This is a genomic window from Mycobacterium sp. E2462 (assembly GCF_001672685.1).
Taxonomy (GTDB): domain Bacteria; phylum Actinomycetota; class Actinomycetes; order Mycobacteriales; family Mycobacteriaceae; genus Mycobacterium.
On sequence record NZ_LZKC01000035.1, the window covers coordinates 1 to 57,556 of the forward strand.

Below are 57,556 nucleotides of genomic sequence, written 5' to 3' on the forward strand. Positions count from 1 at the left end.
TCATTCCCGACCGGCCCGGTTGGGGCGGCGGCCATGGTGGCTGGGGTCATGGTGGCTGGGGTCGCGGTGGCCGGGGCCGCCGTGCGGGCCGGCCACGGCGATGCCAGTGGTGGGCGCGGGAGCGGCCTGCGCTGCGGGAGCACCCCCGAAAAGCAGCGCGCCGGCGACCGCTCCCGCACCCATCGCGCTGGCGGCGGCGCCGCGTAGGGCTCGAGTGGAGATCGTCATCTTGGGCTCCTTCCGAAAGCCTGTCATCGAAACGTCTGCGCTTGCCAAGAACGCTACTGCGACGTTTTGCCGCAAACAAGATAATTCACGCTCTATTTTGCTGTGAATTAAGTTACAGCGTTTCGCTGAATTCGCTTCTGAGCCATTTCTGCATTTTCGCTTTTGTGAATTGCGTACCTCCGTGACTACTGATGGGTCGACGCATATTGGCTGCTCACAGGCGCTGTACTGATCTGCTGAGCCGATCTGCGTAGATCAGTACAACACCATTTGACCATTTCATGAGTTCCGCGAAATCGCAGCGGATGGCTGGTAGTAGTGGTGCCCGAAAAACGTTGAGGCCGGTGCTCAGCTAATTATCAATAACGATCCGCGGAGCGTTCCACCAGGCGTTTAGAGCACGCAAATATGCGCCGCGACAATCTGGCCCGGGCCGCCGCGGGCGCACGGACGACGCCGCGCGACGGCCGCGCTCCCGCGGCCCGGCGACGGGACTTCCGCGCATGGCGGTGAGAGAATCAGTATCAACTGACAATGATCGAGCGCTGATTTACTGATTGGCACTCACGGAGGAAGACCACCGAAGTGAACTTCAATACCGGCCACAGCGGGCCCGGCGCCGGATCGTTTCGCGCTCCCACACCCCCCGGCGACGCCGCGCCGACCGAACGCCTCACCAGCGTCCGCCAGCAGGGCGCGCCCCAACGCATCGTCAGCCAGCCGGCGCCCAGCCAGCAGGGCCGCGGTCAGCGGACGCGCCGAACCGTCGACCTGCCGGCGGCCACGCACCGGGCCCTCGACATCTGGCAGCGTGAGGCCGCCGACCGACTCGGCGTCGCCCGCGTCACCGGTCAGGAGGTGCTGACCGCGCTCATCGACCAGCTGCTGATCGATCCCAAGTTGACGGCCCAGATCACCCGAGCCATCAAGGACCGGCGCTGACGCCGGCGGGATCGGCTAGTCGATCTCCATCTCGCGCAGCTCGCGCTTGAGGATCTTGCCGGTGGGGTTGCGCGGCAGCTCGTCGAGGAAGATCACCTCGCGGGGCACCTTGTAGCGCGCCAGGTGGTCGCGCACGTAGTGCTTGATGGTGTCCTCGTCGAGGTCCGCGTCGTCCTTCTTGACCACGAACGCGCGCAGCCGGTGACCCCACTCTTTGTCCTCGACACCGATCGCGGTGGCTTCCACCACGTCGGGGTGCCCGGTGATCAGGTCCTCGACCTCGGCGGGGAACACGTTTTCGCCGCCCGAGACGATCATCTCGTCGTCACGCCCGCTGATGTAGAGCAGGCCGTGCTCGTCGAAGTAGCCGACGTCGCCCGAGGACAGCAACCCGTCGATGATCTGCTTCTTGCCGCCGCCGGTGTAGCCCTCGAACGGGAACGCGTTGCCGACGAAGATCCGCCCGACCTCGCCCTGCGGCAGCTCCTTGCCGTTGTCGTCGTAGATCTTGACCCGCACGCCCTTGACCACGGGCCCGACGGTCGACGAGTTGAACTCCAGGTGCTTGGGCTCGGCGATCGTCGCGAAGGCGATCTCGGTGGACCCGTACATGTTGTAGATCACCGGGCCGATGTCCTTGAGCGAGCGCTCGGCCAGGTCGGCGCCCAGCGCGGACCCCGACACGAACACGATCTTCAAGCTCGACAAGTCGGGCTTTTTGTCCATCTTTTCGATGGTGTCGAGGATCCGCGACAGCATCACCGGCACCACGACCATGGCCGTGACCTTGTACTTCTCGATGTCCTCGAGCACCAGCGGCGGCTTGAACTTGCGCCGCAACACCAGCGTCGAACCCAGGAACATCGCGATGGTGCCGTGCAGGTAGCCCAGCGCGTGGAACATCGGCGCCGGCAGCGAGGTGACCTCGCCGGCCTTGAACGGGACGTGCGACAAAATGCCGCCAACCGGGGCCAGCGTCGGCGGGGTGCTGCGGTTGGCGCCCTTCGGCGTGCCGGTGGTGCCGCTGGTCAGGATGATGATGGACGCGTGCCGAGTCGCCTTGGGTGCGGGCTCGGAACTGCTGCGCTCGATCAGGTCGGCAAGCGTCTCGTCGTCGCTGCCGGACGGCTCGTCGCTGTCCGGGTTGGTTGCCAGCGCGCGCAGCTTGCCCAACTCCGGCTCGGCCTTGCTGACCGCCTTGGTGTACTCGTCGTCGTAGATGATCAGCTTGGCGCCCTCCCGCTCGGACACCTCCTTAATCTGGGGGCCCGAAAACTCGCTGTTCAGCAGGATGATCCGGGCGCCGACCCGCGCCGCGCCGTAGTTGGCGATGAGGAACCAGCGGGTGTTGCGGGCCAGGATGGCGACGCCGTCTCCCCCCTTGACGCCCATCTCGAGCAACCCGTTGGCCACCGCGTGCGCCGCCTCGTCGAGTTCGCGGTAGCTGAACTCGCCGTCCTCGTCGATGCACGCCGCCTTGTCGGGGTGCCGCCTGGCGTTGAGCGCCGGCAGCATGCCGAACTCGCCCCACTTGTAGATGTCGGCCGCCATCGCCGCGTAGTTCTGCGGCGGCTCGATGCGGAATGCGCCCGACTCGAAGATTTTGCGGACGTAGTGCAGCTCGGCGGAGCCGCGCTCGACGTACTGCTGAACCTTCGATACGGCTTTGGCGGCCTGACCGGGCAGGCCAAGGAGATTAGGCATGAAATCCACCATATGTGACGTCCGTCTCAGCGCGGCCAGAAAGGTCTGGCGAATTACCATGAACCGCATGTCGCGTCCGGTCGAGATGGAGGTGGCCGGGCGCCAGGTCACCATCACTCATCCGGACAAGGTGATGTTCCCCCACGCGGCCTCGAACGAAACCACCGGGCGTCCCGCCGGTCCTTACACCAAGCTCGACCTCGTCCGTTACTACCTGTCCGTCGCCGACGGGGCGCTGCGCGGAGTCGCCGGCCGGCCCATGATCCTCAAGCGCTTCGTCAAGGGCATCACGCAGGAGGCCGTCTTCCAGAAGCGGGCGCCGCAGAACCGTCCCGAGTGGGTGGATGTCGCCGAATTACGTTACGCGCGAGGCACTTCCGCCGCCGAGGCGGTCATCCACGACGCCGCGGGGCTGGCGTGGGCGGTCAACCTGGGCTGCGTGGACCTCAACCCGCATCCGGTGCGCGCCGCCGACCTCGACCACCCCGACGAGCTTCGCATCGACCTCGACCCGATGCCCGGCGTCACGTGGCGGGGCATCGTGGACGTGGCGCAGGTGGCCCGCGAGGTGTTGGAGGACTACGGCCTGACCCCGTGGCCCAAGACCTCGGGGTCGAGGGGCTTTCACATCTACGCCCGGATCGCGCCGCGATGGGACTTCCGCCTGGTACGGCTGGCCGCGCAAACCGTGGCCCGCGAAGTGGAGCGCCGTGCACCCGAGGCCGCCACCAGTCGCTGGTGGAAGGAGGAGCGCGAGGGCGTCTTCGTCGACTTCAACCAGAACGCGAAGGATCGCACCGTGGCGTCGGCCTACTCGGTGCGGGCCACCCCCGACGCCCGGGTGTCGACGCCGTTGCGCTGGAACGAGGTGCCCGAGTGCCGGCCCGAGGCGTTCACCATCGACACCGTGCCCGCCCGGCTGGCCGACATCGGGGACCCGTGGGCCGGCATGGACTCCGCCGAAGCGGTGGGCGACCTCGACCGGCTGCTGATCCTCGCCGAGGAGATGGGTCCCCCGGAACGCGCGCCCAAGGGCGCCGGCACGGCCGGCGGCCGGCGCCAATCGACGATGCCGCTGATCGAGATCGCCCGCACCAAGACCAAGGCCGAGGCGATGGCGGCGCTGGACACCTGGCGGGCCCGCCACCCCGCCGCGGCCGCACGCCTGGAACCGGTGGACGTGTTGGTCGACGGCATGCGTGGGCCGAGTTCGATCTGGTACCGGATCCGGATCAATTTGCAGCACGTGCCGGCGGGTGAGCGGCCGGCGCAGGAGGACCTGATCGCCGACTACTCCCCGTGGGACGGGTACGGCGGCCGGCAGAAACCGCCGGGCTAGATGCCCGCGCGCGTGATCGCGTCGTGCTTGCGCAGGTAGCAGGCGTAGGTGACCACCAGCAGGGCCAGGAAGAAGCCGATGTAGAACCGCAACGCCGGCTCGATGCTGCCGAACTGCGACTTCGACCAGGCGTACGCCAGGGGCACGATGAACCCGCCGAAGGCGCCCACGGCAGAGATCATGCCGAGCGCACCGGCCGCCTGACGCCGCATCTGCACCATGGTCTCGGCGTCCCCACCGGCCAACTCGCCTTTGATCTTGAAGATCCGCGAAATCATCCGGTAGGTCGAGCCGTTGCCGATGCCGGTGGCGACGAACAGGAACATGAAGCTGGCGAAGAACACCGGCAGGTTCTTGGCGTTGACGGACCACAGCGCGGCCGCCGCGCCGAGGGCGAGCATCACGAAGCTGGCCGCGGTGATGCGGGCCCCGCCGATCCGGTCGGCCAGCTTCCCGCCCAGCGGACGCAGCACCGAGCCGATGCCCGCCCCGAGGAAGGCCCAGGTCAGGGCGATGTCACCGCGCCCGAACACCGTCTTGAGCAGCGTCGGGAACGCCGCGGAGTAACCGATGAAGGAACCGAAGGTGCCGATGTAGAGCAGTGACATGACCCAAGTGTCGCGGTGCCGCAGCGACTGCCACACCGGCTTCACGTCGGCCTTGGCCTCGCTCAGGTTGTTCATGAACAGGAAGGCGAGCACGGCGGCCACCACGGCCAGCGGCACGTAGAACAGGCCCGCGCGCGCCAGCGCGACGCCGCCGCCCGCGACGACGATGGCGGGGATGACCTTCTGCACCACCGCGACGCCGATGTTGCCGCCGGCGGCGTTGAGGCCCAGCGCCCAGCCCTTTTCGTTCTCCGGGTAGAAGAACGAGATGTTCGACATCGACGACGCGAAGTTGCCGCCGCCGAAGCCGGCCGTCGCCGCGATCACCACGAGCAGGCCGAACGGCATGTGGGGGTGATTCACCGCCCACGCCAGCAACAGGCACGGAATCAGCAGCAGGCTCGCCGAAATCGTCGTCCAGTTCCGTCCACCGAACACCGGCACCGCGAACGTGTACGGGAGCCGCAGCAACGCGCCGACACCGCTGGGCACGGCGACCAGGCACAGCGCCTGGCTGGGCGTCAGCGCCCACCCGGAGGCGGCCGCGTGAGCGGGGTGCCCGGGGACGCTGACGGCGGTCATGTGGACGACCACGATGCTCCACAGCATCCACACGCTGAAACCGATGTGCTCGGCGAAGATCGAGAAGATCAGGTTGCGCCGCGCGATCGGTTTTCCGGTGGTCTCCCAGAACGTCGGGTCTTCGGGCCGCCACTCGTCGATCCAGTGCCGCCCCGTGTGGCGCCCGCGCGGCGGCGCGGGCTGCAGGACGGGCGTGGTCGTCAGGGTCATCTGTCGGGGCTTTCTGTCGATCGAGGCGTGTGCAACGTGGCCGGAAAGACCAGGGACACCTCGGCGTGTGCACTGACCTCTCGACGGTAGGGACGCCCTGTTACCGGAGGTGGCGTGCGCAGTTACGGCCGCGATACGTCCAGATCGCAACGGCCAGAGGCCGTTTGTCAGATCTTTGCCACGGGCCCGAGCGGGCTCAACAGCGCGGCGGTGCGAGCGCGCGGCGGGGACGCGATACTCTCACGCGATGCGACAGGGTTGGGGTCGACGGGGATTCTTGCAGCTCGCAGGGGCTAGCGGGCTCGCCGCGATCGCCGGAACGACGGGCTTGGCGGCATGTTCCTCGCGGCAACCGGCAGCGAACAACGCCGGCGCCGGGTCGGTCACCATCACCCACCTCTTCGGTGAGACCGTCATCAAGGAGCCGCCCAAGCGCGTGGTCAGCGCCGGCTACACCGAGCAGGACGACCTGCTGGCCGTTGGTGTGGTCCCGGTCGCGGTGACCAACTGGTTCGGCGACCAGCCGTTCGCTGTGTGGCCGTGGGCCGCTCAGAAACTCGGCGGGGCGCAGCCGGTGGTGCTCAACCTGGACAACGGCATCCCCGTGGACCAGATCGCCGGACTCAAGCCGGACCTGATCGTGGCGATCAACGCCGGCCTGGACTCCGACACCTACCAGAAGCTGATCGCGATCGCCCCGACCATCGCGCAGTCGGGCGGCGACGCCTTCTTCGAGCCGTGGAAGGACCAGGCCAGCACCGTGGGACAGGCCGTCTTTCAGTCCGGCCAGATGAAATCGCTGATCGACGCCGTCGACCAGAAGTTCACCGAGATCGGCAAGAAGAACAGCCAGTGGACCGGCAAGAAGGCGTTGCTCCTGCAGGGCACGCTGTGGCAGGGCAGCGTCGTCGCGACGGCGGCGGGCTGGCGCACCGACTTCTTGAACCAGATGGGACTGGTCATCGCCGACAGCATCAAGCCGTTCGCCAATGGCCAGCGCGCCGTCATCCCCCGCGATCACATCAAGGCCGTGCTCGATTCGGCCGACGTGGTGATCTGGACGACCCAAAGTCCCGACGACCAAAAGGCGGTGCTGGCCGACCCCGAAGTGGCCGCGTCCAAGGCGACCGCGCAGAACCGGCACCTGTTCACCACCAAGGAGCAAGCGGGGGCCATCGCGTTCGCCTCGCCGTTGAGCTACCCGTTGGTCGCCGACCAGTTACCCCCGCTCATCGGCAAGATTCTGGGCTGAGGCGTGCCGCCGGGCCGCTGTGTGAGCGTTCGCTAAGGCAGCTCTGGCAGTGCTCGAAAATCCCGGGCCTGGGCCTCGCCCAGCCCCCGCGCGCGGGGTTACCGTCGAGTAATGAGCGTGACGGACGTGGCGAGCGACGTGCCCAAGCAGCTGCCCGGCGAGCTGGTGGGCAACACGGTTTTCGACTACGGCGACCAGGCGCTGATGCTGCAATGTGGAAGCACCGCAGAGGTTTTGGCGTGGACCGCCGCGTTGCGCAGCGCCGCGCTGCCCGGGGTGCTCGACGTGGTGCCGGCCGCCCGCACGGTGCTGGTCAAGCTGGCCGACGCCCGCCGGCAGGGGGCGATCCGGCAGCGGTTGCGCACGATGCACGTCGACGCCGCGTCGGCGTCAGCGCCGCCCACCGACGTCGACGTCGTGATCGACGTCGTCTACGACGGGCCGGACCTGGCCGCCGTCGCCGAGCACACCGGCTTGACCGTCGCGCAGGTGATCGAGGCGCACACCGCGATGCCGTGGCGAGTCGGTTTCAGCGGGTTCGCCCCGGGTTTCGCCTACCTCGTCGACGGCGATCCGCGCCTGCGGGTGCCGCGGCGGGCCGAGCCCCGCACCGCGGTGCCGGCCGGCTCGGTGGCCCTGGCGGGCGAATTCAGCGCCGTGTACCCGCGCCGCTCGCCGGGCGGTTGGCAACTCATCGGTCACACCGACGCGACGCTGTGGGATTTGGAACGACCCGACCCGGCGTTGCTGACGCAGGGCGGCTGGGTCCGGTTTCGGGCCATCTGAGCGAAGGGAACCGCCGTGCCCATCCTCGAAGTACTAAGTCCCGGGCCGTTCGCCGTTCTGCAGGACCTCGGCCGCCCCGGCTTGGCGCACCTCGGCGTCGGCCGTTCCGGAGCGGCCGACCGCGGCGCCCACCGGCTGGCCAATCGGCTGGTGGCCAACCCCGACGACCGCGCCACCGTCGAAGTGACCCTGGGCGGCTTCTCGGCGCGGGTCCGCGGCGGCGACGCCGACATCGCCGTCACCGGCGCCGACGGGGACCCCGCCGTCAACGGAATCAAGTTCGGCACCAACAGCATTCATCGCGTGCACGACGGACAGGTGATCACGCTCGGGGCGCCGCGATGGGGTGTGCGGAGCTACCTCGCCGTGCGCGGCGGCATCGACGTCGAGCCGGTCTTGGGCTCCCGCAGCCACGATGTGCTCTCGGCCATCGGCCCGGCGCCGCTGCGCGCCGGTGACCGGCTGCCGATCGGCGACCCCAGCGACGACTACCCCGAGCTGGACCAGGCGCCGGTGGCGGCGATCACCGGCGACGTGGTCGAGTTACTGGCCGTGCCCGGCCCACGCGACGGCTGGTTCGTGGAGCCCGACGCGCTGGTGCACACCGATTGGGTGGTCTCCGACCGCAGCGACCGGGTGGGGGCGCGGCTCGTCGGGCGACCGCTGCAGCACTGCTACCCGGACCGGCAGCTGCCCAGCGAGGGCACCACCCGCGGCGCTATCCAGGTGCCACCGAACGGCTTGCCCGTGATCTTGGGTCCCGATCATCCGGTCACCGGCGGCTACCCGGTCATCGGCGTCGTGATCGACCGGGACGTCGACAAGCTCGCCCAAGTGCGCCCCGGCCAGACCGTGCGACTGCACTGGGCGCGGCCCCGGGCGGCGACACCGGTGCCGTCGCACGCCGGCAGCGCCGGCGTGGGGTGAGCGGGCGCGCCAGCGCAGACGACAAGGCTGCATTATTTGGTTCAACCGAATGTATTGCAGCTCACAATAACTGCGCTTGCATTCGCCGAGTCACGCCCACTGCGAATTCGTCGTAGCAACCGCGGATCACGCCGTTGGGCACTCGTGACGGCGCTGACCAGGCATGTTGCCAACCCGTCAACTCGCTCAGGTTCCTTGCAGATAACTCGTAAACAACCCCCAGCCGTTTTCCGCAACGTCGAGTTGACCCGCCGACGTCGTAAGTGTGAATATCGAAATTGGCGGCGCGACAAGCCTCTTCACATGGCGGCCCGCACAATGTCCATCCAGGCGTCGCTGCCTGAGTCCATCCGGTTTTCCCCTGACGATGCCCGACGTCGCGCGCCGGACGACGTCGGGACGCGCGGACGACGGGTGGCGTGACGAGAGGAACAGGATGCGGGCCTACCAGGTGAGCGCCGACGGTGGTGTGAGAACTGTACGGCCACTGGCGTTTTGCTCGACGGTCTGTTCCGCATGACGCTCGCGCAGGCGCTTCGTGCCCAGCGGGCGGCCCGGGCCCGACGCATCGCGGACTGGAACCCCGAGGACGCGGCAGCCTGGGATGGCGGCAACAAGAGCATCGCGCGCCGCAACCTGTTGTGCACCATCGCGGGTGACCACGTGGCCTTCTCGATCTGGACCCTGTGGCCCGTCATGGCGTTGTTCATGCCGCAGTCCGTGTACGGCTTCTCCGCGGGCGACAAGCTGCTGCTCGGCGCCGTCGCCACCCTGGTCGGCGGAGCCGCCCGCATCGCCTACACGCTCGGAGTCGCGAAATTCGGCGGCCGCAACTGGACGACCTTCTCGGCCTTCGTGTTGCTGATTCCCACCGTCGGCACCATCGTGCTGCTGGCCAACCCCGGCCTGCCGCTGTGGCCTTTCGTATTGTGCGCCGCGCTGACCGGCCTGGGCGGCGGCAATTACGCGGCTTCGCTGGCCAACGTCAACGCGTTCTACCCGCAGCGGCTCAAGGGCGCGGCGATGGCCGTCAACGCCGGTGTCGCGAACCTCGGAGTCGCGGTCGTCCAGCTGGTCGGCCTGCTGGTGCTGGCCACCGCCGGGCACGAGGCGCCCTATTGGGTGTGTGCGGTGTACCTCGTGTTACTGGCCGTTGTCGGCGTCCTCGCGGCCGTGTTCATGGACAACATCGGTCACGGCACCGAGCTGACCACCATGCGCTCGATCCTGGCCGAGCGCGACACCTATGTGATCTCCCTGCTCTACATCGCCACCTTCGGCTCGTGGATTGGGTTTTCGTTCGCCTTCGGACAGGTCATGCAGGTCAACTTCATGGACAACGGGGAGAGCGCCAAGCACGCGGCCCTGCACGCCGCGCAACTGGCTTTCATCGGGCCGCTGCTGGGCTCCGTCGCGCGCATCTACGGCGGCAGGCTGGCCGATCGTCGGGGCGGCAGCCGCGTCACCCTGTGGGTGCTGGCCGGCATGACCGCGGCCGCCGGTCTGCTCGTCGCCATCGGCACCATCGACGATCACCACGCGGCCGCGCATTCGACCAGCATGGTCGGGTACGTCACCGGTTTCATGGTGCTGTTCGTGCTGTCCGGAATGGGCAACGGTTCGGTGTTCAAGCTGATCCCGTCGGTGTACGAGGCCCGCAGCCGCGCCCTGGCGCTGACCGACGACGCGCGCCGGCAGTGGGCACGAGCGAAGTCGGGCGCGTTGATCGGCATCTGCTCCGCGGTGGGCGCACTCGGCGGCGTCGGAATAAACTTGGCGCTACGCCAGTCGTATTTGAGCACGGGCACTGAGACGTCGGCCTACTGGGCGTTCTTGGCGTCCTACGTGGTGTCGGCGTACCTGACCTGGAAGGTATACGTGCGGCGGCCCGCGGTGGCGCAGTTGCCAAGCGCGGCGCCGGAAGTCGAACCGGCACAGGTGTGAGCGGATTCGCAATGAGAGCAATGACGCAGCAATTACTCGGTAACGCAACGGAAACGTCACAGGCATACACAGTTCATATGGCCCCACAACTGGCCCCGCCCGACTCGGCGCCGCTGACCGGCTACCGGATCGCCGTGACGTCGGCGAACCGCGCCGAGGAGTTGTCCGCGCTGCTGCGCCGTAACGGCGCGGAGGTCTTCAGCGCCGCGGCCATCAACATCATCGCGCTGCCCGACGACGACGAGTTGCAGAGCCACACCGAAGCGGTGATCGCACAGCCGCCCGATATCTTGGTCGCGCACACCGGAATCGGCTTCCGGGGCTGGATCGCGGCGGCCGACGGGTGGGGTCTGGCCACGCAGCTGCTGGCGTCGCTGGGCGAGTCGCGGATCGTGGCGCGGGGTCCCAAAGCGACCGGGGCGCTGCGCGCCACGGGCCTGCACGAGGAATGGTCACCGAAGTCCGAGTCATCGCGCGAGGTCCTCAATTACCTGCTCGACTCGGGAGTGGCCGGCAAGCGCATCGCCGTGCAATTGCACGGCGCCGCCGACGGCTGGGATCCGTTCCCGGAGTTCATCGAAGGCCTGCGCGCGGCCGGCGCCGAAGTGATGCCCATCCACGTGTACCGCTGGAAGCCGGCGCCGCCAGGCGGCGACTTTGACCAACTCGTCGCCTCCATTGCCCGGCGCCAGTTCGACGCGGTGACCTTCACGTCCGCCCCCGCCGGAGCGGCCGTCCTCGAGCGCAGCCGCGAGCTGGGAATCGAAGACCGCCTCCTGCAAGCGCTTCGCACCGACGTCCACGCGATGTGCGTCGGCCCGGTGACCTCCCAGCCGTTGGTGCGCGCCGGCATCCCGACGTCATCGCCGGAACGAATGCGGTTGGGCGCGTTGGCCAGACACATCGCCCAGGAGCTGCCGCCGCGGCGGTCGTGCACCGTCAACGCGGCCGGCCACGAGCTCGAGATCCGCGGGACCTGCGTGCTGGTGGACGGATCGGTCAAGGCGCTGTCCGGCTCCGGCATGGCGACGCTGCGGGCGCTCGCGCAGCGACCCGGCGACGTGGTGGCCCGCAACGACCTGCTCCGGGTGCTACCCGGCAACAGCAACGACCCGCACGCCGTGGACACTGCGGTGCTGCGGTTGCGGACGGCGTTGGGCGACAAGAACATCGTGGCGACCGTCGTCAAGCGTGGCTACCGGTTGGCCGTCGACGACCTGGGGGGTGCACCATGGCGCTGATTCTCGCCGCGCACGGCACCCGCCGCCCCGGCGGTGTCGCGATGATGGAAGGGCTTGCGACGCAGGTCGGTTCGTTGCTCGGCCGCGACGTCCACGTCTGCTTCGTCGACGTGCTGGGTCCGGACCCCAGCCAGGTGCTCGGCTCCGTGCGGAACAGCGGCGGCCCCGCCATTGTCGTACCGGCGTTTCTGTCCCGCGGCTACCACGTGCGCACCGACCTGCCCGCCCATGTCGAGGCGAGCCGGCACCCGAACGTCGTCGTCACTCCCGCCTTGGGGCCCAGCGGACAGATCGCGCGCATCGTCAGCGATAAGCTTGTCGAATCCGGTTGGCGCCCAGGCGATTCGGTGGTGCTCGCGGCGGCCGGAACGTCGGACGACATGGCGCGGGCCGACCTGCACACCACCGCCACGCTGCTTTCGGCGCTGACCGGCACGCGCGTCAGCCTGGGCTTCGTCGCCACCGGTGAGCCGACGGTCGCCGACGCGGTTCGCGCGGCCCGCGCGCAGGCCCGGCGCCACGGCGGGCGCGTCGCGGTCGCCTCCTACCTGCTGGCCGACGGGCTGTTTCAGCAGCGGCTGCGCGACTGCGGCGCGGATCTGGTCAGCGAGCCGCTGAGCACCCACCCCGGGCTGGCGAGGCTCGTCGCGAGCCGCTTTCGCCGCGCCATGCCGCCCGCCCTCGCCCCGACGGCCCGGCACGCGTCCGGGCAGCCGCGCCGCGCGGTCGCTTGATCTTTGCCGCGATAGCGGCGATCCTGGCACCATGCCGCGCCGCGAAGAGCCGTCGCACGGGCTCTTGGACCCCGTCGCCAAGATGCTGCGGTTGCCGTTCGGCACACCGGAATTCATCGACCGCATGGTCACCGGGGGCGTCAATCAGGTGGGCCGCCGCACGCTGCGGACGCTGATCACCACCTGGGACGCCGCCGGTGGCGGCCCGTTCGCCGCCAGCGCGATCGCCTCCACCGGCATGGCCAAGACCGCCGAAGTCGTGCAGAACATGTTCATCGGTCCGGTGTTCGGCCCGCTGCTGAAGATCTTGGGCGCCGACAAGGTCGCGATGCGGGCATCGCTGTGCGCCTCGCAGCTGGTCGGCCTGGGCATCATGCGCTACGGCATCCGCTCGGAGCCACTGCACTCGATGTCGGTGGACCAGATCGTCGACGCCATCGGGCCGACGATGCAGCGCTACCTGGTCGGCGACATCACCCGCTAACGGGCGACGCGGCCGACCTGCACCAGGCCGTCGGCCGTGACCCGCGCGGGGTACACCGGCACCGAGTAGCTCGGATCGTCAAGGCACTCACCGTCTTCCAGCGAGAACGCCTGCTTCAGAATCGGCGACTGGACCGCGATCCGGCCACCCCGGTCGCCGACGATCCCACGGGAGAGCACCGCCGCACCCGAGAACGGGTCGACGTTGCCGATGGCGTACACCGAGCCGTCGTCCAGCCGGAACAGCGCCGCCTGGGCGCCGTCGTCGAGCAGCACACCGACGCCGCGGCCCGGGATCAGCCGGTCGTAGGCGCAGGCGGTCGTCCACACCTGAATGTCGTTGAGGAGCGTCATGTTTCCTTCCGATTCAGTGGCGCGGCTCGTCGATCACGGCGACGCCTTGGTTCGTGTCGCCGGCGGCGGACTGCGCTCGGATCTTCGGCATGCCGATGGACACGGGGATCTTGCGCCCGGCATGCTCGGTGAAGGTCACCGTCGGGTCGACGGCGTCCGGGGCGTTGACGAAGGACACGAACCGCGACAGCTTGTCCGGGTCTTCGAGCACGCCCTTCCACTCGCACTTGTAGTTGTCGACGTGCCGCTCCATGGCCGCCTCGAATTCCGCGGCCAGGCCCAACGAGTCCTCGCACACGACCTCACGCACGTGGTCCAGGCCGCCTTCCAACGAGTCGACCCACGGCGCGGTGCGCTGCAGCCGGTCCGCGGTGCGGATGTAGTACATGAGGAACCGGTCGACGTAGCGGACCAACGTCTCGGTGTCGAGGTCGCTGGCCAGCAGTTGGGCGTGCTTGGGCGTCATGCCGCCGTTGCCGCCGACGTAAAGGTTCCAGCCCTTCTCGGTGGCGATGACACCGACGTCCTTGCCGCGGGCCTCGGCGCATTCGCGCGCGCACCCCGAGACGCCCATCTTGATCTTGTGCGGAGCCCGCAACCCGCGGTAGCGCAGCTCCAAATCGATGGCCAACTGCACCGAATCCTGCTGCCCGTAGCGGCACCAGTCGGTGCCAACGCAGCTCTTCACCGTGCGCAGCGACTTGCCGTAGGCGTGGCCGGACTCCATGCCGCCGTCGACCAGCCGCTTCCAGATCTCCGGCAGCTGGTCCACCCGGGCGCCGAACATGTCGATCCGCTGCCCGCCGGTGATCTTTGTGTACAGGCCGAAGTCCTGGGCGATCTGGCCGATCAGCACCAGGTGTTCGGGTTTGATGTCACCGCCCGGCACCCGCGGCACCACCGAGTAGCTGCCGTTCTTCTGGATGTTGGCCAGGAAGTGGTCGTTGGAGTCCTGCAGCGCGGCCTGCTCGCCCTCCAGGATGTGGTCGGAGCCGGTCGACGCCAGGATCGACGCGACCACCGGCTTGCAGATGTCGCAGCCCCTGCCGCGGCCGAAGCGCTCCAGCAGGCCGGAGAAGGTGCGGATCTCGGTGGCCGAGATGATCTCGAACAGCTCGGCCCGCGACTGGCTGAAGTGCTCGCACAGCGCCTTGGACTGCTCCACGCCCTCGGCCTCGAGCAGCTGCTTGAGCAGCGGCACGCAGGACCCGCACGAGGTTCCGGCCGCGGTGCACGACTTCAGCGCGGGCACGTCGGCGCAGCCGTCGGCGATCGCGCACTTCAGGTCGCCCTTGGTGACGTTGTTGCACGAGCAGATCTGCGCCGAGTCCGGCAGCGCCCCAACACCGAGCGCCGGGGCCTCACCGGAGGCGGGCGCGATGAGCGCGAGCGGGTCCCCCGGCAGCTCGCTGCCGACCATGGGCCGCAGCACGCCGTACGACGAGGCGTCACCCACCAGCACGCCGCCCAGCAGGGTCTTGGCGTCGTCGGAGAGCACCAGCTTGGCGTAGGTCCGGTTGACCGCATCGTTGATCGCGACCTCGAGGCAGTTCTCGGTGCTTCCCATGGCGTCACCGAAGCTCGCGACGTCGACGCCGAGCAGCTTCAGCTTCGTCGACAGATCGGCCTCGCCAAATTCCGCGACGCCGTCCAGCAACCGGTCGGCAACCACTTCGGCCGACGTGTAGCCCGGGCCGACCAGGCCGTAGCAGCGCCCGCCGATCGCGGCGACCTCACCGATCGCGTAAATGTCGGGATCGCTTGTCCGGCAAGCCAAGTCGGTCATGACGCCGCCACGCTCGCCGAGCTCCAGGCCCGCGGCCCTGGCGATCTCGTCGCGGGGGCGGACGCCGGCGGCAAAGATCACCACGCCGGCGTGCACCACCTCACCGTCGCTGAGCCGCACCCGCACCGACACGGTGCCGTCGTCGTGCTCGACGGGTTCGATCGCCTCGGTCCCGGTGCCGACGTGCACCTCGATGCCCAGGTCGCCGACCATCCTGGCCAGCAGCGCGCCGCCGGCCTCGTCGATCTGCTGGGCCATCAGGCGGGGCATCATCTCGACGACGTGGGTCCGTAAGCCGAACTGACGCAACGCGTTCGCGGCCTCCAGACCCAACAGGCCGCCGCCGATCACGACGCCGGCGGCGGCGTGCGAGGTCTGCGCCGCCCGCTGTGCGTCGGTGCGGATGGCGTCGAGGTCGTCGAGCGTCCGGTAGACGTGACACGCGGCCAGGTCGTGACCGGGCACCGGCGGGACGAAGGCGTAGGACCCCGTCGCCAGCACCAGCGCGTCGTAGTCGTGCCGCTGACCGTCGGCGGTCACGACCGACTTTGTCCCGCGGTCAATTTCAATCACCCGCTGGTTCAGGACCAGCCGAACTCGCTCGTCACCGTCGTAGTCGTTGCCGGGCAGCGCCAGCAGCGTGCGGTCCCAGCTCTCGGTGTAGGACGTCAATCCGACGCGGTCGTAGGCCGCGTCGGCCTCCTCGGCGAAAACCGTGATGCGCCACAATCCCTCGGTGTCACGGGCGCGCAGGGCCTCCACGAATCGATGCCCCACCATGCCATGACCAACTACGATGATGTGACGAGGCGCACAGTGCGCGCGCGAAATCCCGTCTGCAGCCATGGCTTTGAGGGTAGCGGCGGGAAATTACGGTCACTTCGCACAATGTGACCGACCTATGACGAGGATCTCACACTTCACAGCCAACCTTGTGAATATTCGTTCGCCGCGGGCGAACGCCGAGGTGGAACTTAAGCGTGGTCGGCTCATGTTTGTAGATGTAGCGGATCGACACCGCGTCGGTCACAGCCAACTCACACGCAAGCGTAAGGAGATCGTCATGAGCAGTCTCGCACTGTGGTCGCGTCCGGCCTGGGACACCGACCGGTGGTTGCGCGATGTCTTCGGCCCGGCCGCGGACTGGAACAAGCCCGTCGCGAACGGGTTCAGCCCGGCGGCAGACGTCATTCGCGACGGCGACGACGCCGTCGTGCGGCTGGAGCTGCCCGGCGTCGACGTCGAGAAGGACGTCACCGTCGAGGTCGACTCGAGCCACGGGGCAACCCGACTGGTGGTTCACGGTGAGCACCGCGACGAGCACGCGGAGGAGGCGAGCGGCCGCACGCTGCGGGAGATCCGGTACGGATCGTTCCGCCGGTCGTTCCGGTTGCCGGCCCACGTCACCGGCGACGCCGTCACCGCGTCGTACGACGCCGGGGTGCTGACCGTACGGGTCGCCAGCGCCTACGCCGGGCAGCAGGCCCAGCGGATCGCCATCACGAAGTAAGAGCCGGGAGCCGAGCCCGGCGCAGCGCGGCGCTGCGCCGGGCTTTCGGCTGTCGAAACACCAGGCCCGTCGCCGGCTCGGTCGCCCGCCGGGCCGCCGCAGGGCGTGACACGCGTCTTTCCGGGGGTTTGCCGCGACGGGTGGTTCCGCGGCGCCCGCGCCCGCACACCCGGCGTCGGCGACGTGCCGACCGGCTTTGCTCCTCGCACGGTTGCACGTGACCTGGCCCACACAACGCGGGCGACATGGTTAGTATCGAGGCAGCCGTGTGATCCATGACACTGTTACCGCGAGGAGACCGACGTTGACCACCACTACTGAACTCGCCGAGCTGCACGACCTCATCGGCGGCCTGCGGCGGTGTGTGACCTCGTTGCGGTCGCGCTACGGCGACAGCCCGGCGATGCGCCGCATCGTGATCGACGCCGACCGCATCCTCAGCGACGTCCAGCTGCTCGACACCGATGTCTCCGAACTGGACCTGGCGCGCGCCACCGTGCAGCAATCCGGCGACAAGATCTCCATCCCCGACACCCCGTACGACAGCGCCTTCTGGCGCGACGTCGACGACGAAGGTGTCGGGGGTCACAACCGGGCCTGATAAGCGGCCGGCAACACAAGCCCCCCGCCCGCGGGGGCGTCCTATCTGTGTAACCTTCGACCTACAGCCCGTTCGAAGAGGAACACATCACATGAGCTCACCCGCGGCGAACCGTCCTGCGTCCGGTGTCTTTTCACCGACGCGCGCCCGCATTCCGCAACGCACCCTCCGCACCGACCGGTGGTGGATGTCGCCGTTGCGTATCGACCTCGGCTTCGCCGCGTTCCTCATTTACGCGACGGTCCGCGCATTCCAGCAGAACTACTTCTTCGTCCCGAAATACCACTACCTGACGCCGTTCTACTCGCCGTGCGTCAGCAAGGGCTGCGGTGAGGCGGGCGACATCTGGCCGCAGTTCCTCCCGGACGTCTGGTGGCTGCCGTACGCGGCGCTGTCGCTGCCGTTCCTGCTGCTGTTCCGCCTGACCTGCTATTACTACCGCGGCGCCTACTACCGCACCGTTTGGCAGTCGCCAAGCGCGTGCGCGGTCGCCGAACCGCGCGAGCACTACACGGGCGAGACCCGATTTCCGCTGATCGTGCAAAACACCCACCGATACTTCTTCTACATCGCCGGCATCATCTCGGTGATCAACACCTACGACGCGATCGTCGCGTTCCATTCCGACAGCGGGCCGGGCGGATTCGGCTTCGGCCTGGGCAATCTGATCCTGCTGGGCAACGTCATCATGCTGTGGATCTACACCCTGTCCTGCCACTCCTGCCGGCACGTCACCGGCGGCCGGCTCAAGCACTTCTCCAAGCACCCTGTGCGGTATTGGATTTGGACGCAGGTCAGCGTCATCAACACCCGACACAAACTGTTCGCGTGGATCACGCTGGGCACCTTGATGCTCACCGACTTCTACGTCGCGCTGGTGGCCAGCGGCACCATCTCCGACCTGAGATTCGTTGGCTGACAAGCCAATTCATGCATCACCAAATATCGGCTTAGCGAGGTTCTATGGTTGAGGTTGAGCGGCACTCCTACGACGTGGTCGTGATCGGTGCCGGCGGCGCGGGCTTGCGCGCGGTCATCGAAGCCAGGGAGCGGGGCCTGCGGGTCGCCGTGGTGTGCAAGTCGCTGTTCGGCAAGGCCCACACCGTGATGGCCGAGGGCGGTTGCGCGGCGTCCATGGGGAACACCAACCCGAAGGACAACTGGAAGACCCACTTCGGCGACACCATGCGCGGCGGCAAGTTCCTCAACAACTGGCGCATGGCCGAACTGCACGCCAAGGAGGCGCCGGACCGGGTCTGGGAGCTGGAGACCTACGGCGCGCTGTTCGACCGCCTGAAGGACGGCAAGATCAGCCAGCGCAACTTCGGCGGGCACACCTACCCCCGGCTCGCCCACGTCGGTGACCGCACCGGGCTGGAACTGATCCGCACCATGCAGCAAAAGATCGTCTCGCTGCAACAGGAGGACTTCGCCGAACTCGGTGACTACGAGGCCCGGATCCGGGTGTACGCCGAAACGACGATCACCGAGCTGATCAAGGACGGTGACGCGATCGCCGGGGCCTTCGGCTACATCCGGGAGAGCGGGAACTTCATCCTGTTCGAGGCCCCCGCCGTGGTGCTGGCCACCGGCGGCATCGGCAAGTCGTTCAAGGTCACCTCCAACTCCTGGGAGTACACCGGCGACGGGCACGCGCTGGCGCTGCGCGCCGGCGCCAGCCTGATCAACATGGAGTTCGTCCAGTTCCACCCGACCGGGATGGTATGGCCGCCCAGCGTGAAGGGGATTCTGGTCACCGAAGGCGTCCGCGGCGACGGCGGCGTGCTGAAGAACTCCGACGACAAGCGGTTCATGTTCGACTACATCCCGTCGGTGTTCAAGGGCCAGTACGCCGAGTCCGAGAGCGAAGCCGACCAGTGGCTCAAGGACAACGACTCGGCGCGCCGCACCCCGGACCTGCTGCCGCGTGATGAGGTCGCGCGCGCGATCAACTCGGAGGTCAAGGCCGGCCGGGGCAGCCCACACGGCGGCGTCTACCTCGACATCGCCTCCCGGCTGACACCCGCCGAGATCAACCGGCGGCTGCCGTCGATGTACCACCAGTTCAAGGAGCTGGCCGGTGTCGACATCACCAAGGAGCCCATGGAGGTCGGGCCGACCTGTCACTACGTGATGGGCGGCGTCGAGGTGGACGCCGACACCGGCGCCGCCACCGTTCCCGGGTTGTTCGCCGCGGGCGAGTGCTCCGGCGGCATGCACGGCTCCAACCGGCTCGGGGGTAACTCGCTGTCGGACCTGCTGGTCTTCGGGCGCCGCGCCGGCCTCGGCGCCGCCGACTACGTGCGCGCCCTGTCCAGCCGCCCGACGATCGCCGAGGACGCCGTCGAGACCGCCGCCAAGCGGGCCCTGTCCCCCTTCGAGACGCCGACCAACGGCGCCGCCGCGGAGAACCCCTACACCCTTCAGCTGGAGCTGCAGCAGTCGATGAACGACCTGGTGGGGATCATCCGCAAGGAGGAAGAGATCACCGAGGCCCTCGCGCGGCTCGACAAGCTGCGGGAGCGGTTCAAGCACATCCACGTCGACGGCGACCGGCGGTACAACCCCGGGTGGAACTTGGCCATCGACCTGCGCAACATGCTGCTGGTCAGCGAGTGCGTCGCCAAGGCCGCGCTGCAGCGCACCGAGAGCCGCGGCGGGCACACCCGCGACGACCACCCGTCGATGGACTCGTCGTGGCGCAAGGTGCTGCTGGTCTGCCAGGCCGCGGGCGGTGACGAGGTGATCCCCGACATCTCCGTCACCCGCAAGGACCAGGTGCCGATGCGGGCCGATCTGCTCGAGCTGTTTGAGATCGGCGAGCTGGAGAAGTACTACACCGACGAAGAGTTGGCCGACCATCCGGGACGGAGTGGGAAATGACCTACAACGCGACCATGCGCGTGTGGCGCGGCGACGACGCCAACGGCGCGTTGCAGGACTTCACGGTCGAGGTCAACGAAGGCGAGGTGGTGCTCGACATCATCCACCGCCTGCAGCAGACCCAAACTCCGGATCTGGCCGTGCGGTGGAACTGCAAGGCCGGTAAGTGCGGCTCCTGCTCGGCGGAGATCAACGGGTACCCCCGGCTGCTGTGCATGACCCGGATGTCGACGTTCGCCGAGGACGAGGTTGTCACCGTCACGCCGCTGCGGACCTTCCCCGTGATCCGCGACCTGGTCACCGACGTCTCGTTCAATTACGAGAAGGCCCGCGAGATCCCCGCGTTCGCGCCGCCGAAGGAGCTGCAGCCCGGCGAGTACCGGATGGCTCAGCAGGATGTGCAGCGCTCGCAGGAGTTCCGCAAGTGCATCGAGTGCTTCCTGTGCCAGAACGTCTGCCACGTGGTCCGCGACCACGAGGAGAACAAGAAGGCGTTCGCCGGGCCCCGTTTCCTGATGCGGATCGCCGAGCTGGAGATGCACCCGCTGGACACGCTCGACCGGCGCAACCAGGCGCAAGAACAGCATGGCCTCGGCTACTGCAACATCACCAAGTGCTGCACCGAGGTGTGCCCGGAGAACATCAAGATCACCGACAACGCGCTGATCCCGATGAAAGAACGGGTCGCCGACCGCAAGTACGACCCCGTGGTGTGGTTGGGCAACAAGCTGTTCCGTCGCTGAATCCGGTGCCCGCCCGGCGTTATGGGCCGGGTGGCATCGGGTAACCGAAACTGCGTCCTGTCGCGCCGCCGGTAACGGCGGTCGAGCTACGACCGGAAAGGCAGTCGATGAATTTGACCCGAGAAACCGCCAGTCTCAACCAGATTCGCACGGCGATCCGGCAGTTGTCGGTGCGGGCCCAGCTGGCCCACAAGGAGGGGCGGCACGGCGACGCCGCCGAGATCGAGCACCGCATCGAGGACTTCCGGCAGGAATTGAGCCACCGGCCCTGACCGGAAGGGCCGCGGGCGCTCAGACGCCGAGTCGGCGGAATGCGCTGCGGTGAAACACGATGGGCGCGACGTCGGCGTCCACGGTGACCTCGCTGACCCGCAGCACGACGATGGTGTGGTCGCCCGCCGGGATCGTCTGCTCGATCGAACTCTCCAGCCACAGGCCGGTGCCCTTGATGAACACCGCGCCGGTGGATCGCGACACCGTCTCCAGCCCCGCAAACCGGTCGCCCGTCTTGGCGGCCAGGGTTCGCGCGGCCTCGTCGTGCGATTCGCCGAGGACGCTGATGCCGAGCATCGGCAGGTCCTTGAGCTTGGGCCATGTCGTCGACGTGTTCTGCACACAGAACGAGACGAGGGGCGGATCGAGTGAGACGGGCACGAAGGTGCTGGCGGCCAAGCCCTCGCGGATGCCGTTCACCTCGGCGGCGATCGCGACCACCCCGGAGGGGAAGTGACCGAAGGCCTCGCGAAGCGAGGACGGTGTCAGCTGGTTGTTCGAGTTCACCGGATCGCCCCTAGAGCCGGAGACAGATTGACATCGGCGACCCTACCTGCCACCGCCGGCGGCCTCACGATCGCCCCTGCTCGACCGGCTTGCGGGCCGGCTCGCGACCGGGCCCGGCGTCGCCCGCCCGGAAACCGTGCGCGGCGGCCACGTCCGGATGCGCCCGCAACCTGCTCTTCCAGGCGTTGCGCCCGTAGACCGAGAACATCGGGTCCGATGGATCCCGCGTCGGGGTCCAGCCGTCAGCGCCGGGCGCGGTGAGCTCGGCCGGCAGCGTCAGCAGCGGGACCTGGGCGTCCAGCCGCGGGTTGAAGAAGAACGGCACCGAGATGCGCTCGGCGCGCGCGCCGCGCAGGTCGACGCGGTGCTCGGTGGCGCGCAGGTAGCCACCCGTCGCCACCTCCAGCAGTTCCCCGATATTGACGATGAACGCCCCGTCGCGCGGCGGCACGTCCACCCAGTCACCGCCGTCACGGCGCACCTGCAGCCCGCGGCTGCCTGGCTCGGCCAACAGCAGCGTCAGCACGCCGGAGTCGCGGTGCGCACCCACGCCCTGCGCGCTGGCAGCGCCGGCCGGATACCGGATGATCTTGATCAGGGTCGCCGGCGCCCCGGCGAAGGCCGCGTCGAACACGTCGGGCGGACTGCCCAAGGACGCCGCCCAGTGCCGAAGCAGGGTGCGCGCGACCCGCGAGAGCGCGGCGTCCCACTCCGCCACCACGCCGGGGAGTTCCGGCAGCGCGGCCGGCCACTGGTTGGGGCCCTGCAACCAGCGGTAGTCCGAAGGGCCCAGGCCGGCGATCGGCGGCCGTTGCGGGCCGATATCAATCTGCTCGCGCCAATCCACCTCGCCGCGGGTCAGCTCACCCCCGAGCCGGGTGTAGCCGCGGAAGTGCGGGCTGCGCACCATCGCGACGGCGTCCTTGTCCCGCTGTGGCAGCGCGAACAGCCGGCGCGCCGCCGCCAGCAGCCGCGTCGTCAGCGCTGGCGGCACGTCGTGGCCGATCAGATAGAAGAACCCGACGTCATGACCGGCCGCCCGCAGGCTCTCCCGCAGGGCTCCGGCGCCGGCCCGCAGGTCGACGGTGGCGATCTCGTCGGCGGTGGCGGGGACACCTGGCACAGTCGTCATGATTCCATCATCACCGCAGCTAGAGCGGCCGCGGGCGGCCCGGGTTTAACTAGCCCAACCGGTTGGTTAATTAGGCAATGAAATGTAGCTCACATTCGCTTGCATACGTCTGACGCTAGCGATATTTTAGCGGTGTTACTGGTGGGTAACTTAGACCTAGTACCCAACCACAAGTGGCATTCTCAACGAGGAGGACCTGTAGTGAGCCACTACAAGAGCAACGTCCGTGACCAGGTATTCAACCTGTTCGAGGTCCTGGGCGTTGAGAAGGCGCTGGGCCAGGGCGAGTACGCCGACCTGGACGCCGACACAGCCCAGGAAATGTTGACCGAGATCAGCCGTCTCGCCGAGGGTCCGGTCGCGGACTCCTTCGTCGAGGGTGACCGCAACCCGCCGGTCTTCGACCCGAAGACGCATTCGGTGACCCTGCCGGAGTCCTTCAAGAAGTCCGTCCGCGCCGTCACCGACGCGGGCTGGGACAAGGTCGGCATCGACGAGGTGCTCGGCGGCATGCCGATGCCCCGCGCGCTGGTCTGGGCGCTGCACGAGCACCTGCTCGGCGCCAACCCGGCCGTCTGGATGTACGGCGGTGGCGCCGGCTTCGCCAACATCCTGTACCACCTCGGCACCGAGGAGCAGCGCAAGTGGGCCGTCATCTGCGCCGAGCGCGGCTGGGGCTCCACGATGGTGCTGACCGAGCCCGACGCGGGTTCCGACGTCGGCGCCGGCCGTACCAAGGCGGTCCAGCAGGAGGACGGCTCCTGGCACATCGACGGTGTGAAGCGGTTCATCACCTCCGCCGACTCCGACGACCTGTTCGAGAACATCTTCCACCTGGTGCTGGCCCGCCCCGAGGGCGCCGGCCCCGGCACCAAGGGCCTGTCGCTGTTCTTCGTGCCCAAGTTCCTGTTCGACTTCGAGACCGGTGAGCTGGGCGAGCGCAACGGCGTCTTCGTCACCAACGTCGAGCACAAAATGGGTTTGAAGGTCTCCGCGACCTGCGAGCTGTCCTTCGGCCAGCACGACGTGCCCGCCAAGGGTTGGCTCGTCGGCGAGGTGCACAACGGCATCGCGCAGATGTTCGAGGTCATCGAGCAGGCGCGCATGATGGTCGGCACGAAGGCCATCGCGACCCTGTCGACGGGCTACCTCAACGCGTTGGAGTACGCCAAGTCGCGCGTGCAGGGCGCCGACCTGACGCAGATGACCGACAAGACCGCGCCGCGGGTGACCATCACGCACCACCCCGACGTGCGGCGCTCGCTGATGACCCAGAAGGCCTACGCCGAGGGTCTGCGCGCGCTGTACCTCTACACCGCGACCTACCAGGACGCGGCGGTCGCCGAGGCGGTGCACGGCGTGGACGCGGAGCTGGCGGTCAAGGTCAACGACCTGATGCTGCCGGTGGTCAAGGGGGTGGGCTCGGAGCAGGCGTACGCCAAGCTCACCGAGAGCCTGCAGACCTTCGGTGGTTCCGGCTTCCTGCAGGACTACCCGATCGAGCAGTACATCCGCGACGCCAAGATCGACTCCCTCTACGAGGGCACCACGGCCATCCAGGCGCAGGACTTCTTCTTCCGCAAGATCGTCCGCGACAAGGGTGTGGCGTTGGCCCACGTGTCGGGTGAGATCCAGAAGTTCGTCGACAGCGAGTCCGGCAACGGGCGGCTCAAGACCGAGCGCGAGCTGCTGGCCAAGGCGCTGGCCGACGTGCAAGGGATGGCGGCCACGCTGACCGGTTACCTGATGGCGGCGCAAGAGGACGTGACCAGCCTGTACAAGGTGGGCCTGGGCTCGGTGCGCTTCCTGATGAGCGTCGGCGACCTGGTGATCGGGTGGCTGCTGCAGCGTCAGGCCGCCGTCGCGGTGCAGGCGCTGGACGCCGGCGCCAGCGGCGAGGACCGGTCGTTCTACGAGGGCAAGATCGCGGTGGCGTCGTTCTTCGCGAAGAACTTCCTGCCGCTGCTGGCCAGCACCCGCGAGGTCATCGAGACGCTGGACAACGACATCATGGAGCTCGACGAGGCCGCCTTCTAGGCCAACCGAGGGCAGACGCAGAAATCCCCCGTTTCCGGGCAAGGGAAGCGGGGGATTTCTCGTCGGCGACCCGCGCCCGGCGTGGGCGGGACGGCCCGCGCGTGCAAAAGGCCGCCGCTGGATCCCCTCGTTCCAGCGGCGGCCCTTTTCGTGCGCCTGCCTCGCGGATGACAGACGGTCGAACCAGGGATGCCCCGTGTTGCCGTCGGGGTCGGGGGGTCAGACCGCAACACGGGGCCATCCGGCACTACGGATACCCCGCCCTCGGGGCGGCTAATCCGCTGTGACCGAATTGCTTCACGGCTGAATCGCTCCCGTGCTCAGGCTTCCAGGATGGCGGCCACGCCCTGGCCGCCGGCCGCGCAAATCGAGATCAGCGCGCGTACGGGCTTACCGCCGGTCTGTTCGCTCTTCTTCTGCGCGAGCTGCTTGGCGGCCTGGGCCAAGATCCGTCCGCCGGTGGCGGCGAACGGGTGCCCGGCGGCCAACGACGACCCGTTGACGTTGAGCTTGGAGCGGTCGATGGACCCCAGCGCGGCGTCCAGTCCCAGGCGCTCCTTGCAGTACTCCTCGGATTCCCACGCCTGCAGATGGGCGAGCACGACCGACGCGAACGCCTCGTGAATCTCGTAGAAGTCGAAGTCCTGCAGGCTCAGGCCGTTGCGGGCAAGCAACCGCGGGACCGCGTAGGTGGGCGCCATCAGCAGGCCGTCGCGGCCGTTCACGTAGTCCACGGCGGCGGTCTCGGCGTCGATCAGATAGGCCAGCGGCGTCAGCGAGTGGGCCGCGGCCCAGTCCTCGCTGGCGAGCAGTGCCACCGAGGCGCCGTCCGTCAACGGAGTCGAGTTGCCGGCCGTCATCGTCGCGTCGCCGGCCTTGACGCCGAACACCGGGCGCAGCTTGGCCAGCTTCTCCGCTGAGGAGTCCGGCCGCAGGTTGTCGTCGCGGTAGAGCCCGAGGAACGGGGTGACCAGGTCGTCGAAAAAGCCCCGCTCATAGGCGGCGGCCATGTTGCGGTGGCTCGCCGCGGCGAGCTCGTCTTGGTCGACGCGCTTGATGCCCATCTGCTTGGCGGTGAGCGCCTGGTGCTCCCCCATGGACAGCCCGGTGCGCGGCTCGCTGTTGACGGGGATCTCGACGCCCAGCGTGGCCGGCAGCGTGCCGACCAGCTTGAGGCGCTGCACGTTCGACTTGGCGCGGCGCAGCTTCAGCAGGGTGCGGCGCAGGTTGTCGCCCAGCCCGATCGGCGCGTCGGAGGTGGTGTCCACGCCGCCGGCCGCGGCCACGTCATAGCGGCCGGCCGCGATGCCCTCGGCGGCGACCACCGCCGCCTGCAGCCCGGTGCCGCAGGCCTGCTGCAGGTCGAACGCCGGCGTGTAGGACGACAGGGCGGAACCGAGCACGCATTCGCGGGTGAGGTTGAAATCACGGCTGTGCTTGAGCACAGCGCCGCCGACAACCATTCCCAACCGCTCGCCGTCGAGCCCGAAGCGGTCGACCAGACCGCCCAGGGCGGCGGTGAACATGTCCTGGTTGGACGCCTCGGCGTAGGCGCCGTCGGACCTGGCGAACGGGATGCGGTTGCCGCCCAGCACGGCCACCGGCCGCCTGGGAGCTGTCGCCCGTTGACTAGCCGGGGTGTTTGCCGCAGAACTTGCAGGAGCCACGTTTCTCTCCGGTCATCGGTTTCGGGACTGGCCGTCTGGGGCCATACTACTCACTGTTCTTACTCTGAAGTAAGTTCGTCCTCGATACGGTGGTGCTAGGCGTGCGTTCTCTGACATACCCCGTTCGCACACCTTTCGCACCGCCGACCCACGCTGATCCGCCGCACCTCAGACAGACACCTCAAACAGACACCTCAGACAGACATCCAGACAGAACAGGGAAGGTAGCTCCGGTGGCTCCCAAGGCTTCGTCCGATTTGTTCTCCCAGATCGTCAACTCCGGTCCCGGCTCGTTCCTGGCCAAGCAGCTCGGCCTCCCGCAGCCCGAACAGCTGCGCCGCTACCGGGCGGGGGATCCGCCGCTGGCCGGCTCGCTGCTGATCGGCGGCGAGGGCCGGGTGGCCGAGCCGCTGCGGGCGGCGCTGGCCGATGACTACGACTTGGTGGGCAACAACCTGGGCGGCCGCTGGGCCGACCGGTTCGGCGGGCTGGTCTACGACGCCACCGGGATCACCACCCCCGAAGGCCTCAAGGGGCTCTACGAGTTCTTCACGCCGCTGCTGCGCAACCTCGGGCACTCCGGGCGGGTGGCCGTCATCGGCACCACGCCCGACGCCGCCGCGAGCCCCGAGGAACGCATCGCGCAGCGGGCCCTGGAGGGTTTCACCCGCTCGCTGGGCAAGGAGCTCCGCAACGGCGCCACGGTGGCGCTGGTGTACTTGTCGCCCGACGCCAAGCCCGCCGCGACCGGCCTGGAATCGACGCTGCGGTTCATCCTGTCGGCGAAGTCGGCGTACGTCGACGGTCAGGTGTTCTACATCGGCGCGGCGGACGCCACTCCCCCGGCGGACTGGGACCGGCCGCTGGACGGCAAGGTCGCGATCGTCACGGGCGCCGCCCGCGGCATCGGGGCGACCATCGCGGAGGTGTTCGCCCGCGACGGCGCCCGCGTGGTCGCGATCGACGTCGAGTCGGCGGCCGAGGCCCTGGCCGAGACCGCGAGCCGGGTGGGGGGCACCGCGCTGTGGCTCGACGTCACCGCGCCAGACGCGGTGGACAAGATCACCGAGCACCTGCGCGAGCACCACGGCGGGCGGGCCGACATCCTGGTCAACAACGCCGGCATCACCCGCGACAAGCTGTTGGCCAACATGGACGAGGCGCGCTGGGACTCGGTGCTGGCCGTCAACCTGCTGGCGCCGTTGCACCTCACCGAGGGGCTGGTGGGCAACGGCACTCTGGGCGAGGGCGGCCGGGTTATCGGCCTGTCGTCGATGGCCGGGATCGCCGGCAACCGCGGGCAAACCAACTACGCCACCACCAAGGCCGGCATGATCGGCCTGACGCAGGCGCTGGCGCCGGAGCTCTACGACAAGGGCATCACCATCAACGCCGTCGCGCCGGGCTTCATCGAGACGCAGATGACGGCGGCCATCCCGCTGGCCACCCGGGAGGTCGGCCGGCGGCTGAACTCGCTGCTGCAGGGCGGCCAGCCGGTGGACGTGGCGGAGACCATCGCCTATTTCGCCAGCCCGGCGTCGAACGCGGTGACCGGCAACGTCATCCGCGTCTGCGGCCAGGCCATGCTGGGCGCCTGACGAACCCGAGGAGTACGCCATGAACCAGCCAAGCGGCCTGAAGAACATGCTGCGCGCGGCGGCCGGCGCGCTGCCCGTGGTGTCCCGCGGCACGGACCTGCCCAACCGCACGGTCACCGTCGAGGAGCTACCCATCGACCGTACGAACGTGGCCGAATACGCGGCGGTCACCGGATTGCGGTACGGCAATCACGTTCCGCTGACCTACCCGTTCGCGTTGACGTTCCCCGCGCTGATGTCGCTGGTGACCGGGTTCGACTTTCCGTTCGCCGCAATGGGTTCGGTGCACGTCGAGAACCACATCACGCAGTACCGCCCGATCGCGGTGACCGACACCGTCGGGGTGCGCGTGCACGCCGAGAACCTGCGGGAGCACCGCAAGGGCCTGCTGGTGGACCTGGTCACCGACGTCAACGTCGGCAACGACACCGCGTGGCATCAGGTGACGACGTTCCTGCACCAGCAGCGCACCAGCCTGTCCGACGAGCCGAAACCGCCGCCTCAGAAACAGCCCAAGCTGCCGCCGCCGGGCACCGTGCTGCGCATCACGCCCGCGCAGATCCGCCGCTACGCCGCGGTCGGAGGGGATCACAACCCCATCCACACCAATGCGATCGCGGCCAAGCTGTTTGGCTTCCCGACGGTGATCGCGCACGGGATGTTCAGCGCGGCGGCCATTTTGGCGAATATCGAAGCACGACTGCCCGACGCGGTGCGGTACTCGGTGCGGTTCGGCAAGCCGGTCATCCTGCCCGCGACCACGGGGCTCTACAACGAGGAGCGCCACGACGGCTGGGACCTGACGCTGCGCAATATCGCCAAGGGCTACCCGCACGTGACCGGCACGGTGCGGGGCCTCTAGCCGGCGTGCGTCCGGCCGCCGCCCGCGATAAGGACTCGCATGCCGTGGGCGCTGGTCGCGGTCAGCAGGAACAGCAGAAACAGCCACAGCGGGGGCCGCGCGAGCTCCCAGACGAAGATGGCCGCCCAGATCGGTGAGCCCTGCGTCACCGCCAGCACGCCGGCCGCGCCGGCCAGCGACACCGCCGGCACGTGCAGGTCGGTGCCGGTGGCCCAGTTGATCGTCAGCACCAGCGCCGCCCCGGCGGCCGCGCCCGTGGCCAGTGACGGCGTGAGCAAGCCGCCGGCCCCGCCGGCGCGCAGGAACAACGCGGTCAGCAGCGGTTTGAGCGCCAGAATGGCGAGCGCGGAGACCAGCGTCATGCCGCTGGCCAGGCTCACGGTCAGGATGCTGCGCCCGTTGCCGGGCAGCTCCGGCCACCGGTAGGAGCACAAGCCCGTCACCAGGCCCGCGCCGGCCAGCGCCGGAACCAGCAGCCAGCCGCGCATGGCCGCACGCGGCCGCGCGACCGCCATCAACCGGTTGAACGCCAGGCCCACCAGCAGCGTCACGGGCGCCAGCAGCAGCCCGTGCGCGGTCAACAGGTACGTCGACTCACCCACGGGCCAGTGCAGGTTGGGCTCGTCGCGGGTGACGGCCGAGCCCACGGCGACGGCCAGGCCGGAGGACAGCAACGCCGCCCCGACCGCCCGCGGCTGCCAGGTTTGCAGCAGGATGCGCACGGCGAACAGGGCGCCCGCCAGCGGCACGGCGTACACCGCGCCGAGGCCGGCGCCGGCCGCGCAGGCCAGCAGCGTCCTGCGGTCGTCGTCGGACAACCGCCGTAGCCAACCCGTCCCCGCATCGCCCAGCGCCGCGGCCAACTGGCGCGGCGCCCCCTCCCGCCCCAGGGAAGCCCCGGAGCCGACGAGGAGCACCTGCAGCAGGGCGTCGAGGCTCCAAGGCAGCCGGGGGACGCGCTCGCGGCCCATGATGGTGCCCGCCAGGGGCGGGACGTCTACGCGGCGTCGCAGCAGCCACCAGCCGGCTCCCGCGAGCGCGCCTCCGATCATCGGGCCGACGGTGCGCCGCACCAGGCCGCTGGCGGCGACACCGGCCAACATCGCACCGAATTGGTAGTGGTAGGTGGCGTGCTGCACCAGACGCAACACGACCGTCGTCGCGACGCCCGCGACGCCGGCCAGCAGGCCGACGATGATCGCGGCGGCGAAGAAGTCGAGGCTGTTGGGGGCGGGGTGGCGAGCGGGTACGGGCGACACAGCCACCCCACGAATGTAGGGCTAGGCGCCGGTTTTGTCGTGGCGCGCCGCCGCGGCGTCCCGCTCACCCGGCGCGCCCCGCAACCCGTGCCAGAACAGGTGGATCATCCACTCGGCCGCCTCGTCGACGTCGACGTCCCCGGTGCTGAGCCGGTTGGCCGTCGCCTCACCGGCGCCCACCAGCGCGACGGCCATCATCTCGTGTTCGCGCTCGGAGCGCGGGGCGCGGCTGCCGGCGCGGACCAGTCCCGCGACCAGTTCGATGATCTGCTCGCGCCCCTCGCGCACCACATGCGCGAAGGTCTGCGAGCTGGTGGCCTGGGTGTACATCACGATCCAGGACGCCCGGTTGGCGTCGATGTAACGCATGAACGACACAATGGCGTTGCGCAGCAACTCTTTTGGGCTCTGAGTGAAGTCGATGTCGGCGCGTACCGCGTCGATGAAGCGGCTGAGCTCCCGGTTCAGGCAGGCGCCGAACAGGTCTTCCTTGGAGCCGTAGTACAGGTAGAGCATCGGCTTGGAGATCTCGGCCTCGGCGGCGATCGCGTCCATCGAGGTCTCGTGGTAGCCGTTGACCGAGAACATCTGCACGGCGGCGTCGAGCATCTGCTGCTCGCGGACAGCGCGCGGTAACCGCTTGGTACCACCCGCCATCGCTTACCTTCCGTCCAACTGACTCCAGGGTAAGCGACCCGATGAGCGTCCACCGGCCGCGCGACCGGCGCGCTAGTGGCCGCAGGCGGGGCTGCGACCCTTCATCGCCGCCACCCGGCCGAGGGACTCGTCGACCCGCTGGGCCGACAGGTCGCCCGCGGCGACCGCCTGCTGCAGCCGGTCCAAAACGGCGGGCACCTCGTCGGTGGTGACCCACAGCGCGATGTCCGTGCCGGCCTGCAGGGTGCGCAGCACCGCCTCGGCGACCCCGAACCGGTCGGAGATCGCGGCCATGCTGGACAGGTCGTCACTGAACACCGGCCCGGTGAACGGCGGGCCGCCGTAGCCGACGCCGTCGCGCAGCAGCTGCACGGCCTTGGGGCTCAGGCTGGCCGGGTCGGTGCCGGTGAGCTCCGGGACCTGCAGGTGGCCGACCATCACCGCGACCGGCGTGGCCTTCACCAGCGTCCGGTAGGGCACCAGGTCGCTGCCCTGCAGGGCGCTCAGCGGCGGCGTCACGACGCCGCCGGTGTGCGAGTCACCCGAGCCGTGGCCGTGACCGGGGAAGTGTTTGAGCACCGGCAGCAGCCCGCCGTCGCGCAGGCCCTGCGCGTAGGCGCCGGCGTACTCGGTGACCTGCTGCGGATCGTTGCCGAACGAGCGGTCGCCGATGACGCTGTCGTCGGGTTCGTCGCTGACGTCGACGACCGGGGCGAAATCGACGGTGATGCCCAGGTCATGCATCTTCTTGGCGCGGGCCGCCGCCAGGTCGTGCACCTGTGCGGGCGTTTGGGTCTGCGCGAGCTGCCGCGCCGAGGGCGCCGCCCCGATCAGCGACTTCAGCCGCGACACCCGGCCGCCCTCTTCGTCGACGCTGACGGCCAGCGGTAGCGGCCCCGCCTTGGCCGTGATGTCGGCCAGCGGCCCGTTGAACAGCGACAGGTCCGTCCAGCTGCCGATGAAGATGCCGCCGACGTGCTGGCCGGTGACGACGGCGCGCGCGTCGTCGGCGTTCTTCACGCCCACCATCAGCAGTTGGGCCAGCTTGTCGCGCAGCGGCAGCGCGCCCAGGTCGCCGCAGGCCGGGGGCGCCGGCGCGGCAGCCGGCCTGCTCGACGGGGCCGACGACGCGGGTGGCCGCGCGTGGTGCCCGCAGCCTGTCAAGCCCGCCAGCAAGCCCGTCGCGGCGGCGAGCACCGCCAGGGCGCGCGAGAATGCCATCGGGCCATGCTGTCAGGCGTGCGTTTCGTTCCCGGCGCCAGGGGGGATCAGCGGTACGTTGCTGATCAGGGGGCCAGCGAGTTCAACGGCTGGCAGGGAGGAGCCCGCGATGGCCGGTTTCACCCTGGCCGCTACGGCCAGTGTCGCGGCGGGGCTGGTGTTGGGGGTCGCCGCGACCTTCGGGGTCACGCTGGCCGCGGAGAGCTACGCCGACCACGGCCCCGCGCCGGCGCAGAGCGCGCCGCGGCCGGCCGGCCCCAGCGTGGTGCAGTACGGCGACCGGTGCATCCACGGGCACTGTCTGCACTGGTGACGCGCGGGCCGGGCGGCCCGCCGCCGTTCTGCTAGGTTGAGGCGAGATGGCCTTCCCTTCGAAGGCCCCTGAAAGTCCACCGCCCGCACCGCAAGCCCGAGGAGCCGTCGATGAACCGGATCGTTGCGCCCGCCGCCGCGAGCGTGGTGGTTGGTCTGCTGCTGGGCGCGGCCGCGATCTTCGGGATCACGTTGATGGTGCAGCAGGACACGAAGCCGCCACTTCCCGGGGGCGATCCGCAGTCGTCAGTGCTCAACCGGGTCGAGTACGGCAACCGTAGCTAGCGGCCAGGCCGGGCGCAGCGGATCACCGCCACACTCTTCACGGCCGCGGGCGGGGTCGGCGCCGATCTCGCGTTCCACGGCTGCGCCCCTGCCGCGACGGTGCCTGTGGCTGGTCGGGGCGATCGCCTGCGCGCTGACGTTCGCGCAGTCTCCCGGCCGGATCTCCCCCGACACCAAGCTCGACCTCACCGCGAATCCGCTGCGGTTCCTCGCCCGGGCGACGAACCTGTGGAACAGCGAGCTGCCGTTCGGGCAGGCCCAGAACCAGGCCTACGGGTATCTGTTTCCGCACGGCGCCTTTTTCCTGGCGGGCCACGCCGTGGGCATGCCGGGGTGGGTGACGCAGCGCCTGTGGTGGGCTTTGCTGCTCACCGCCGGCTTCTGGGGCCTGCTGCGGGTCGCCGAGGCGTTGCGGATCGGCAGCACGCCCGCCCGGGTGATCGCCGCCGCCGCGTTCGCGTTCTCGCCGCGGGTGCTCACCACGCTCGGGTCGATCTCGTCGGAGACCCTGCCGATGATGCTCGCGCCCTGGGTGCTGCTGCCGACCATCCTGGCGCTGCAGGGGTCGACGACCAGGTCGGTGCGCGGGTTCGCCGGCCGGGCCGGGCTGGCCGTGGCGTTGATGGGCGCGGTCAACGCGATCGCCACGCTGGCCGGCTGCCTGCCCGCGGTCATCTGGTGGGCGTGCCACCGGCCTAACCGGTTGTGGTGGCGCTACACCGGCTGGTGGCTGGTGTCGCTGTTGCTGGCGACGCTGTGGTGGGTGGTGGCGTTGGCGATGCTGCGCACGATCAGCCCGCCGTTCCTCGACTTCATCGAGTCCTCCGGGGTGACCACGCAATGGTCGTCGCTGGTCGAGACCCTGCGCGGCACCGACAGTTGGACACCCTTCGTCGCCCCGACCGCCACGGCGGGTTCGCCGTTGGTGACGGGGTCGGCCGCCGTCCTGGGCACCTGCCTGGTCGCGGCGGCCGGGTTGGCCGGCCTGGCCAGCGCCGGCATGCCCGCCCGTGGGCGGTTGGTGACCATGCTGATGCTGGGAGTGGCGTTGCTGGCCGCGGGCTACAGCGGCGGGCTGGGCTCGCCGGTGGCCCACCAGGTGCAGTATTTCCTGGACGCCGCCGGCGCGCCGCTGCGCAACGTGCACAAGCTCGAATCGGTGATCAGGATCCCCATCGTGTTGGGCCTGGCGCAGCTGCTGGGTCGCGTCCCGCTGCCCGGTGCGGGCCCGACGACGGCGTGGCTGCGGGCGTTCGCCCACCCCGAGCGGGACAAACGGGTGGCGGTGGTTGTCGTCATCCTGACGGCGCTGGCGGTCAGCACGTCGCTGGCCTGGACGGGCCGGCTGACCCCGCCCGGCACGTTCACCGCGATCCCGCGGTACTGGCAGGACGCCGCCCACTGGCTCACCGAGCACAACAAGGCGACGCCGCAGCCCGGCCGGGTGCTGGTGGTTCCCGGGGCCCCGTTCGCCACCCAGGTGTGGGGCACCAGCCACGACGAGCCGTTGCAGGTCCTCGGCGACAGCCCCTGGGGGGTGCGCGATTCGATCCCGCTGACCCCGCCGCAGACCATCCGCGCCCTGGATTCGGTGCAACGTTTGTTCGCGGCGGGACGCCCGTCGCCTGGGCTCGCCGATACTCTTGCCCGCCAAGGCATTTCGTATCTCGCGGTGCGCAACGACCTGGATCCGGACACGTCGCGCTCGGCCCGCCCGATCCTGGTGCACCGCGCCGTCGAGGGCTCGCCGGGGCTGCGGAAGGTGGCGCAGTTCGGCGACCCGGTCGGGCCCGGGACGCTGACGGGTTTCGTCACCGACAGCGGGTTGCGGCCGCGCTTCCCGGCGGTGGAGATCTACGCCGTCGAAACCCCCGACAGCCGCAATCCCGGCGCGCCTTATCTCGTGGACACCGACGCGCTGACGCGGGTCGACGGCGGGCCGGAAGTGCTGTTGCGCCTCGACGAGCGCCGCCGACTGCTTGGCCGGGCATCCCTGGGCCCGGTGCTGTTGACGGCCGACGCGCGTGGCGCCGACCTGCCGGCGCCGGCGGTGACGGTGACCGACACCCCGGTGGCGCGCGAGACCGATTACGGCCGGGTGGACCAACATTCGTCGGCCGTCCGCTCGCCCGGCGACGCGCGGCACACCTACAACCGCGTGCCCGACTACCCGGTGCCCGGCGCGGACCCCGTCAACGGCGCCTGGACGGGCGGCCGCATCACGGTGTCGAGTTCGTCGTCGGACTCCACCGCGATGCCCGACGTCGCGCCGGCGACCGCCCCGACGGCGGCCGTCGACGGGGACCCCGCCACGGCGTGGGTGTCCAACTCGCTGCAGTCGGCCGTCGGGCAGTGGCTGCGCATCGATTTCGACCATCCGGTGACCAACGCGGCGATCACCCTGACACCCAGCGCGACGGCCGTCGGGGCCCAGGTGCGCCGCATCCTCGTCGAAACCGCCACGGGCAGCACCACGTTGCGCTTCGACGAGCCGGGCAAGCCGCTCGTCGCGGCGTTGCCCTACGGCGAGACGCCGTGGGTGCGGATCACCGCCGCCGCCACCGACGACGGCTCACCGGGCGTGCAGTTCGGCATCACCGACCTGGCGATCACCCAGTTCGACGCGTCCGGGTTCGCCCACCACGTCGACCTGCGGCACACCGTCGAAGTGCCCGGCCCCCCACCGGGTTCCGCCGTCGCCCGCTGGGACCTGGGATCGGAACTGCTTGGCAGGCCCGGCTGCGCCCCGGCGCCCGACGGGGTGCGGTGCGCGTCGTCGATGGCGTTGACGGCCGAGGAACCGGTGAACTTCAGCCGAACGCTGACCGTCCCGGCACCGACGTCAGTGACCCCGGTGTTGTGGGTGCGACCCCGCCAGGGCCCGAAGCTCGCCGACCTGATCGCCGAACCCAACACCGTTCGCGCACAAGGAGACTCGGACCTCATCGACGTCCTCGGATCGGCATACGCGGCGACGGACGGCGATCCGTCCACCGCGTGGACGGCGCCGCAGCGGGTGGTGCAACACAAGACACCACCCACGCTGACACTCACCCTGCCGCACCCCACCGTGGTGTCGGCGGTGCGGTTGGCGCCCAGCAGGTCGGTGCTGCCCGCCCACCCCACCATGGTCGCCGTCAACCTCGGCGACGGCCCGCAGGTCGCGCCGCTACCGGCCGATCGCGACGGCAGCCCCCAAACGGTGCCCGTGCGCCCGCGGCTGACCGACACCGTGACCATCAGCCTGCTCGACTGGGAAGACATCATCGACCGCAACGCGTTGGGTTTCGATCAGCTCAAGCCGCCGGGGCTGGCCGAGGTGGCGGTGCTCGGCGCCGACGGCGCCCCGATCGCGCCGGCCGACGCCGCCCGCAACCGCCTTCGCCGGGTCGACCTCGGCTGTGACGGACCAGTGCAGGGCCCGGTGATCGCCGTTGCCGGCCGCTTCCTGCACACCTCGATCCACACCACCGCAGGCGCCCTGCTCGACGGTGACCCCGTCGCGGCGGTGCCCTGCGAGCGGGACCCGATCGCGTTGCCCGCGGGCAAGCAGGAGCTGTTGATCAGCCCCGGTGCCCAGTTCGTCGTCGACGGTGTCGAGCTGTCCACCCCTTCCGTTAGCGAAATGTGTTCGGGCGCGGTGGTTCCCACGTGGCAGGAGTGGGGCCCCGCCCGGCGCGTGGTGCGGGCCGGGCCGTCGCCCGCCTCGCGGGTGCTGGTGATCCCGGAAAGCAGCAACCCCGGCTGGGTGGCGCGCACCAGCGCGGGCGCCCGGCTGACGCCGGTGGCGGTCAACGGATGGCAGCAGGGCTGGGTGGTCCCGGCGGGCGACCCGGGCACCATCACGCTGACCTTCTCCTCCAACGGGCTCTACCGCGCCGGCCTGGCGGTCGGCCTGGCGCTGCTGCCCCTGCTGGCCCTGCTGGCGTTCTGGCGCACCCGTCGCAAGAGAGACGACCCCATGCCAGCGCCGGCGCGACCGTGGCGGCCCGGCGCCTGGGCCGCCGTCGCGGCCGTGGGCGCCGCCGCGGTGATCGCCGGCGTGGCCGGGGCCGCCGTGGTCGGTGGCGCGCTGGCCGTGCGGTATTGGCGGCGCGGCCACCGCGTGGACCGGGCCACCCTCGTGGTCAGCGCCGCGGGCCTGATCCTGGCCGGCGCCGCGCTGTCGCGGCAGCCCTGGCGGTCCGTCGACGGCTACGCCGGTCACTCGGCGACGGTGCAGCTGTTGGCGCTGCTGTCGCTGGCTGCCGTGGCCGCCCGCGCCGTCGTCCCGGACGACGCGGCGGCCGATCCCGGCGCGGCGTCGCCGGACCGGTAACCGGCCGGTTTACCGGCGGCGGCATTGGATATGCGAGTGGATGACAGCGCCGATCCACCAAGGAGGCCCGGCCATGACCTGGTTGTCCGCGCCGGAATACTGGCTGGGCAGGCTGGTGCTCCAGCGCGGCGTCGCGGTGGTCTACCTGCTGGCGTTCGTCGCCGCCGCCACGCAATTCCGGGCGCTGATCGGCCGCAACGGCATCCTGCCCGTGCCACGGTTCCTGGCGACGCAGTCATTTTGGCGCGCGCCGAGCCTGTTTCAGGTGCACTACAGCGATCGGCTGTTCGCGACCGTCGCCTGGTGCGGCGCGGCGTTGTCGGCGGCCATGGTCGCCGGCGCGGCCGACGCGGTGCCGCTTGCGGTGTCGATGGGCATTTGGCTGACGCTGTGGGCGCTGTACCTGTCGATCGTCAACGTGGGGCAGACGTGGTACGCCTTCGGCTGGGAGTCGCTGCTGCTGGAGACCGGATTCTTGATGATCTTCTTGGGCAACGGCGACGTCGCGCCGCCCGTGCTGACGCTCTGGATGGTGCGGTTGCTGTTGTTCCGCGTCGAATTCGGGGCGGGCCTGATCAAGTTGCGCGGCGACGCGTGCTGGCGCGATTTGACCTGCCTGTACTACCACCACGAGACGCAGCCGATGCCCGGGCCGCTCAGCTGGTTCTTCCACCACCTGCCCAAGCCGCTGCACCGCATCGAGGCGGCGGGTAACCATTTGTCGCAACTCGTGGTGCCGTTCGGCTTGTTCGCGCCGCAACCCGTGGCCAGCGTGGCGGCGGCGATCATCGCGGTCACCCAGCTGTGGCTGGTCGCCTCGGGCAACTTCGCGTGGCTCAACTGGGTGACGATCCTGCTGGCTTGCAGCGCCATCGACGACACGTCGGTCAATGCGGTGCTGCCCGGGTCGGTGCACCTCGCGCAGCCGGTGTGGCCGGTAGCGCCGACGTGGTTCGCCGCGCTGGTGGCCGCGGTCGCGGCGGCGGTGCTGGTGCTCAACTACTGGCCGGTGCGCAACATGCTCTCCTCGCGACAGCGAATGAACATGTCCTTCAATGCCTTTCATCTGGTAAACACGTACGGGGCGTTCGGCAGCGTCGGACGCATCCGTCACGAGGTGGTGATCGAGGGCACCGCCGACGCGGACCTGACCGACCGCACGGCCTGGGGGGAATACGAATTCAAGGGCAAACCGGGGTCGGTACGCCGACTCCCACGTCAGTGGGCGCCGTACCACCTGCGCCTGGACTGGCTGATGTGGTTCGCCGCCCTGTCACCGGGATACGCGCAGCCATGGCTGCTGCCGTTCCTGCGGCGGCTGTTGCACAACGACCCCGCGACGTTGAAGCTGTTGCGGCGCAATCCGTTCCCGGACGCGCCGCCGCGCCACGTCCGCGCGCAGCTGTACCGCTACCGCTTCACCACGCCGTCCGAACTGCGCCGCGAGGGCACCTGGTGGCACCGCGACCTGATCGGCACCTACGTCCCACCGGTGTCCTTGCCCGCGGCGACAATCCGGCACGGCTGAGCACAACGACATCAGGCGTTTTGGGCGACCCTTTGGTACGACTGCGCCCCGGTACCCGCCAGCTGGCCGCCCTCCACAATCAGGTATTCGGGGCGGATGGGCCGGCCCGCGAACCAGCATTCCAGGATCTCGCGGGTGCCCGCGGCGTAGCGCGCCTGCGCGGACAGCGTCGTGCCCGAAACATGCGGCGTCATCGCGTTGTTCGGCATGGTGCGCCACGGGTGGTCGGGCGGAGGCGGCTGCGGGTACCACACATCACCGGCGTACCCGGCGAGCTGGCCGCTGCGCAGGGCAGCCGCAATCGCTTCCGGCACGGTCTCCTCACCGCGCGCGGTGTTGACGATGTAGGAGCCGCGCCGCATGGTCGCCAGCAGCTTCTCGTTGAACATCTGGCGCGTGGCCTCGTAGAGCGGAGAGTGGATCGAGACGATGTCGACGGCCCGGACGAGCGATTCGACGTCGGGGTGGAACGTCACGTTGAGTTCCCGCTCCACTTCCGGCGAGAGCCGGCGCGTGTCGGTGTAGTGCAGGTTGACGCCGAAGGGCGCTAACCGGCGCAACACCGCACGCCCGATCCGGCCGGCGGCGATCAGCCCCACGTCCATGCCCTCGAGGTCGTAGGCGCGCTGCACGCAATCGGCGATGTTCCAGCCACCTTCGGTCGCCCATCGGTGCGAGGGCACGAAGTTGCGCACCAGCGCGAGAATCTGCAGCACCGTGTGCTCGGCCACGCTGATGCTGTTGCTGTAGGTGACCTCGGCGACGGTGATCCCGCGTTCCTGCGCCGCGTCCAGGTCGACGTGGTCCGAGCCGATGCCGGCGGTCAACGCCAGCTTGAGATTGGGGGCCTTGGCGATGCGTTCCTTGGTGAGGTATGCGGGCCAGAAGGGTTGCGAGATCACGATTTCGGCGTCGTGCAGCGCCCGCTCGAACTCCGAATCCGGGCCTTCCTTGTCCGAGGTGATCACCAGCTCGTGACCGCCGTCTTCGAAGAACTTCCGCAGGCCCAGCGCGCCGGAGACGCAGCCGAGCAATTCACCGGGGGTGAAGTCGATGGCCGCGGGGCTCGGCACGGTGCTGCCGTCGGGATAGCCGGCGATGGCCGGGACGCTGTCGCGGGCGTACTCGGGAGGGTACCCGGTCACCGGGTCCGGATAGAGCACCATCACACACTTGGCCATTGAGCCTCTCCTCGCTCCGTCGTTGATTCACAACCACTTTCAGTCTGGTGACGGGGTCAGGTGGCCGTCCAAGACGCTGTTCCGACCGGCCGATAGGCGGCACCGATCACCGCAGACAGCGGTGGGTTATGAGGGTTCGTTGAGCGCGGCGCCAATGCGTGCGTCGAGCGCGGTCTGCCGCAGCGCGCGGGTCAGCAAGGAGCCCGGCTCGGCGCGATTCGTCACCAGCGCGATGAGCGCCGTGACGGACGGGCTTCGCAACCGCAGCACGCTGACTCCCGCGGGTACGCCCAGGGTTTGGATCCAGGGTTGCGGGACGATGCTGGCCCACCGGCCGGTGCGGACGTGCGCGAGCAACGCCACCACCGAGTCGGTCTCCAGCTGTGGGGTTACCTCGAGGCCCTGGGTGGCGAGGGCCTCGTCGATGACGCGGCGCCCCCGCATGCCGTCGGTGAGGAGGCACAACGGCAGTCGCACGACGTCGGCCCAGGCGATGGTCTCGTCATGGGCACCGAGCAGTTCGGGCGCGGCGATGAGTACGGGGTGTTCGTGATACAGCGGGGTGACGAGCAGGTCGGCGGTGTCCTGCTGGTCGGGGTAGAGGATGCCGGCGTCCAACTCGAAGCGGCGGACCCTGTCGACGATGCCCGCCGACCGCAAATTGACCTCGAGTTGCACGCGGACCAGCGGATGCGCGGCGCAGAACGGATCCGTCAGCAGCGCAACCGTTGTCGACGCCGCGGGAACCACTCCGAGCCGGAGCTCGCCGGTGAGCCCTGTGTGCAGGGCCGCGACTTCCTGCTTCAGGGCGTCGCGGTCGGCCAGGATGCGACGCGCCCAGGGCACCAGCCGCTCGCCTTCCGGTGTGAGGCCTTCGAACTTCTGCCCACGCCGGACTAGGGGAACCTTGAGTTCCTGCTCGAGTTTGCGGATCGCCTCCGACAGCGCCGGCTGCGACACGTAACACGCGCTGGCTGCCCGCGCGAAGTGACGCTCCTGCGCGAGGGCCACGAAGTACTCCAGCTGGCGGAACAGCATGGCCTATTCGACCACGGGCCGGCCGCGGCTCGGCTGCCGCTAGGGCGCTTCGCTGCCTTCCTCGTCATTGTCGTTGGTGGGCAACAGTTTTTCGGGGTGGTGGTAGGTGTTGGTGCGGGGTTGGCAGCGGTTTGCGAAAGTACCCTTTAAAGCAATTCGAGCCGACAGAGAGACCACCGCGACCGCTCCCGGACCGTCTACTAGGGATGTGGCGTCGCAGTGTCGGGGTCAGTCTCGGTAGCTGCCATCTGATCAGGGACCGCTTCGAGGAAGCGCTCGGTCCACGTTCTGAATTCCTCGACGCTCCGGGAGCGCGCGAGACCACGTGCCACAGCGCCAAACATCAAAGACCTGAATTCCAGATTTCGTGTGTGCGCTTGCCAGAGCAGGACGGCTATCGGGACAAGCGCCAAACAAAACCATGATGATTGGTTGCAGTCGAGGAAGATCCCGATAGCGAATAACGGCGGCACGACGGCAAGCCGTAGTTCCCGCTCCGCTTCAAAAGGTCGGCCTCCGAAAACAGTTGCGGGTCAGGCTGGCTGCCTCTCTCAGTTAACAGCAAAGTCGCGGTAGCTGTAGCTCCATTTCGATCCCGATGCTGGCCTGCGAAGTCCTAGTGAGAAGCGCATGCATGCGCGGCCCAGCAAACTCGACTCCGTTGCAGACCACTCGCGGTCGGAGGTAATTTCCTGTGCGCTTCTAGAAAATACTGCTGAATCGGGTCAAACTCCGACTGCTCGAGCTTCGCCGCTGCAGAGCTGCGCTTGCTCAGTCTCTGCCTCATGACGGCAGGCAGATGTTTCCAAAAGGCATTAATGGCCCTGCGAGGTAGAGGCGACAGCAGGGGCGACAATCCTTGAGAGACCGATCCGACGAGGTACGCAGCCACACCGACGCCTAGGCCAACCCAGATCGACCGGCGTCCTTTGCGAGGTCGTACATAGCGGTGTCGACCGCATTGTTCGGCCCCGTTCTGATGTCAGGCTTAATGAGGATCCATACAAAGATCAGCCACAGGTAACCAGCGAGCAACGGTGCTCGCAGGTCGCGAAACCCTGGGAGGGCAGAGGCGAGAATTTGCACACGGTAACTTTCGCACCTAGCGGCTGTTAGCACATCGGTTTTCGCGAGTCGGACAAGTAGTCGAGGTCAAGACTCTCGGTGCGCAGGACGCGCGAAAGTGGAAACTCATCGACCGAATCAAGTTGTGCCGTAACCGAGCTCACCCAGCCAGTGAGCCCCTTTGACTGTGCTTCCGATTCGCACTGCCGGGCCCAAATCTCAATTAAGTACTGCCATGCGAAGTACCGGTCGCTCTGGCTGTGACTAGTCTCGCCAATGTATTTCACATACTTATTGATTTGATCCTTAAAATTTGCGTCCGTTGGGGCGTCGAGGTCGGTCGGTGGTTCACCGACATCGTCCGGGAACGGGATGATATTGGCCTCAAGGATGACAATGAGTGTCAACCCATGCGGCGGCTGCGTCCAGTCGTCGCATTGGACCCGGATCGAGTGAACACTGGCCACGGCGCGTCCGAGTGGCGATTTTTCTTTGCGGGCTTTAGCTTTGAGAGCTTCAGTGAGGGGATTTAGGCAATCATTTACTTCGTCCGGGTACGCAAAGCGTCCATAGCGGCGCGAGATTGAGAACGCGAACTTGCGCACCTCATCATCAGATCTAACTCCGGCAATGCGGTCGCACGTGACCAAAGCGGTCTTCGCCACCGTGGTAATGCCGTCGAGGTCTGCGAAAAAATCTTCGCCGGCTCTGGGAACTGCGACGTATCGAACCCGGGCGCCGGACGCTGCCTCACGCACGTCGTCGGCGTCCTCCAGGCGTACCAGCGGCGCAACCTGGATAAGCTGCCGATGGGGCAGTGACGCATCGCACGACTGGCTGACGACGACGACGCTATCCGTATCTGCCACCACTTTAGGTGTCCAGTTGTGGTCGAAGACAAAAGCTTTCGCGCCGCGAAAGATATCACCCTGGCGCCAGTCTCTGCATAATGCGCATAGCTCGGGTGCCGGATTTTGATCTGCTTCATCCTCAGTCGAACCAAATAGCGCCAAAATCCTTCCGATACCCAACACCGCTATAACTCGACTTCACCCACCGGCGTACGCAGGGGCTCGCGGATAGCATCAATTAGGCGTTCAGGGCCAAAAGGCGCACCCCAACTCGGACCAGCAGAATGTCCTTGGCGCAGACGGTCGATGACGCTCAATCCGTCTGGTTCAACTTGAAGTAGCCGCGCCCGAACCACCTCTGGCGTTGATCCATCAGGCATTTCGGTCTCAAATCCGCGGATGATCGCAGCGAAGGCGCGCAGCCGACGAGCATTCGACTCGTTGAGCCGTCCACCGTTCGCCCACATATGAACCGCCCGCCGGGAGACACCGAAGATCTTGCCCAGCTGATCCCATGTGAGTCCGGAGTGGGCCTTGACCCATGCGATTTCTTCGCGGTCGCTGCGAGACTCAGCGCTGCGAGGCACGGTTGGAACGGGCTTCGGCTTTACCGGAGGTGCGAAAGCGCCCGAACCCGTACGATTTACAGCGGCGAGCGATTGTATTGCACCATAATTGCCGCCGATTGAAGTCCCCGCTAGGCCGCCGAAAGCGGCAAGGCCAGCCATAACCAATGATATGCTAGCTTTGGTCGCATACGGACAGGTGAGTGGCACCTCAGTGCCGAAATCGCTGAACTGATAACGATATTCGGTCACTTGATCGCAGATGTCTACCGTCCTCGTCACACTTCACCCCCAAAAGCGGTGAGGAATTCTTCTGTCACGGCCCACCGGAAGAATTGATAGCCCCTTAGCGCTAAATCACGTACGTCCTCGTAGAGGTCCGCGCCCTGTTGTGTGCCGGGTGCGAATTCGCGGAACGAATCCGTGTCAAGCATCCATGTCGGGTAGTCGCATGTCGGTACCGAGCTGTCGATGCTCGTGTTGGCCGGCAGCATTCCCCACCGCGCCATAAAGGACGCGTCGCCGGGCAAGCGGTAGCGCGCTTCGGTGACAACCGAGAGGAGTTCGGCTTCCTCCTCCTGTTGGGATTTCGAGATTCCCAAGATCTCGGGCCGCAACAGTTCAGGCAGGCGACCTAGGAGATCCGGCTGCGTCACTAGATTGACGTATCGAACGCCAAGCCGACTGACATACGGCACGGCCACGTGCTCGTTCAGGGCATTCCACGCGTCAACAAGCCGCTGAGCGAATTCCCTGCGACGTACATATTGGGTGGTGTCGATGCTGAGGAAGGCACCACAAAAAGTGATTTGCCAGTGACGATCACCGCTGAGGAGACGAAACAGTCGGGTAGCACTGCGGTCCTCGCTGACACCGTCAGCGGTGATGGTCATCGTCACTTCATGACCAACTTCCATCAAGGGATACTGGTCGGCTAGCGCGTCGGCGACCTTTTTGCCGACGGCGTCCTCGTTGGTCGAGAACTTGGTGAGGTGCGGAAACCTGACCTGCGCAATGGTACGAATAAGCGGAGACCTCACCAATGGGATGTTGGTGTCGGACTCTGCGAAGGCGAATGGATGTGCTGCTGCCGCCATGCTTCACACTCTACTTCACAGTCGTGACAAGATTCGACGATCAAACGTGAAGGCAACAAAACGGGCGGGATCCATCGGTGTCGCCCGTGGGGGTTTTTGCGGGTGGTCCAACCGCCGGGTTCCTTGTTGGGGACCCAGAGTCAGGGCGCGGTCGGCGTCGCGGTAGGTGCCGTCGGGGTTGAGGCAGTCGGTGAGGGTGGTGGCCAGGGCGCTGAGTTGTTCGGGCCGAAAGCGGCGGCCGTGGTCGGCGAGCAGGGTGTGGGTGTGCTCGCGGGTGGGGGCATCGATGCAGCCGGGCAGCTGATGGTAGAACCGGCGGATCACCGCGACCTGTTCACCCCCGAGCTCACCGGCGCGTTGAGCGGCCGCGGCCGCGGCCAGCAGCGGCGGTAGGGGTTGGCCGGTGAGCCCGACGCGCGGGCCCAGATCGGCCGCAGCGCCAACCCGGCGGGCGGCTTCGGCGCGGCTGATCAGGGTGCGTTCGGCCAAAGCGTGGGACAGTTTGCCGCCCAGCTCGTGCGGGGCGGCGTCGCGGGCCAGGGCGTTGATCACCGGGTGTTCCAGGGCGGGCAGCATCCGACGCACCCGCTCAACCCGCTCCAATACCGCGAATTTGTCGTTGGTTGCCCAAGTGGCGCAGTGGGATTCGGCCGCTTGGCCGACCGCGGCCTCGATGGCATCGAAGGCCGCCATCACCGCATCGACATCAGCCGAACCGCTTGCACTCACACCGCCAAACTAGCCACCACCACCGACAAAAACCGGCACGTTGGGGCCAGGGAAACACAAGTGACAAAGATTTTTGGCGCACTTGCGCGACAGCGAACGCGCCGCTCAAGCGAGCCGTCGCGGGGGCCAATCCACGATCGAGCCGCCCGGCAGGCACCGGTGCCGAAGGTGCGCCGAAAAACCGGCAAACCACCCCAAATTACAGCGTCTCGTCCAGCTCCCCGAGCCGATCGGTCAACCGCAGATTGTCGGAGTAGTCGACCGGGCAACTGATCAGGGAAACCCCGTCGTCGGCGAGCGCCGCCTGCAGGGTCGGCAACAGCTCGTCGGCGCTGTTGATCCGATACCCTTTGGCGCCAAAGCTTTCCGCATACTGCACCACGTCCGGATTGCCGAACTTCACGTAGTGATGCTCGCCGAGCTCGAGGTCCATTTTCCACTCGATCAGGCCGTAGCCGCCGTCCTCCCAGATCAACACCACCAACGGGATCTGCTCCCGCACGGCCGTCTCGATCTCTTGCGAGTTCATCAGGAACGCGCCGTCACCGACCACGGCCAGCACCTTGGCGTCCGGCCGGGCCAGCTTCACCCCGAGCGCGCCCGGGAGCGCGAAAGCCATGGTGGACAATCCATTTGAGATCAGGCAGGTGTTGCGCTCGTACGTCGGGTACAGCCGGGCCATCCACATCTTGGTCGCTCCGGTGTCGACCAGGACCACGTCGTTGCGGCCCAGCGCCGCACGGGTGTCGGCGACCACCCGGGCCGGCGCCAGCGGATACCGCGAATCCTGTTGCCCGCTGGCGAATTCCTCGGCCAGCAGGCCGTGTCCGGGAACGTCGGGGTCGGCGGTGTAGGAGTGCCCGGCCAGTCCTTCGGTGAGCGCGTCGAGCGAGGCACTGATGTCGCCGATGATCCCGACGTCCACCGAGTAGTGCGCGTCCACCTCGGCCGGGAACCGGTGGACGTGGATGATCTTCTTGTCGGCCTGGGGGTTGATCCGGACCGGGTCGAATTCCTGCAGCTCGTAGCCAACGGCGATCACCACGTCGGCGTTGTCGAACCCAAAGTTGACGTAGTCGTGCCGCATGAACCCCAGGGTCCCGATGCTGTTGGGGTGGTCGTCGGGCATCACACCCTTGCCGTGGAAGGTGTTGGCAACCGGGACGCCGAACTCGTCGGAGAAACGGACCAGCGCCGCCGTGGCGTCGGCCCGGGCGGCCCCATGGCCGGCCAGCACGACGGGCCGCTTCGCCGCGCGCAGGATGTCGACCGCGCGGGCCACCTGCCCGGGTGCCGGCGCGTCGGCGCGGACGACGTTGCGCGGCAACGGCGAAAGGTCGTAGTCGGTCTCGTCGGCATCGATGTGCTCCGGGACGGCCAGATACACGGCCGCGGGCCGCTCCGTCTCGGCGGTCTTGAATGCCTTGCGGAACATCTCCGGAATGGCGTGGGCGGTGGGCACCCCGGCGGACCACCGCGTGATGGGCGCGAACATCGACACCAGGTCGACGTACTGGTGCGACTCCTTGAACTCCCGGTTATGCCCCACCTGCGCGGAGATCGCCACCAAGGGGGTGCTGTTCGTGGTGGCGTCGGCGACCCCGAGCTGCATGTTGATCGCCCCGGGCCCCAGCGTGGTCGACACCACCGCGGCCCGACCGGTGACGCGGCCGTACATCTCCGCCATGAACGCCGCCGCCTGCTCGTGCCGGGTCAGCACGTAGCGGATGGTCGACGACGCCAGCGCCTGCACGAAGCGAATGTTCTCCTCCCCCGGCAGCCCAAAAACGACGGAGACCCCCTCGTTTTCCAGGCACTTGACCATCAGCTCGGCGGCTTTGCTCATCCGGCACCTCCTAGTGGGAACGATAGTGGCAGGCTAGGTGTTGGACGTTTCATCAACCCTTAAACCCGAAGGATGTCAGCGTGCCTATCGCCACGATCAACCCGGCCACCGGGGAGACAGTCAAAACCTTCACCCCAGCGACCGACGCGGACGTCGATGCGGCGATCGCCCGTGCCTACGAGCGATTCCTCGACTACCGCCACAACACCACCTTCGCCCAGCGCGCCGAGTGGGCGAACGCCACCGCAGACCTCCTCGAGGCCGAGGCCGACGAGGTCGGCGCGATGATGACCCTCGAGATGGGCAAGACCCTGAAGTCGGCCAAGGCCGAGGTGCTCAAGTGCGCCAGGGGTTTTCGCTACTACGCCGAGCACGCCGAGAAGTTGCTGGCCGACGAGCCGGCGGACGCCGCGGCCGTCAAGGCCAAGAAGGCCTACACCCGCTACCAGCCCCTCGGGGTGGTGCTCGCCGTCATGCCGTGGAACTTCCCGCTCTGGCAGGCCGTCCGTTTCGCCGCACCCGCGCTGATGGCCGGCAACGTCGGAATCCTCAAGCACGCATCGAACGTGCCGCAGTCCGCGCTGTACCTGGCCGACGTGATTTCCCGGGGCGGTTTCCCCGACGGCTGCTTCCAGACGCTGCTCGTCTCGTCGAGCGCCGTCGAGCGCATCCTGCGCGACCCGCGGGTGGCCGCGGCCACCCTGACCGGTAGCGAACCGGCCGGGCAGTCGGTGGCGGCCATCGCCGGCGACGAAATCAAACCCACGGTGCTGGAACTCGGCGGCAGCGACCCGTTCATCGTGATGCCGTCGGCGAACCTCGACGAGGCCGCCAAAACGGCCGTCACCGCGCGCGTACAGAACAACGGTCAGTCCTGCATCGCCGCCAAGCGGTTCATCGTCCACACCGACATCTACGACGAGTTCGTGGACAAGTTCACCGAGCAGATGAAGGCGCTCAAGGTGGGCGACCCTACGGACCCCGACACCGACGTGGGTCCGCTGGCCACCGAGTCGGGCCGCGACGAGATCGCCAAGCAGGTCGACGACGCCGCCGCCGCCGGCGCCACCATCCGCCTCGGCGGCAAGCCCATCGACCGGCCGGGTTGGTTCTACCCGCCCACGGTGGTCACCGACATCACCAAGGACATGGCGCTCTACACCGAAGAGGTGTTCGGGCCGGTGGCGTCGATGTACCGGGCCGCGGACATCGACGAGGCGATCGAGATCGCCAACGCCACCACCTTCGGGTTGGGCTCCAACGCCTGGACCAACGACGAGGCCGAGCAGCAGCGGTTCATCGACGACATCGAGGCCGGGCAGGTCTTCATCAACGGGATGACGGTGTCCTACCCCGAACTGGGATTCGGTGGCGTGAAGCGCTCGGGATACGGGCGCGAGCTTGCCGGTCTGGGCATTCGGGCGTTCGTCAACGCCAAGACCGTCTGGGTCGGTGAGTCCGAGGAGGGCTCGGCGGCCGGCGGCGACAAAGTCGAATAGACCTCGAATACCTGTCGATTAGTCCTCACCCGTCGACCGCCGGCAGGCGCCCGCGCGGACCGCGGCGAGCGCCGTCGCGGCCGCGCGGTCGGCGACGGCGTGGTCGAGCGGTTCCTCGGTGACCAGCCTGCGGTAGTACAGGGGCGCAGCCACCAGGCCCACGAATTCGCGGACGTCGACGTCGGCGGGTAACTCGCCCCGTTCGATCGCCGCCTCCACCATGGCGGCCGCGCCCGCGTACCGGCCGGCGAAAAACTCACGCTTCAGGTCGGCGATCAACGGTTCACGCGCCGCGTCGGAGAACAGCGCGCGCACGATGCCGGCGAGCGTTGGCGAATCGCTGGCCATGAAGTCGACGAGGCTGCGGGCGAATGCGCGCAGGTCGTCGTCGATCGACCCGGTGGCCGGGATCGGAAAGTCCTGCGCGGCGACCTCGTCGATCGCGGCGGCCAGCACGACCTCCGTCGTCCTCCAGCGCCGGTAGATGGTGGTCTTGTTGACCCCGGACTGCTCGGCGATCCGCTCGATGGTGAGGCCGGCGTATCCCCGCTCGGCGAGCACCACCAATGCGGCGTCCAACACCGCGGCGCGCACCCGTGAGGTCCGGCCGCCGGGACGCGCGGTGCCGGGCCCCGGGCCGTCGGCCCCGCTCGCCGTCCGTCCCATAATGCAACCTCCTGTTGTGTTAACGACACCAGCATGCCATACTCGCTAACGCATCTATTAGTTGCATTAGTACGAGGAGGCGGCATGCGGTTCATGTTCGATGCGGACGAGTCGTTCTCGTTCGAAACACTGCGCGCGGTCGGGTACGCGGTCTACGGCGGAGCCGACATCGGAGAGGTGATGGCGACGGCCGCCCGGATCACCCCCGGCGATTGGGACTCGTGGCACGCGGAGTGGCGGGCCCTGGCGGACCGGATCGCCGGCATCGCCGATACATGCGCCGCGAGGGGGCACGCGATCAGCGCCAGCAGCGCCTACCTTCGGGCCTCGAATTACTACCGCACCGCCGAATTCTTCCTGCGCTACGACCCGGTCAACGACCCGCGGGTGGCCCAGACCTCGGCGCGCGCCGTGCAAACCTTCACCGCCGCGGCGGAAGTCCAGGCCCACTGGACACCGGTTGAAATCCCTTATGCCGGAATCGACTTGAAAGGCTACTACCTCAACGTCAGCGGGACGGACCCGGGGCCGACGTTGGTCGCACACGGTGGTTACGACTCCACCGTCGAAGAGCTGTACTTCGCCGTCGGTGACGCGGCCCGCCGGCACGGCTGGAACTGCCTGATCTTCGAGGGCCCGGGGCAAGGCGCGGCGTTGCGGATCGACAAGCTGCCCTTCCGCCCCGACTGGGAGGCCGTCGTCGCCCCCGTCCTGGACGTCGCCGTCAACCTGCCCGGCGTCGACACCAAACGCATTGCGCTGCTTGGCATGAGCATGGGCGGCTACCTCGCCCCGCGCGCGGCGGCGTTCGACACGAGGATCGCGGCGTGCATCGCCTACGACGGCGTGTTCAACTTCGCCGCCGCGCTGCCGCCGGTGCCGGTCATCGACGAGGTGATCGCCCAGCCCGAGAGCGCGCCGACGTCGCTGCGGTGGGCCGTGCTCAACGGGTTGTGGACGATGGGGGTGCGCACGGCGCAGGAACTGACCGACGCGATCGCCCGCTACGACCTGCGCCCGGTCGTGGACCGGATCGCCTGCCCGACGCTGGTCTGCGAGGCCGAGGCGGACCAATTCTTCAAGGGCCAGCCGCAATTGCTGTACGACGCGCTGCGCTGCCCGAAGACGCTGCTCACCTTCACCGCCGCCGAGGGCGCCGAAGAGCATTGCCACGAGGGCGCACTGACACTGTTCCACCAGCGGATGTTCGACTGGCTCGACGAAACCCTGGCGTCATGACGGGCCTCCCCTACCCGCAGCTCGACGCGGAGCAACGAGCGGTTTACCACCGGTTCCCGATCAACCTGACCCGGATGATGCTGCACACGCGCGACCTCACCGTGCCGTACTGGGAGTACGCCCTGGGATTTCGCAACGCCGCGATCCCCGCCCAGGTGCGCGAGCAGATCATCGTGCGAGTCGGCGCGATCACCGACTGTGAATACCAGCTGGTACAGCACCGGTCCCAGGCGCTCCAAACGGGCACCGATCCCCAGCTCCTCGCCGAACTGGTCGACAAGCACCACACCGAATTCGGCGATACGGCGCTCACCGCCCTGGTCGCCTATATCGACTCGTTGGTGAAACACATTGGCGCGGAACAAGACAAGCTAGACGCTTTGCGACGACATTTCCCGGACAACCAGGTAGTCGAGATCACGCTTCTGGCGGCGACCTATGTCCTGTGCGCGGCGTTCTTGAAGTCCCTGCAGGTGCCGCTCGACGACGGCCCAATCGACTGGGCGGCTATCGACAGCCGATCGAAGTGGAGTGAACCCGATGACGAAAGACCTTGAAATACTTCAGGATTACATCGACCGGTGCTCGAACTGGGGCCGATGGGGACCCGACGACCAGTTGGGCACCGTAAACCTCATCACCCCCGAGAAGGTTCGCGAGGCGGCGGCGCTGGTGCAGGTGGGCAAGACGATCTCCTTGACACTGCCCTACGACGAGCGGGGACCCCAGAACGGCTACCTGGGGAGAGGGAATCCCCATCTCTACCAGCTCACCTCCGGACCGGGTTACCTCGTCGGCGAGCAACGGGGGGTTGAGACCGAGACGCTGGCGAAGTGGCGCGAAGCAATCGGCCAACCCACCGCCGGGTACTACGACGACGTGGTGGTGATGCCCACGCAGTCGGGCACGCAGTGGGACGCGTTGTGCCACTTCTTCTGGCGCGGACAGATGTACAACGGGCATCCGGCGGGCGATGCCGGGACCGCGGGCAGCCGCAGCAACGGCGTACAGCACTACACGGGCAAGATCGTCACCCGCGGCGTGTTCGTCGACCTGGCCGCCCACCGGGGCGTCGAGTCCCTCGGAGCCGGTTATGCGATCACCGTCGACGACCTCGAGGACTGCCTGGCCGCCGAGGATGTCGACCTGCGCCCCGGCGACGCCCTGCTCGTCCGCACCGGCTTCATGGCCGCGCGGCGCGAGAACTGGGGTGATTACGCGGGCGGTCCCTCGCCCGGCCTGTCCCTGCATACCGCCCCGTGGCTGCGCGACAACGACATCGCCGCAATCGCCACCGACACGTGGGGCATAGAGGTGCTGCCCAACGAAATCGACTGCTGGCAACCGCTACACGTCGTCGCTCTCGCCCACACCGGTCTGGCCTTCGGCGAGATGTTCGACCTGGACGCGTTGTCCGAGGACAGTAGGTCCGACGGGGTCTACGAGTTCATGTTCGCCGCGTCACCGTTGCCACTGACCGGCGCGTCGGGAAGCCCGGTCTCGGCGCTGGCGATCAAATGACGCCCCCACCGGACGGTTCGGCGAGCGGGCTCAGTAGCTGCCCGCCAGCACCTTCTCGTCCTCGTCGGCGAAGGTGTCCTCGAGCTGCAACGGTGAGTAGTCGAGGTCGATCTCGCCGACGGGGCGGCCGCGGGCGCTGGAGATGGTGCCGAAGCGGCGCATGCCCTTGTCGGCGGCGTACTGCATGAACTCGTCCACCGACAGCCCGAACGGCATCGGGTCGTAGAGGGCGAAGCCCTCCTCGATCAGGCGCAGACCCAGCGGCATCAGTTCGTTCATCCGCGTCTCGAAGACGCCCCAGTTGGCGTCGTCGGCGGCAACGTGGCGCCGGCAGGTGAAGGTGCCCCACGCCATGTGGCGCCGCTCGTCGTCGCCGATGCGGCGGACCAGCTCCTGCATTCCGGGCAGGATGCCCCGTTCGACGCAGATCTTGTGCCAGCCGAAGTAGCCGGTCAGCGCCAGCATGCCCTCGACCATGTGGTTGTAGGTGACCGACGCCCGCACCTGCGCCGCCGGGGACGGATCGACCGCGAGCGCGTTGAGGCAGTCCGGCAACTCCTCGTAGAAGATCGTGCGGTAGGTCGGCACGTCCTCCAGGAAGTAGTGCAGGTCCTCGGTGATGCCGACGGCGTCGAGCCACATGCGGAACACCTGAACGTGCTTGGCTTCCTCGAAGGCGAACTGCGTCAGGTACATCTCGTCGCCCAGCCGGCCCTCGGCCCGCATCGCGGCCATGAACGGCTGGATGTCCTGGGTCACCGATTCCTCGCCGGCGATGAATTCGGCGCACAGCCTGGTCGCGTAGCTGCGCTCGTCGTCGGTCAGGCGTTCCCAGTCCTCGCGGTCGCGGGAGAAGTCGATGTCGGCGGGATTCCAGAACTTGGCGTTGCCGCCGGCAAACAGCTTGAGCGGCAAGCTATCCCAGTTCAGTCCGCCTTGCGCCATCGAGGCGATTCGGGTTCGGTTCATGTGACCTCCTCAGATCGTTGTGGGGCTGAGCTGACGGACCGGGATTTCGGCGCGGCCGAAAAGGCGGCGGCCAGCACCGCGACCAGGCGGCGCACCGCCAGCGCGGGCTGCTCGGGGCTGGGCTCGTCGAGCCCGAGGACCGGGTCCAGGCCGCGCATGTAAGGCGCCAGCGCCAGGTGCGGGAAGATGAGCAACAGCAACGACAACAGCGCGTCGGTGTCGGAGTCGGCGCGCAGGTGGCCGCGGGCCTGGGCGTCTCGCACGAGCGGCCGCAGCACCTCCAGGTAGTGGCGGTGGATGACGTTGCGCACGCTGATCCGCGCTTCGGTGTCGACCTCCAGCGTCGCCGCGGCGTGCAGCGCGCGTTCGTGCGGGTGGTCGGCGAAGTAGGCCACCCACGCGTCGAGCCAGTCGGTAAGGAACTCGAAGAAGGGCCGCCTCGGGTCGAGCCGGACGATCAGCTCCTCCATGTAGACGCGGACCCGCTGGCTGGCGATCTCGGCGATGAACGCGTACAGGTCCCGCTTGTCGGCGAAGTACTGGAACAGGCTGCCCTTCGCGACGCCGGCCCGCCGCGCGATGACGTTGAGGCTGCCGCGCGAGAAGCCGTGCGCACCGAATTCCGCCTCCGCGGCCTCGATGATGGCCGCGCGGCGGGCGGGGTCGACCCGCGCCCACGTCACTGTCGGCATGCGCGCCTCCTCGCCTTGGTGACCACCGGTCATCATACTGTGGCGCGCATCACAGTCAAGGGTCGCCGCTTCGCCGCGGGCCAACAGCCGCCGCCGCCGCCGAATGGCCGCGCAGCCCGACCCGTCGACCAGTTACGGCCGCATCTGGTAGGCGCCTGCCAGCGGCAGGATGTGTTCCTTCCAGACCTGCTCGTAGCTCGATGGGTCGTGCGCCGGGCGCCGGATCATCCGCATCGCGAACCGGGCCTGCTCGTCGGTGGTCGCCGGCTTGTCGCTCAGCTCCACCGCATAGGCGTTGAAGTCGCGGACCAGCACCGCGAAGATCTCATCGACCAACGTCGGGTCCACCCCCGACAGCCCGGCCTGCTCGAGGATCAGCTGGGCGTAGGGCACCGTCGCGAACAGCTGGCCGACGGCGAACGCGAAGTCGATGTCTTGCTGCTGCGCGGCGTCGGGGGTGGCGCTGGCCAGCATCTCCGCGAGCACGTCGATCTGCCCGCGCAGCAACGCGACGTTGGGCAGGTGCGCGAAGCCGTCGAACGACGCGCGCCAGTCGTGGAAGCGCACCTTGCCCAGCCCGCCGGTGGGTCCCTGGTTGAACAGGAAGGAGTCGTCGGACGCGTCGTCGCGGCGGCCGATGACGGGCAACTCGCTGCTCGGCGCGAACAGGAAGTTGGGCATGAACTTGCCGAGCAGCCCGATGTTGATGTGGACGGTGCCCTCCAAGCGCGGCAGCAGACCGATCTCGCGGGCCATCGCCTCGAAGATGGTGTCCTTCTCGACGCCCTTGGCGGCGATCACGTCCCACAGGGCGGTGATGACGCGTTCGCCCTCGCTGGTGATCTTGGCCTTGGTGAGCGGGCTGTAGAGCAGGTAGCGCCGATCGTCGGCCGACGCACTGCGCATGTAGTCGCCGGCGCGGCCGGCGACCAGCTTCATGGCGACCAATCGCAGGTACGCGTCGGTGAACAGGCGACGCACGTGGGTGAAGTCGGTGACGACGGTGCCGTAGAGGATCCGGTGGGACGCGTGGTTGATCGCCTCGTAGAAGGCGTGCGTGCACATGCCCACCGCGCCCCAACCCAGGTTGTACTTGCACACGTTGACGGTGTTCAGGGCGGCGTGGAAGGCGCCCGGGCCGCGATGCAGGATGTCCGCCTCGCTCACCGGGTAGTCGCGCAGCGCGTAATTGGCGACGTAGTTCTGCGAATTCACCACGTTCTTGATGAGGTCGTAGCGCTCGTGCTGGGAGTCGGCGACGAAGAACACGTACTCGTCGGTGTCGGCCAGCTTGCCGAACGTCGACACCATGCGGGCCACGTTGCCGTTGCCGATGTAGTACTTCTCGCCGCTGGCCGACCAGCCCGCGCCCGACGGGGTCAGGATCATGTCGGTCTGGTACACGTCGGCGCCGTGCGTCTGCTCTGAAAGCCCAAACGCAAACACCTCCCCCGCCTCCAGCATCGCGGCGGCCTTGCGCTTGGCGTCGGAATTGGCGCTCATCCAGATCGGGCCCAGGCCCAGGGCGGTGACCTGGAACGGGTACCAGTAGTTGAGGCCGTAGAAGCCGACGATCTCGGCGAATTCGCTGATCCGGTAGGTGTCCCAGCGGCAATCGGACGCGCCGTACTCCGACGGCGTCAGCAGCGAGGCGAAGATACGCTCGCGCCCGATGTGCTCCAAAAACTCGGAGTACCAGACTCTTTCGTGGTCATCGGACTTCAGGCGGGCCTTGCCGCGCGATTCGAAGAAATCCACCGTCGCGGCCATGATCTCGCCCGAGCGGCGGTCCGGACGGGGGCGTTGCAGGTCGTTGGGATTGAGCAACATGGGGCGACTCCGGTGGGGTTCTCGATCACGACGAGGGTGACGGTACTGCACGCGCCCGCGAAAATGCAGGCCCGTCGGGCCGCGCGGTCAAATCGGCCCTGTCGGTCCGGGGCGGGCCGACCTAGCATCGGTGGAGTGTCGGAAATCACTACCGCCCGCGGGACCATCGATACAGCCCAGTTGGGCGTGACGCTCATGCACGAGCACGTGTTCATCATGACCACCGAGATCGCCGAGAACTACCCCGAAGCGTGGGGCGACGAGGACGCGCGGGTCGCCGATGCCGTCGAGCGGCTCAACGAGTTGAAGGCCCGCGGCGTGGACACCATCGTCGACCTCACGGTGATCGGCCTGGGCCGCTACATCCCGCGCATCGCCCGGGTCGCGGCGCAGACCGACCTGAATATCGTTGTGGCGACCGGGCTTTACACCTACAACGACGTGCCGATGTATTTCCACTACCTCGGGCCAGGGGGCGCGTTCGGCGGGCCGGAGATCATGACCGACTTGTTCGTCCGGGATATCGAACAGGGCATCGCCGACACCGGCATCAGGGCCGGGATCCTCAAGTGCGCCACCGACGAGCCCGGCGTCACCCCGGGCGTCGAGCGGGTGCTGCGCGCGGTCGCTCAGGCGCACAAGCGCACCGGGGTGCCCATCTCCACGCACACCCACGCGGGGCTGCGCCGCGGCCTCGAGCAGCAGCGCATCTTCGAAGAGGAGGGCGTCGACCTGAGCCGGGTGGTCATCGGGCATTCCGGCGACAGCACCGACATCGGTTATCTCGAGGAACTCATCGCCGCCGGGTCCTACCTCGGCATGGACCGGTTCGGCATCGACGCGTATCTGCCCTTCGAAGACCGGGTCAACACCGTGGCGCAGATGTGCGAGCGCGGGCACGCCGACAAGATGGTGTTGTCGCACGACGCCAACTGTTACTTCGACGCCCTGCCCGAAGAGCTGGCGTCGCAGGCGCTGCCGAACTGGCACTACCTGCACATCCACAACGACGTCATCCCGGCGCTCAAGGAGCGCGGCGTCACCGACGAGCAACTGCACACCATGCTGGTCGACAACCCACGCCGCATCTTCGAGCAGACGGGCGCCTACTAGATGACCGAGCCGCCGATCCCGCCGATCGGCACCCAGATCTCGGCCCTGGCCGCCCAGGCCCCCGACGAGCCCGCGGTCACCTGCGACGGGCTGACGTTGAGCCGCGCCGAACTCGACGCCTCGACCAACCGGCTGGCCCGCGCCTACGCCGCGCGCGGGGTGGGCGTCGGGGACTACGTGACCATGGTGCTGCCCAATTCCGTGGAGTGGATCCAGGCGGCGATCGCATGCTGGAAGCTCGGTGCGGTGCCTCAGCCGTTGTCCGCCCGCTTGCCCGACGCGGAGCTGCAGGGCCTGCTGGAGCTGCGCCGGCCGAAGCTGTTGGTGGGTCGCGAGCACCACGAAATCGCCAGCGTGCCAACCCGTTTCGTGCCCGACGCGGCGATATCCGACGCGCCGCTGCCCGAGGCGGTGTCGCCGGTGTGGAAGTCGATGGGCTCGGGCGGCAGCACCGGGCGGCCCAAGCTGATCGACTCCGGCGGCGACAGCCGGGTGCACCCGGCCAGCGGTTACGCGCTCGGCGCGCAGGAGGGCGACACCTCGTTCATTCCGGTCCCGCTGTCGCACAACACCGGCTTCACCATGGCGGCGATGGCGCTGATCATGGGCCACCACCTGGTTTTGATGAGCCGGTTCGAGCCGCGCGCCTTCCTGCGGCTGATCACCGAGCACCGGGTCACCTTCATGGTCGCGGTGCCCACCATCATGCAGCGCGCGCTGCCGGCCTACCACGCCGACCCGCACGCGTACGACCTGTCGTCGATCCGGCGGTTCTGGCATCTGGCGGCGCCGTGCCCACCGGCGGTGAAACAGGCGTGGATCGACCTGCTGGGCCCGGAGAAGGTGTGGGAACTCTACGGCGGCACCGAATTACAGGCGTTGACGTTCATCTCGGGCGATCAGTGGCTGACCCATCGCGGCTCGGTGGGCGTGGTGGTCTCCGGAGAGATGAAGGTGCTCGACGACGACGGCAACCCCTGCCCGCCCGGAGTGGTGGGCGAGATCTACATGCGGCCCGCTCCCGGCAGCGCGCCCACCTACCGCTACGTGGGAGCGACGGCCAAGAGCCGCGACGGGTGGGATTCCCTGGGCGACCTGGGGCATTTCGACTCCGAGGGTTTCCTGTACCTGTCGGACCGGC

Annotated in this window: 49 protein-coding genes and 1 pseudogene; 28 read left to right on the forward strand and 22 right to left on the reverse strand. The window is 68.3% G+C overall.

The window, feature by feature from the left end; genetic code table 11:
- The gene (locus A5714_RS25805; protein WP_156747133.1) at positions 1-228 is read right to left on the reverse strand and encodes a hypothetical protein; all 228 of its coding nucleotides are present in this window, start codon (positions 226-228) and stop codon (positions 1-3) included.
- A gap of 585 nt (positions 229-813) precedes the next feature.
- Between A5714_RS25805 and A5714_RS01925 the strand changes: the two genes are divergently transcribed.
- Positions 814-1,170, forward strand: a complete 357-nt coding sequence (locus tag A5714_RS01925; protein ID WP_068282207.1) for an ATPase — start codon at positions 814-816, stop codon at positions 1,168-1,170.
- A gap of 15 nt (positions 1,171-1,185) precedes the next feature.
- On the opposite strand, the gene fadD2 is transcribed toward A5714_RS01925, so the two are convergent.
- The gene (gene fadD2, locus A5714_RS01930) at positions 1,186-2,874 is read right to left on the reverse strand and encodes a long-chain-fatty-acid--CoA ligase FadD2 (protein WP_068070285.1); all 1,689 of its coding nucleotides are present in this window, start codon (positions 2,872-2,874) and stop codon (positions 1,186-1,188) included.
- Positions 2,875-2,932: 58 nt separating this feature from the next.
- Between fadD2 and A5714_RS01935 the strand changes: the two genes are divergently transcribed.
- The gene (locus tag A5714_RS01935) at positions 2,933-4,213 is read left to right on the forward strand and encodes a DNA polymerase domain-containing protein (protein WP_068282208.1); all 1,281 of its coding nucleotides are present in this window, start codon (positions 2,933-2,935) and stop codon (positions 4,211-4,213) included.
- On the opposite strand, the gene A5714_RS01940 is transcribed toward A5714_RS01935, so the two are convergent.
- Positions 4,210-5,613 carry a NarK family nitrate/nitrite MFS transporter gene (locus A5714_RS01940; protein ID WP_068070255.1) on the reverse strand — a complete coding sequence of 468 codons (1,404 nt, stop codon included), beginning with the start codon at positions 5,611-5,613 and terminating at the stop codon, positions 4,210-4,212. The genes A5714_RS01935 and A5714_RS01940 overlap by 4 nt on opposite strands.
- Positions 5,614-5,860: 247 nt before the next feature.
- Between A5714_RS01940 and A5714_RS01945 the strand changes: the two genes are divergently transcribed.
- From A5714_RS01945 to A5714_RS01975, 7 genes are all read left to right on the forward strand, one after another.
- Complete coding sequence (locus tag A5714_RS01945; RefSeq protein ID WP_068282210.1) at positions 5,861-6,865, forward strand: ABC transporter substrate-binding protein; 1,005 nt, start codon at positions 5,861-5,863, stop codon at positions 6,863-6,865.
- Positions 6,866-6,976: 111 nt separating this feature from the next.
- Positions 6,977-7,651: an allophanate hydrolase subunit 1 gene (locus A5714_RS01950; RefSeq protein ID WP_068282213.1), complete on the forward strand. Its 675-nt coding sequence runs from the start codon at positions 6,977-6,979 to the stop codon at positions 7,649-7,651.
- Positions 7,652-7,666: 15 nt separating this feature from the next.
- Entirely contained in the window at positions 7,667-8,578 is a 912-nt protein-coding gene (locus A5714_RS01955) for a biotin-dependent carboxyltransferase family protein (RefSeq protein WP_068282216.1), read from the forward strand.
- A gap of 516 nt (positions 8,579-9,094) precedes the next feature.
- Positions 9,095-10,522: an MFS transporter gene (locus A5714_RS01960; RefSeq protein WP_068282295.1), complete on the forward strand. Its 1,428-nt coding sequence runs from the start codon at positions 9,095-9,097 to the stop codon at positions 10,520-10,522.
- 89 nt (positions 10,523-10,611) lie between these two features.
- On the forward strand, positions 10,612-11,763 hold the full coding sequence (locus tag A5714_RS01965; RefSeq protein WP_156747136.1) for a uroporphyrinogen-III synthase: 1,152 nt from the start codon (positions 10,612-10,614) through the stop codon (positions 11,761-11,763).
- Entirely contained in the window at positions 11,754-12,497 is a 744-nt protein-coding gene (locus tag A5714_RS01970; protein ID WP_068204517.1) for a sirohydrochlorin chelatase, read from the forward strand. Before A5714_RS01965 ends, A5714_RS01970 begins: the two co-directional genes overlap by 10 nt.
- Before the next feature lie 31 nt (positions 12,498-12,528).
- Positions 12,529-12,981: a hypothetical protein gene (locus tag A5714_RS01975; RefSeq protein ID WP_068070261.1), complete on the forward strand. Its 453-nt coding sequence runs from the start codon at positions 12,529-12,531 to the stop codon at positions 12,979-12,981.
- Here A5714_RS01975 and nirD read toward each other — a convergent pair.
- The gene (gene nirD, locus A5714_RS01980) at positions 12,978-13,334 is read right to left on the reverse strand and encodes a nitrite reductase small subunit NirD (protein WP_068282224.1); all 357 of its coding nucleotides are present in this window, start codon (positions 13,332-13,334) and stop codon (positions 12,978-12,980) included. The genes A5714_RS01975 and nirD overlap by 4 nt on opposite strands.
- A gap of 13 nt (positions 13,335-13,347) precedes the next feature.
- Positions 13,348-15,966, reverse strand: a complete 2,619-nt coding sequence (nirB, locus tag A5714_RS01985) for a nitrite reductase large subunit NirB (protein WP_082959526.1) — start codon at positions 15,964-15,966, stop codon at positions 13,348-13,350.
- A gap of 217 nt (positions 15,967-16,183) precedes the next feature.
- On the opposite strand from nirB, the gene A5714_RS01990 reads away from it, so the two are divergent.
- The 6 genes from A5714_RS01990 (at position 16,184) to A5714_RS26455 (ending at position 21,129) form a co-directional block, all read left to right on the forward strand.
- Positions 16,184-16,630, forward strand: coding sequence for an Hsp20/alpha crystallin family protein (locus A5714_RS01990; protein ID WP_068282230.1), 447 nt, complete (start codon positions 16,184-16,186; stop codon positions 16,628-16,630).
- Positions 16,631-16,934: 304 nt separating this feature from the next.
- The gene (locus A5714_RS01995) at positions 16,935-17,231 is read left to right on the forward strand and encodes a hypothetical protein (protein WP_068070265.1); all 297 of its coding nucleotides are present in this window, start codon (positions 16,935-16,937) and stop codon (positions 17,229-17,231) included.
- 91 nt (positions 17,232-17,322) lie between these two features.
- On the forward strand, positions 17,323-18,150 hold the full coding sequence (locus tag A5714_RS02000) for a hypothetical protein (protein WP_068282233.1): 828 nt from the start codon (positions 17,323-17,325) through the stop codon (positions 18,148-18,150).
- A 44-nt stretch (positions 18,151-18,194) separates the two neighbouring features.
- The gene (locus tag A5714_RS02005; protein ID WP_068070267.1) at positions 18,195-20,114 is read left to right on the forward strand and encodes a fumarate reductase/succinate dehydrogenase flavoprotein subunit; all 1,920 of its coding nucleotides are present in this window, start codon (positions 18,195-18,197) and stop codon (positions 20,112-20,114) included.
- Entirely contained in the window at positions 20,111-20,857 is a 747-nt protein-coding gene (locus A5714_RS02010; protein ID WP_068070268.1) for a succinate dehydrogenase/fumarate reductase iron-sulfur subunit, read from the forward strand. The genes A5714_RS02005 and A5714_RS02010 overlap by 4 nt, the downstream gene beginning before the upstream one ends.
- A 107-nt stretch (positions 20,858-20,964) precedes the next feature.
- A complete protein-coding gene (locus A5714_RS26455) occupies positions 20,965-21,129 on the forward strand; it encodes a hypothetical protein (RefSeq protein WP_197513505.1) in 165 nt (54 codons plus the stop codon).
- A gap of 19 nt (positions 21,130-21,148) precedes the next feature.
- On the opposite strand, the gene A5714_RS02015 is transcribed toward A5714_RS26455, so the two are convergent.
- Both A5714_RS02015 and A5714_RS02020 read right to left on the reverse strand, forming a co-directional pair.
- Positions 21,149-21,637, reverse strand: a complete 489-nt coding sequence (locus A5714_RS02015) for a flavin reductase family protein (RefSeq protein ID WP_068070269.1) — start codon at positions 21,635-21,637, stop codon at positions 21,149-21,151.
- 64 nt (positions 21,638-21,701) lie between these two features.
- Positions 21,702-22,769, reverse strand: a complete 1,068-nt coding sequence (locus A5714_RS02020) for an isopenicillin N synthase family oxygenase (protein WP_068070270.1) — start codon at positions 22,767-22,769, stop codon at positions 21,702-21,704.
- Positions 22,770-22,970: 201 nt separating this feature from the next.
- Here A5714_RS02020 and A5714_RS02025 point away from each other — a divergent pair, with 201 nt between their 5' ends.
- Positions 22,971-24,806: an acyl-CoA dehydrogenase gene (locus A5714_RS02025; protein ID WP_068070271.1), complete on the forward strand. Its 1,836-nt coding sequence runs from the start codon at positions 22,971-22,973 to the stop codon at positions 24,804-24,806.
- Between the two features lie 320 nt (positions 24,807-25,126).
- Here A5714_RS02025 and A5714_RS02030 read toward each other — a convergent pair whose 3' ends face one another.
- Positions 25,127-26,473 (reverse strand): acetyl-CoA C-acetyltransferase, encoded by a 1,347-nt coding sequence (locus A5714_RS02030; RefSeq protein WP_068282239.1) that lies wholly within the window; start codon positions 26,471-26,473, stop codon positions 25,127-25,129.
- 233 nt (positions 26,474-26,706) lie between these two features.
- Here A5714_RS02030 and A5714_RS02035 point away from each other — a divergent pair, with 233 nt between their 5' ends.
- Positions 26,707-28,071 (forward strand): 3-oxoacyl-ACP reductase, encoded by a 1,365-nt coding sequence (locus tag A5714_RS02035; protein WP_068070273.1) that lies wholly within the window; start codon positions 26,707-26,709, stop codon positions 28,069-28,071.
- 19 nt (positions 28,072-28,090) lie between these two features.
- A complete protein-coding gene (locus tag A5714_RS02040) occupies positions 28,091-28,933 on the forward strand; it encodes a MaoC/PaaZ C-terminal domain-containing protein (RefSeq protein ID WP_068282242.1) in 843 nt (280 codons plus the stop codon).
- On the opposite strand, the gene A5714_RS02045 is transcribed toward A5714_RS02040, so the two are convergent.
- The 3 genes from A5714_RS02045 to A5714_RS02055 all read right to left on the reverse strand — a co-directional run bounded on the left by A5714_RS02045 (position 28,930) and on the right by A5714_RS02055 (position 32,070).
- The gene (locus A5714_RS02045; RefSeq protein ID WP_068282245.1) at positions 28,930-30,192 is read right to left on the reverse strand and encodes a chloride channel protein; all 1,263 of its coding nucleotides are present in this window, start codon (positions 30,190-30,192) and stop codon (positions 28,930-28,932) included. The genes A5714_RS02040 and A5714_RS02045 overlap by 4 nt on opposite strands.
- A gap of 21 nt (positions 30,193-30,213) precedes the next feature.
- Positions 30,214-30,849: a TetR/AcrR family transcriptional regulator gene (locus A5714_RS02050; protein WP_068070276.1), complete on the reverse strand. Its 636-nt coding sequence runs from the start codon at positions 30,847-30,849 to the stop codon at positions 30,214-30,216.
- A gap of 72 nt (positions 30,850-30,921) precedes the next feature.
- On the reverse strand, positions 30,922-32,070 hold the full coding sequence (locus A5714_RS02055) for a glycoside hydrolase family 3 N-terminal domain-containing protein (RefSeq protein ID WP_068282250.1): 1,149 nt from the start codon (positions 32,068-32,070) through the stop codon (positions 30,922-30,924).
- A 109-nt stretch (positions 32,071-32,179) separates the two neighbouring features.
- On the opposite strand from A5714_RS02055, the gene A5714_RS02060 reads away from it, so the two are divergent.
- The 4 genes from A5714_RS02060 to A5714_RS02075 all read left to right on the forward strand — a co-directional run bounded on the left by A5714_RS02060 (position 32,180) and on the right by A5714_RS02075 (position 38,513).
- On the forward strand, positions 32,180-32,383 hold the full coding sequence (locus tag A5714_RS02060) for a DUF2613 domain-containing protein (RefSeq protein WP_068204519.1): 204 nt from the start codon (positions 32,180-32,182) through the stop codon (positions 32,381-32,383).
- 110 nt (positions 32,384-32,493) lie between these two features.
- Positions 32,494-32,667, forward strand: coding sequence for a DUF2613 domain-containing protein (locus tag A5714_RS02065; protein ID WP_007769006.1), 174 nt, complete (start codon positions 32,494-32,496; stop codon positions 32,665-32,667).
- A gap of 64 nt (positions 32,668-32,731) precedes the next feature.
- Complete coding sequence (locus A5714_RS02070; RefSeq protein ID WP_197513508.1) at positions 32,732-36,985, forward strand: DUF3367 domain-containing protein; 4,254 nt, start codon at positions 32,732-32,734, stop codon at positions 36,983-36,985.
- A gap of 73 nt (positions 36,986-37,058) precedes the next feature.
- On the forward strand, positions 37,059-38,513 hold the full coding sequence (locus A5714_RS02075; protein WP_068282256.1) for a lipase maturation factor family protein: 1,455 nt from the start codon (positions 37,059-37,061) through the stop codon (positions 38,511-38,513).
- A gap of 11 nt (positions 38,514-38,524) precedes the next feature.
- Here the strand turns inward: A5714_RS02075 and A5714_RS02080 are convergent, their stop codons facing one another.
- The 7 genes and pseudogenes from A5714_RS02080 to A5714_RS02105 form a co-directional block, all read right to left on the reverse strand.
- The gene (locus A5714_RS02080; protein ID WP_068282259.1) at positions 38,525-39,694 is read right to left on the reverse strand and encodes an NAD-dependent formate dehydrogenase; all 1,170 of its coding nucleotides are present in this window, start codon (positions 39,692-39,694) and stop codon (positions 38,525-38,527) included.
- Between the two features lie 126 nt (positions 39,695-39,820).
- On the reverse strand, positions 39,821-40,732 hold the full coding sequence (locus tag A5714_RS02085) for a LysR family transcriptional regulator (protein ID WP_068070282.1): 912 nt from the start codon (positions 40,730-40,732) through the stop codon (positions 39,821-39,823).
- Between the two features lie 1,112 nt (positions 40,733-41,844).
- The gene (locus A5714_RS25810; RefSeq protein ID WP_156747134.1) at positions 41,845-42,831 is read right to left on the reverse strand and encodes a hypothetical protein; all 987 of its coding nucleotides are present in this window, start codon (positions 42,829-42,831) and stop codon (positions 41,845-41,847) included.
- A 2-nt stretch (positions 42,832-42,833) separates the two neighbouring features.
- The gene (locus A5714_RS25815) at positions 42,834-43,466 is read right to left on the reverse strand and encodes a hypothetical protein (RefSeq protein WP_197513507.1); all 633 of its coding nucleotides are present in this window, start codon (positions 43,464-43,466) and stop codon (positions 42,834-42,836) included.
- Positions 43,467-43,492: 26 nt separating this feature from the next.
- The gene (locus tag A5714_RS02095; RefSeq protein ID WP_082959527.1) at positions 43,493-44,311 is read right to left on the reverse strand and encodes a TIGR04255 family protein; all 819 of its coding nucleotides are present in this window, start codon (positions 44,309-44,311) and stop codon (positions 43,493-43,495) included.
- A 126-nt stretch (positions 44,312-44,437) separates the two neighbouring features.
- Positions 44,438-45,004: pseudogene (locus A5714_RS02100) on the reverse strand (DUF222 domain-containing protein); the annotation flags it as partial.
- Between the two features lie 235 nt (positions 45,005-45,239).
- Positions 45,240-46,886, reverse strand: coding sequence for an acetolactate synthase large subunit (locus A5714_RS02105; protein WP_068282272.1), 1,647 nt, complete (start codon positions 46,884-46,886; stop codon positions 45,240-45,242).
- A gap of 80 nt (positions 46,887-46,966) precedes the next feature.
- Here A5714_RS02105 and A5714_RS02110 point away from each other — a divergent pair, with 80 nt between their 5' ends.
- Positions 46,967-48,385 carry an NADP-dependent succinic semialdehyde dehydrogenase gene (locus A5714_RS02110; RefSeq protein WP_068071456.1) on the forward strand — a complete coding sequence of 473 codons (1,419 nt, stop codon included), beginning with the start codon at positions 46,967-46,969 and terminating at the stop codon, positions 48,383-48,385.
- 18 nt (positions 48,386-48,403) lie between these two features.
- Here the strand turns inward: A5714_RS02110 and A5714_RS02115 are convergent, their stop codons facing one another.
- Positions 48,404-49,051 carry a TetR/AcrR family transcriptional regulator gene (locus tag A5714_RS02115; protein ID WP_068282277.1) on the reverse strand — a complete coding sequence of 216 codons (648 nt, stop codon included), beginning with the start codon at positions 49,049-49,051 and terminating at the stop codon, positions 48,404-48,406.
- A gap of 84 nt (positions 49,052-49,135) precedes the next feature.
- Here A5714_RS02115 and A5714_RS02120 point away from each other — a divergent pair, with 84 nt between their 5' ends.
- From A5714_RS02120 to A5714_RS02130, 3 genes are read left to right on the forward strand one after another with little or no spacing between them, the layout of a single operon-like run.
- Complete coding sequence (locus A5714_RS02120; RefSeq protein ID WP_068282280.1) at positions 49,136-50,290, forward strand: S9 family peptidase; 1,155 nt, start codon at positions 49,136-49,138, stop codon at positions 50,288-50,290.
- Positions 50,287-50,847, forward strand: coding sequence for a carboxymuconolactone decarboxylase family protein (locus A5714_RS02125; RefSeq protein ID WP_068282283.1), 561 nt, complete (start codon positions 50,287-50,289; stop codon positions 50,845-50,847). The genes A5714_RS02120 and A5714_RS02125 overlap by 4 nt, the downstream gene beginning before the upstream one ends.
- On the forward strand, positions 50,831-51,811 hold the full coding sequence (locus tag A5714_RS02130) for a cyclase family protein (RefSeq protein ID WP_068282286.1): 981 nt from the start codon (positions 50,831-50,833) through the stop codon (positions 51,809-51,811). Before A5714_RS02125 ends, A5714_RS02130 begins: the two co-directional genes overlap by 17 nt.
- Before the next feature lie 30 nt (positions 51,812-51,841).
- Here A5714_RS02130 and A5714_RS02135 read toward each other — a convergent pair whose 3' ends face one another.
- From A5714_RS02135 to A5714_RS02145, 3 genes are all read right to left on the reverse strand, one after another.
- The gene (locus A5714_RS02135) at positions 51,842-52,780 is read right to left on the reverse strand and encodes a R2-like ligand-binding oxidase (protein WP_068282289.1); all 939 of its coding nucleotides are present in this window, start codon (positions 52,778-52,780) and stop codon (positions 51,842-51,844) included.
- Complete coding sequence (locus A5714_RS02140; RefSeq protein WP_068282298.1) at positions 52,777-53,472, reverse strand: TetR/AcrR family transcriptional regulator; 696 nt, start codon at positions 53,470-53,472, stop codon at positions 52,777-52,779. Before A5714_RS02140 ends, A5714_RS02135 begins: the two co-directional genes overlap by 4 nt.
- 132 nt (positions 53,473-53,604) lie before the next feature.
- Positions 53,605-55,302, reverse strand: coding sequence for an acyl-CoA dehydrogenase family protein (locus tag A5714_RS02145; RefSeq protein WP_068071469.1), 1,698 nt, complete (start codon positions 55,300-55,302; stop codon positions 53,605-53,607).
- Between the two features lie 135 nt (positions 55,303-55,437).
- Between A5714_RS02145 and A5714_RS02150 the strand changes: the two genes are divergently transcribed.
- The gene (locus A5714_RS02150) at positions 55,438-56,415 is read left to right on the forward strand and encodes a phosphotriesterase (protein WP_068071471.1); all 978 of its coding nucleotides are present in this window, start codon (positions 55,438-55,440) and stop codon (positions 56,413-56,415) included.
- A partial coding sequence (locus tag A5714_RS02155) for an AMP-binding protein (protein WP_068282292.1) occupies positions 56,416-57,556 on the forward strand: 1,141 nt, incomplete at its 3' end. It lies immediately after the preceding gene.

Excerpts from the sequence above, each read along its gene's own strand:
- A5714_RS25805 (WP_156747133.1), bottom strand. The coding sequence starts at position 228 with ATGACGATCTCCACTCGAGCCCTACGCGGCGCCGCCGCCAGCGCGATG.
- fadD2 (WP_068070285.1), bottom strand. The coding sequence starts at position 2,874 with ATGCCTAATCTCCTTGGCCTGCCCGGTCAGGCCGCCAAAGCCGTATCG.
- A5714_RS01935 (WP_068282208.1), top strand. The coding sequence starts at position 2,933 with ATGAACCGCATGTCGCGTCCGGTCGAGATGGAGGTGGCCGGGCGCCAG.
- A5714_RS01940 (WP_068070255.1), bottom strand. The coding sequence starts at position 5,613 with ATGACCCTGACGACCACGCCCGTCCTGCAGCCCGCGCCGCCGCGCGGG.
- A5714_RS01945 (WP_068282210.1), top strand. The coding sequence starts at position 5,861 with ATGCGACAGGGTTGGGGTCGACGGGGATTCTTGCAGCTCGCAGGGGCT.
- A5714_RS01950 (WP_068282213.1), top strand. The coding sequence starts at position 6,977 with ATGAGCGTGACGGACGTGGCGAGCGACGTGCCCAAGCAGCTGCCCGGC.
- A5714_RS01960 (WP_068282295.1), top strand. The coding sequence starts at position 9,095 with ATGACGCTCGCGCAGGCGCTTCGTGCCCAGCGGGCGGCCCGGGCCCGA.
- A5714_RS01970 (WP_068204517.1), top strand. The coding sequence starts at position 11,754 with ATGGCGCTGATTCTCGCCGCGCACGGCACCCGCCGCCCCGGCGGTGTC.
- A5714_RS01975 (WP_068070261.1), top strand. The coding sequence starts at position 12,529 with ATGCCGCGCCGCGAAGAGCCGTCGCACGGGCTCTTGGACCCCGTCGCC.
- nirD (WP_068282224.1), bottom strand. The coding sequence starts at position 13,334 with ATGACGCTCCTCAACGACATTCAGGTGTGGACGACCGCCTGCGCCTAC.
- nirB (WP_082959526.1), bottom strand. The coding sequence starts at position 15,966 with ATGGCTGCAGACGGGATTTCGCGCGCGCACTGTGCGCCTCGTCACATC.
- A5714_RS01990 (WP_068282230.1), top strand. The coding sequence starts at position 16,184 with ATGAGCAGTCTCGCACTGTGGTCGCGTCCGGCCTGGGACACCGACCGG.
- A5714_RS02000 (WP_068282233.1), top strand. The coding sequence starts at position 17,323 with ATGAGCTCACCCGCGGCGAACCGTCCTGCGTCCGGTGTCTTTTCACCG.
- A5714_RS02005 (WP_068070267.1), top strand. The coding sequence starts at position 18,195 with ATGGTTGAGGTTGAGCGGCACTCCTACGACGTGGTCGTGATCGGTGCC.
- A5714_RS02010 (WP_068070268.1), top strand. The coding sequence starts at position 20,111 with ATGACCTACAACGCGACCATGCGCGTGTGGCGCGGCGACGACGCCAAC.
- A5714_RS26455 (WP_197513505.1), top strand. The coding sequence starts at position 20,965 with ATGAATTTGACCCGAGAAACCGCCAGTCTCAACCAGATTCGCACGGCG.
- A5714_RS02020 (WP_068070270.1), bottom strand. The coding sequence starts at position 22,769 with ATGACGACTGTGCCAGGTGTCCCCGCCACCGCCGACGAGATCGCCACC.
- A5714_RS02040 (WP_068282242.1), top strand. The coding sequence starts at position 28,091 with ATGAACCAGCCAAGCGGCCTGAAGAACATGCTGCGCGCGGCGGCCGGC.
- A5714_RS02050 (WP_068070276.1), bottom strand. The coding sequence starts at position 30,849 with ATGGCGGGTGGTACCAAGCGGTTACCGCGCGCTGTCCGCGAGCAGCAG.
- A5714_RS02055 (WP_068282250.1), bottom strand. The coding sequence starts at position 32,070 with ATGGCATTCTCGCGCGCCCTGGCGGTGCTCGCCGCCGCGACGGGCTTG.
- A5714_RS02060 (WP_068204519.1), top strand. The coding sequence starts at position 32,180 with ATGGCCGGTTTCACCCTGGCCGCTACGGCCAGTGTCGCGGCGGGGCTG.
- A5714_RS02065 (WP_007769006.1), top strand. The coding sequence starts at position 32,494 with ATGAACCGGATCGTTGCGCCCGCCGCCGCGAGCGTGGTGGTTGGTCTG.
- A5714_RS02075 (WP_068282256.1), top strand. The coding sequence starts at position 37,059 with ATGACCTGGTTGTCCGCGCCGGAATACTGGCTGGGCAGGCTGGTGCTC.
- A5714_RS02080 (WP_068282259.1), bottom strand. The coding sequence starts at position 39,694 with ATGGCCAAGTGTGTGATGGTGCTCTATCCGGACCCGGTGACCGGGTAC.
- A5714_RS02085 (WP_068070282.1), bottom strand. The coding sequence starts at position 40,732 with ATGCTGTTCCGCCAGCTGGAGTACTTCGTGGCCCTCGCGCAGGAGCGT.
- A5714_RS02095 (WP_082959527.1), bottom strand. The coding sequence starts at position 44,311 with ATGGCGGCAGCAGCACATCCATTCGCCTTCGCAGAGTCCGACACCAAC.
- A5714_RS02105 (WP_068282272.1), bottom strand. The coding sequence starts at position 46,886 with ATGAGCAAAGCCGCCGAGCTGATGGTCAAGTGCCTGGAAAACGAGGGG.
- A5714_RS02115 (WP_068282277.1), bottom strand. The coding sequence starts at position 49,051 with ATGGGACGGACGGCGAGCGGGGCCGACGGCCCGGGGCCCGGCACCGCG.
- A5714_RS02120 (WP_068282280.1), top strand. The coding sequence starts at position 49,136 with ATGCGGTTCATGTTCGATGCGGACGAGTCGTTCTCGTTCGAAACACTG.
- A5714_RS02125 (WP_068282283.1), top strand. The coding sequence starts at position 50,287 with ATGACGGGCCTCCCCTACCCGCAGCTCGACGCGGAGCAACGAGCGGTT.
- A5714_RS02130 (WP_068282286.1), top strand. The coding sequence starts at position 50,831 with ATGACGAAAGACCTTGAAATACTTCAGGATTACATCGACCGGTGCTCG.
- A5714_RS02135 (WP_068282289.1), bottom strand. The coding sequence starts at position 52,780 with ATGAACCGAACCCGAATCGCCTCGATGGCGCAAGGCGGACTGAACTGG.
- A5714_RS02140 (WP_068282298.1), bottom strand. The coding sequence starts at position 53,472 with ATGCCGACAGTGACGTGGGCGCGGGTCGACCCCGCCCGCCGCGCGGCC.
- A5714_RS02145 (WP_068071469.1), bottom strand. The coding sequence starts at position 55,302 with ATGTTGCTCAATCCCAACGACCTGCAACGCCCCCGTCCGGACCGCCGC.